The organism is Rhodopseudomonas telluris (genome assembly GCF_042432815.1).
In the GTDB taxonomy this organism is placed as follows: Bacteria; Pseudomonadota; Alphaproteobacteria; order Rhizobiales; family Xanthobacteraceae; genus Rhodopseudomonas; species Rhodopseudomonas telluris.
In genome coordinates this window covers 1,423,277-1,477,331 of sequence record NZ_JBHLWM010000001.1, presented here as the reverse complement: position 1 = coordinate 1,477,331, position 54,055 = coordinate 1,423,277, and the positions used below count along the sequence as shown (strand labels likewise).

62 protein-coding genes (2 of these 62 cut by a window edge) are annotated in these 54,055 nt (G+C 64.4%); 27 read left to right on the top strand and 35 right to left on the bottom strand.

Translation table 11 applies throughout. The features are described from left to right. The 3 genes from ACFFJ6_RS06700 to ACFFJ6_RS06690 all read left to right on the top strand — a co-directional run. Positions 1–498 carry the final stretch of a hypothetical protein gene (locus ACFFJ6_RS06700; protein ID WP_378385626.1) on the top strand. The gene continues 981 nt to the left of window position 1, outside the view, so the window shows 498 of its 1,479 coding nt (coding positions 982–1,479); its start codon lies off the left edge, out of view; it ends in the stop codon at positions 496–498. A gap of 86 nt (positions 499–584) precedes the next feature. Further along, entirely contained in the window at positions 585–896 is a 312-nt protein-coding gene (locus ACFFJ6_RS06695) for a hypothetical protein (protein WP_378385624.1), read from the top strand. 32 nt (positions 897–928) lie between these two features. Then, a complete protein-coding gene (locus ACFFJ6_RS06690; protein WP_378385622.1) occupies positions 929–1,636 on the top strand; it encodes a hypothetical protein in 708 nt (235 codons plus the stop codon). Between the two features lie 111 nt (positions 1,637–1,747). Here the strand turns inward: ACFFJ6_RS06690 and ACFFJ6_RS06685 are convergent, their stop codons facing one another. From ACFFJ6_RS06685 to ACFFJ6_RS06670, 4 genes are all read right to left on the bottom strand, one after another. Further along, positions 1,748–2,266: a hypothetical protein gene (locus tag ACFFJ6_RS06685; protein ID WP_378385620.1), complete on the bottom strand. Its 519-nt coding sequence runs from the start codon at positions 2,264–2,266 to the stop codon at positions 1,748–1,750. 214 nt (positions 2,267–2,480) lie between these two features. Further along, complete coding sequence (locus ACFFJ6_RS06680; protein WP_378385618.1) at positions 2,481–2,813, bottom strand: DUF6968 family protein; 333 nt, start codon at positions 2,811–2,813, stop codon at positions 2,481–2,483. Positions 2,814–2,825: 12 nt separating this feature from the next. Continuing rightward, positions 2,826–3,245, bottom strand: a complete 420-nt coding sequence (locus ACFFJ6_RS06675; RefSeq protein ID WP_378385616.1) for a hypothetical protein — start codon at positions 3,243–3,245, stop codon at positions 2,826–2,828. Between the two features lie 154 nt (positions 3,246–3,399). Then, positions 3,400–3,864: a hypothetical protein gene (locus tag ACFFJ6_RS06670; protein WP_378385614.1), complete on the bottom strand. Its 465-nt coding sequence runs from the start codon at positions 3,862–3,864 to the stop codon at positions 3,400–3,402. Between the two features lie 190 nt (positions 3,865–4,054). Between ACFFJ6_RS06670 and ACFFJ6_RS06665 the strand changes: the two genes are divergently transcribed. Both ACFFJ6_RS06665 and ACFFJ6_RS06660 read left to right on the top strand, forming a co-directional pair. Next, complete coding sequence (locus tag ACFFJ6_RS06665; RefSeq protein ID WP_378385612.1) at positions 4,055–4,552, top strand: YegJ family protein; 498 nt, start codon at positions 4,055–4,057, stop codon at positions 4,550–4,552. A gap of 195 nt (positions 4,553–4,747) precedes the next feature. Next, complete coding sequence (locus tag ACFFJ6_RS06660) at positions 4,748–4,915, top strand: hypothetical protein (RefSeq protein ID WP_378385610.1); 168 nt, start codon at positions 4,748–4,750, stop codon at positions 4,913–4,915. Positions 4,916–4,993: 78 nt separating this feature from the next. Here ACFFJ6_RS06660 and ACFFJ6_RS06655 read toward each other — a convergent pair whose 3' ends face one another. After that, a complete protein-coding gene (locus tag ACFFJ6_RS06655; RefSeq protein WP_378385608.1) occupies positions 4,994–6,286 on the bottom strand; it encodes a flavin-dependent oxidoreductase in 1,293 nt (430 codons plus the stop codon). A gap of 87 nt (positions 6,287–6,373) precedes the next feature. Here ACFFJ6_RS06655 and ACFFJ6_RS06650 point away from each other — a divergent pair, with 87 nt between their 5' ends. Both ACFFJ6_RS06650 and ACFFJ6_RS06645 read left to right on the top strand, forming a co-directional pair. Then, entirely contained in the window at positions 6,374–6,979 is a 606-nt protein-coding gene (locus ACFFJ6_RS06650) for a DUF2314 domain-containing protein (protein ID WP_378385606.1), read from the top strand. After that, positions 6,976–7,530 (top strand): hypothetical protein, encoded by a 555-nt coding sequence (locus ACFFJ6_RS06645; protein WP_378385604.1) that lies wholly within the window; start codon positions 6,976–6,978, stop codon positions 7,528–7,530. Before ACFFJ6_RS06650 ends, ACFFJ6_RS06645 begins: the two co-directional genes overlap by 4 nt. On the opposite strand, the gene ACFFJ6_RS06640 is transcribed toward ACFFJ6_RS06645, so the two are convergent. Continuing rightward, on the bottom strand, positions 7,502–7,930 hold the full coding sequence (locus ACFFJ6_RS06640; RefSeq protein ID WP_378385602.1) for a hypothetical protein: 429 nt from the start codon (positions 7,928–7,930) through the stop codon (positions 7,502–7,504). The genes ACFFJ6_RS06645 and ACFFJ6_RS06640 overlap by 29 nt on opposite strands. 193 nt (positions 7,931–8,123) lie before the next feature. Here ACFFJ6_RS06640 and ACFFJ6_RS06635 point away from each other — a divergent pair, with 193 nt between their 5' ends. From ACFFJ6_RS06635 to ACFFJ6_RS06605, 7 genes are all read left to right on the top strand, one after another. Further along, the gene (locus ACFFJ6_RS06635) at positions 8,124–9,074 is read left to right on the top strand and encodes a YiiG family protein (RefSeq protein WP_378385600.1); all 951 of its coding nucleotides are present in this window, start codon (positions 8,124–8,126) and stop codon (positions 9,072–9,074) included. A gap of 93 nt (positions 9,075–9,167) precedes the next feature. After that, complete coding sequence (locus tag ACFFJ6_RS06630) at positions 9,168–9,551, top strand: RidA family protein (protein WP_378385598.1); 384 nt, start codon at positions 9,168–9,170, stop codon at positions 9,549–9,551. A 229-nt stretch (positions 9,552–9,780) separates the two neighbouring features. Continuing rightward, positions 9,781–10,779, top strand: coding sequence for a hypothetical protein (locus tag ACFFJ6_RS06625; RefSeq protein ID WP_378385596.1), 999 nt, complete (start codon positions 9,781–9,783; stop codon positions 10,777–10,779). A 135-nt stretch (positions 10,780–10,914) separates the two neighbouring features. Beyond that, positions 10,915–12,096, top strand: coding sequence for a cytochrome P450 (locus ACFFJ6_RS06620; protein WP_378385594.1), 1,182 nt, complete (start codon positions 10,915–10,917; stop codon positions 12,094–12,096). A 57-nt stretch (positions 12,097–12,153) separates the two neighbouring features. After that, complete coding sequence (locus ACFFJ6_RS06615) at positions 12,154–12,798, top strand: collagen-like domain-containing protein (RefSeq protein ID WP_378385592.1); 645 nt, start codon at positions 12,154–12,156, stop codon at positions 12,796–12,798. A gap of 147 nt (positions 12,799–12,945) precedes the next feature. Further along, positions 12,946–13,560: an SOUL family heme-binding protein gene (locus tag ACFFJ6_RS06610; protein ID WP_378385590.1), complete on the top strand. Its 615-nt coding sequence runs from the start codon at positions 12,946–12,948 to the stop codon at positions 13,558–13,560. Positions 13,561–13,623: 63 nt separating this feature from the next. Beyond that, complete coding sequence (locus ACFFJ6_RS06605; protein ID WP_378385588.1) at positions 13,624–13,869, top strand: DUF2188 domain-containing protein; 246 nt, start codon at positions 13,624–13,626, stop codon at positions 13,867–13,869. Between the two features lie 166 nt (positions 13,870–14,035). On the opposite strand, the gene ACFFJ6_RS06600 is transcribed toward ACFFJ6_RS06605, so the two are convergent. Both ACFFJ6_RS06600 and ACFFJ6_RS06595 read right to left on the bottom strand, forming a co-directional pair. Continuing rightward, positions 14,036–15,229: a DUF1501 domain-containing protein gene (locus tag ACFFJ6_RS06600; protein WP_378385586.1), complete on the bottom strand. Its 1,194-nt coding sequence runs from the start codon at positions 15,227–15,229 to the stop codon at positions 14,036–14,038. Then, the gene (locus ACFFJ6_RS06595) at positions 15,216–16,790 is read right to left on the bottom strand and encodes a DUF1800 domain-containing protein (RefSeq protein ID WP_378385584.1); all 1,575 of its coding nucleotides are present in this window, start codon (positions 16,788–16,790) and stop codon (positions 15,216–15,218) included. The genes ACFFJ6_RS06600 and ACFFJ6_RS06595 overlap by 14 nt, the downstream gene beginning before the upstream one ends. Before the next feature lie 137 nt (positions 16,791–16,927). Here ACFFJ6_RS06595 and ACFFJ6_RS06590 point away from each other — a divergent pair, with 137 nt between their 5' ends. Together ACFFJ6_RS06590 and ACFFJ6_RS06585 are read left to right on the top strand one after the other, a co-directional pair. Then, positions 16,928–17,308, top strand: coding sequence for a DoxX family protein (locus ACFFJ6_RS06590; RefSeq protein WP_378385767.1), 381 nt, complete (start codon positions 16,928–16,930; stop codon positions 17,306–17,308). A gap of 124 nt (positions 17,309–17,432) precedes the next feature. Further along, positions 17,433–17,939, top strand: coding sequence for a hypothetical protein (locus ACFFJ6_RS06585; protein WP_378385582.1), 507 nt, complete (start codon positions 17,433–17,435; stop codon positions 17,937–17,939). Between the two features lie 42 nt (positions 17,940–17,981). Here the strand turns inward: ACFFJ6_RS06585 and bfr are convergent, their stop codons facing one another. Both bfr and ACFFJ6_RS06575 read right to left on the bottom strand, forming a co-directional pair. Continuing rightward, complete coding sequence (gene bfr, locus ACFFJ6_RS06580) at positions 17,982–18,464, bottom strand: bacterioferritin (RefSeq protein WP_378385580.1); 483 nt, start codon at positions 18,462–18,464, stop codon at positions 17,982–17,984. A 136-nt stretch (positions 18,465–18,600) separates the two neighbouring features. Further along, the gene (locus tag ACFFJ6_RS06575) at positions 18,601–18,804 is read right to left on the bottom strand and encodes a (2Fe-2S)-binding protein (RefSeq protein ID WP_082364056.1); all 204 of its coding nucleotides are present in this window, start codon (positions 18,802–18,804) and stop codon (positions 18,601–18,603) included. 405 nt (positions 18,805–19,209) lie between these two features. Between ACFFJ6_RS06575 and ACFFJ6_RS06570 the strand changes: the two genes are divergently transcribed. Further along, complete coding sequence (locus ACFFJ6_RS06570) at positions 19,210–19,536, top strand: hypothetical protein (protein WP_378385578.1); 327 nt, start codon at positions 19,210–19,212, stop codon at positions 19,534–19,536. Between the two features lie 221 nt (positions 19,537–19,757). Continuing rightward, positions 19,758–20,042 (top strand): hypothetical protein, encoded by a 285-nt coding sequence (locus ACFFJ6_RS06565; protein ID WP_054163613.1) that lies wholly within the window; start codon positions 19,758–19,760, stop codon positions 20,040–20,042. A 104-nt stretch (positions 20,043–20,146) separates the two neighbouring features. Here ACFFJ6_RS06565 and ACFFJ6_RS06560 read toward each other — a convergent pair whose 3' ends face one another. The 12 genes from ACFFJ6_RS06560 to ettA all read right to left on the bottom strand — a co-directional run bounded on the left by ACFFJ6_RS06560 (position 20,147) and on the right by ettA (position 34,078). Further along, the gene (locus tag ACFFJ6_RS06560) at positions 20,147–21,364 is read right to left on the bottom strand and encodes a lytic murein transglycosylase (protein WP_378385765.1); all 1,218 of its coding nucleotides are present in this window, start codon (positions 21,362–21,364) and stop codon (positions 20,147–20,149) included. A gap of 20 nt (positions 21,365–21,384) precedes the next feature. Further along, positions 21,385–21,972, bottom strand: coding sequence for a TIGR00645 family protein (locus ACFFJ6_RS06555; RefSeq protein WP_378385575.1), 588 nt, complete (start codon positions 21,970–21,972; stop codon positions 21,385–21,387). Positions 21,973–22,090: 118 nt separating this feature from the next. After that, a complete protein-coding gene (tam, locus tag ACFFJ6_RS06550; RefSeq protein ID WP_378385573.1) occupies positions 22,091–22,861 on the bottom strand; it encodes a trans-aconitate 2-methyltransferase in 771 nt (256 codons plus the stop codon). A gap of 124 nt (positions 22,862–22,985) precedes the next feature. Then, positions 22,986–23,981, bottom strand: coding sequence for a class II aldolase/adducin family protein (locus ACFFJ6_RS06545; protein ID WP_378385571.1), 996 nt, complete (start codon positions 23,979–23,981; stop codon positions 22,986–22,988). Positions 23,982–23,983: 2 nt separating this feature from the next. Continuing rightward, the gene (locus ACFFJ6_RS06540) at positions 23,984–25,765 is read right to left on the bottom strand and encodes a hypothetical protein (protein WP_378385569.1); all 1,782 of its coding nucleotides are present in this window, start codon (positions 25,763–25,765) and stop codon (positions 23,984–23,986) included. Then, positions 25,762–26,547, bottom strand: a complete 786-nt coding sequence (locus ACFFJ6_RS06535; protein ID WP_378385567.1) for an HAD family hydrolase — start codon at positions 26,545–26,547, stop codon at positions 25,762–25,764. The genes ACFFJ6_RS06540 and ACFFJ6_RS06535 overlap by 4 nt, the downstream gene beginning before the upstream one ends. Beyond that, complete coding sequence (locus ACFFJ6_RS06530) at positions 26,544–28,595, bottom strand: hypothetical protein (protein ID WP_378385565.1); 2,052 nt, start codon at positions 28,593–28,595, stop codon at positions 26,544–26,546. The genes ACFFJ6_RS06535 and ACFFJ6_RS06530 overlap by 4 nt, the downstream gene beginning before the upstream one ends. Continuing rightward, entirely contained in the window at positions 28,592–29,194 is a 603-nt protein-coding gene (locus tag ACFFJ6_RS06525; protein ID WP_378385563.1) for a phosphatidylinositol-specific phospholipase C/glycerophosphodiester phosphodiesterase family protein, read from the bottom strand. Before ACFFJ6_RS06525 ends, ACFFJ6_RS06530 begins: the two co-directional genes overlap by 4 nt. Further along, positions 29,191–29,886: a glycosyltransferase family 2 protein gene (locus ACFFJ6_RS06520; protein ID WP_378385561.1), complete on the bottom strand. Its 696-nt coding sequence runs from the start codon at positions 29,884–29,886 to the stop codon at positions 29,191–29,193. Before ACFFJ6_RS06520 ends, ACFFJ6_RS06525 begins: the two co-directional genes overlap by 4 nt. 24 nt (positions 29,887–29,910) lie before the next feature. Continuing rightward, positions 29,911–30,288 (bottom strand): GtrA family protein, encoded by a 378-nt coding sequence (locus tag ACFFJ6_RS06515; RefSeq protein WP_378385559.1) that lies wholly within the window; start codon positions 30,286–30,288, stop codon positions 29,911–29,913. Next, the gene (locus ACFFJ6_RS06510) at positions 30,285–31,946 is read right to left on the bottom strand and encodes an NTP transferase domain-containing protein (protein WP_378385557.1); all 1,662 of its coding nucleotides are present in this window, start codon (positions 31,944–31,946) and stop codon (positions 30,285–30,287) included. The genes ACFFJ6_RS06515 and ACFFJ6_RS06510 overlap by 4 nt, the downstream gene beginning before the upstream one ends. Before the next feature lie 482 nt (positions 31,947–32,428). Beyond that, positions 32,429–34,078: an energy-dependent translational throttle protein EttA gene (gene ettA / locus ACFFJ6_RS06505; protein ID WP_378385555.1), complete on the bottom strand. Its 1,650-nt coding sequence runs from the start codon at positions 34,076–34,078 to the stop codon at positions 32,429–32,431. 224 nt (positions 34,079–34,302) lie between these two features. Here ettA and ACFFJ6_RS06500 point away from each other — a divergent pair, with 224 nt between their 5' ends. Beyond that, entirely contained in the window at positions 34,303–34,518 is a 216-nt protein-coding gene (locus ACFFJ6_RS06500) for a hypothetical protein (RefSeq protein WP_378385763.1), read from the top strand. An 86-nt stretch (positions 34,519–34,604) separates the two neighbouring features. Here the strand turns inward: ACFFJ6_RS06500 and ACFFJ6_RS06495 are convergent, their stop codons facing one another. Then, positions 34,605–35,813 carry a L,D-transpeptidase gene (locus ACFFJ6_RS06495; RefSeq protein ID WP_378385553.1) on the bottom strand — a complete coding sequence of 403 codons (1,209 nt, stop codon included), beginning with the start codon at positions 35,811–35,813 and terminating at the stop codon, positions 34,605–34,607. 462 nt (positions 35,814–36,275) lie between these two features. Between ACFFJ6_RS06495 and ACFFJ6_RS06490 the strand changes: the two genes are divergently transcribed. After that, the gene (locus tag ACFFJ6_RS06490; protein ID WP_378385551.1) at positions 36,276–37,385 is read left to right on the top strand and encodes a hypothetical protein; all 1,110 of its coding nucleotides are present in this window, start codon (positions 36,276–36,278) and stop codon (positions 37,383–37,385) included. A gap of 12 nt (positions 37,386–37,397) precedes the next feature. Here ACFFJ6_RS06490 and sseA read toward each other — a convergent pair whose 3' ends face one another. The 3 genes from sseA to ACFFJ6_RS06475 form a co-directional block, all read right to left on the bottom strand. After that, the gene (gene sseA, locus ACFFJ6_RS06485; protein ID WP_378385761.1) at positions 37,398–38,255 is read right to left on the bottom strand and encodes a 3-mercaptopyruvate sulfurtransferase; all 858 of its coding nucleotides are present in this window, start codon (positions 38,253–38,255) and stop codon (positions 37,398–37,400) included. Between the two features lie 109 nt (positions 38,256–38,364). Next, complete coding sequence (locus ACFFJ6_RS06480) at positions 38,365–38,787, bottom strand: rhodanese-like domain-containing protein (protein WP_378385549.1); 423 nt, start codon at positions 38,785–38,787, stop codon at positions 38,365–38,367. Positions 38,788–38,945: 158 nt separating this feature from the next. Further along, positions 38,946–40,121, bottom strand: a complete 1,176-nt coding sequence (locus ACFFJ6_RS06475) for a vWA domain-containing protein (RefSeq protein ID WP_378385547.1) — start codon at positions 40,119–40,121, stop codon at positions 38,946–38,948. A gap of 169 nt (positions 40,122–40,290) precedes the next feature. Here ACFFJ6_RS06475 and ACFFJ6_RS06470 point away from each other — a divergent pair, with 169 nt between their 5' ends. The 3 genes from ACFFJ6_RS06470 (at position 40,291) to ACFFJ6_RS06460 (ending at position 43,548) form a co-directional block, all read left to right on the top strand. Next, complete coding sequence (locus tag ACFFJ6_RS06470) at positions 40,291–42,252, top strand: diguanylate cyclase (protein WP_378385759.1); 1,962 nt, start codon at positions 40,291–40,293, stop codon at positions 42,250–42,252. A 76-nt stretch (positions 42,253–42,328) separates the two neighbouring features. Beyond that, on the top strand, positions 42,329–42,583 hold the full coding sequence (locus tag ACFFJ6_RS06465; RefSeq protein ID WP_378385545.1) for a GlsB/YeaQ/YmgE family stress response membrane protein: 255 nt from the start codon (positions 42,329–42,331) through the stop codon (positions 42,581–42,583). Between the two features lie 122 nt (positions 42,584–42,705). Further along, complete coding sequence (locus ACFFJ6_RS06460; protein WP_378385543.1) at positions 42,706–43,548, top strand: AAA family ATPase; 843 nt, start codon at positions 42,706–42,708, stop codon at positions 43,546–43,548. A gap of 215 nt (positions 43,549–43,763) precedes the next feature. Here the strand turns inward: ACFFJ6_RS06460 and ACFFJ6_RS06455 are convergent, their stop codons facing one another. Continuing rightward, positions 43,764–44,882, bottom strand: a complete 1,119-nt coding sequence (locus ACFFJ6_RS06455) for a DUF1963 domain-containing protein (RefSeq protein WP_378385541.1) — start codon at positions 44,880–44,882, stop codon at positions 43,764–43,766. A gap of 201 nt (positions 44,883–45,083) precedes the next feature. Between ACFFJ6_RS06455 and ACFFJ6_RS06450 the strand changes: the two genes are divergently transcribed. The 3 genes from ACFFJ6_RS06450 to ACFFJ6_RS06440 are packed head-to-tail and all read left to right on the top strand — an operon-like array spanning position 45,084 to position 47,889. Further along, positions 45,084–46,127, top strand: a complete 1,044-nt coding sequence (locus tag ACFFJ6_RS06450; protein WP_378385539.1) for an aromatic ring-hydroxylating dioxygenase subunit alpha — start codon at positions 45,084–45,086, stop codon at positions 46,125–46,127. Between the two features lie 3 nt (positions 46,128–46,130). Beyond that, positions 46,131–46,886 carry a GntR family transcriptional regulator gene (locus ACFFJ6_RS06445; RefSeq protein WP_378385537.1) on the top strand — a complete coding sequence of 252 codons (756 nt, stop codon included), beginning with the start codon at positions 46,131–46,133 and terminating at the stop codon, positions 46,884–46,886. Between the two features lie 13 nt (positions 46,887–46,899). Continuing rightward, positions 46,900–47,889 (top strand): PDR/VanB family oxidoreductase, encoded by a 990-nt coding sequence (locus ACFFJ6_RS06440; protein WP_378385535.1) that lies wholly within the window; start codon positions 46,900–46,902, stop codon positions 47,887–47,889. 37 nt (positions 47,890–47,926) lie between these two features. On the opposite strand, the gene ACFFJ6_RS06435 is transcribed toward ACFFJ6_RS06440, so the two are convergent. The 4 genes from ACFFJ6_RS06435 to ACFFJ6_RS06420 form a co-directional block, all read right to left on the bottom strand. Continuing rightward, a complete protein-coding gene (locus ACFFJ6_RS06435) occupies positions 47,927–48,259 on the bottom strand; it encodes a hypothetical protein (protein ID WP_378385533.1) in 333 nt (110 codons plus the stop codon). Between the two features lie 66 nt (positions 48,260–48,325). Further along, on the bottom strand, positions 48,326–48,940 hold the full coding sequence (locus ACFFJ6_RS06430) for a GNAT family N-acetyltransferase (RefSeq protein WP_378385531.1): 615 nt from the start codon (positions 48,938–48,940) through the stop codon (positions 48,326–48,328). 160 nt (positions 48,941–49,100) lie between these two features. Then, positions 49,101–50,030: an SMP-30/gluconolactonase/LRE family protein gene (locus tag ACFFJ6_RS06425; protein WP_378385529.1), complete on the bottom strand. Its 930-nt coding sequence runs from the start codon at positions 50,028–50,030 to the stop codon at positions 49,101–49,103. A 141-nt stretch (positions 50,031–50,171) separates the two neighbouring features. Further along, positions 50,172–50,540, bottom strand: a complete 369-nt coding sequence (locus ACFFJ6_RS06420; protein ID WP_378385527.1) for a hypothetical protein — start codon at positions 50,538–50,540, stop codon at positions 50,172–50,174. 115 nt (positions 50,541–50,655) lie between these two features. Between ACFFJ6_RS06420 and ACFFJ6_RS06415 the strand changes: the two genes are divergently transcribed. Beyond that, entirely contained in the window at positions 50,656–50,940 is a 285-nt protein-coding gene (locus ACFFJ6_RS06415; protein WP_378385525.1) for a GIY-YIG nuclease family protein, read from the top strand. A gap of 638 nt (positions 50,941–51,578) precedes the next feature. Here the strand turns inward: ACFFJ6_RS06415 and ACFFJ6_RS06410 are convergent. The 4 genes from ACFFJ6_RS06410 to ACFFJ6_RS06395 form a co-directional block, all read right to left on the bottom strand. Then, on the bottom strand, positions 51,579–51,836 hold the full coding sequence (locus tag ACFFJ6_RS06410; RefSeq protein ID WP_378385523.1) for a DUF3297 family protein: 258 nt from the start codon (positions 51,834–51,836) through the stop codon (positions 51,579–51,581). Further along, positions 51,833–52,309, bottom strand: a complete 477-nt coding sequence (locus ACFFJ6_RS06405; protein WP_378385520.1) for a glutathione peroxidase — start codon at positions 52,307–52,309, stop codon at positions 51,833–51,835. Before ACFFJ6_RS06405 ends, ACFFJ6_RS06410 begins: the two co-directional genes overlap by 4 nt. 23 nt (positions 52,310–52,332) lie before the next feature. Continuing rightward, complete coding sequence (locus ACFFJ6_RS06400; protein WP_378385518.1) at positions 52,333–53,730, bottom strand: amidase family protein; 1,398 nt, start codon at positions 53,728–53,730, stop codon at positions 52,333–52,335. Between the two features lie 70 nt (positions 53,731–53,800). Next, positions 53,801–54,055 carry the 3' portion of a DUF6894 family protein gene (locus ACFFJ6_RS06395; protein WP_378385516.1) on the bottom strand. 3 nt of this gene lie beyond the right edge of the window, so only the last 255 of its 258 coding nucleotides appear in the window; the start codon falls outside the window, past its right edge — the gene reads right to left on this strand; the stop codon is at positions 53,801–53,803.

The window sequence follows — 54,055 nt, the reverse complement described above, 5'->3', positions numbered from 1 at the left end:
GTGCCGGTGTCGGTCGTGTTGGCCGTCGAGGTCATCGGCGCTGGTCCGCCGCGGCGCGAGGCGGCGCTGCTCGCGGCGGCGGCCGCGAGCGTCGGGGCCGTCTTGCTGTTGGTCGGAACGAAGCCGTCGTCTGCGCAGCGCCCGTATCGGGACGAAATCGCCTGTATCGACGCGGCCGGCCAGCCGGGCTCCACGATCGTCGCCGAATACTGGCCGGCCAAGATCATCTTCGAAAGCACCGGGCGTCGCCACAACCTCGTGCAAGTCGGCGCGACCCTGCAGGCGTGGGACTGGATCAGCAACGAACGCTGGCGGTCGCTGCACACCGGCAGCCGAACGACGTTCGTGGTGACCGACCATATCGACGCGCAGACGCTGGCGCGTCTCGCCCACGAGGCGCGAGCCGAGACGATCTGCGGCGGAAAGCTGCTGAAGCTCGATCGCCCGCCGCCGGAGCTGGACGACCTGAAATGGGCTGCGCCCAAGGCCGCGAGCTGAGGGCAACGCACAGGCAAGGTCGGAAGCACGCGGAGGGTTGGCAAAGGCGCTTCCGCCGTGCCCGCTTTCACGCGCCGTGATCCCGGTTGGCGGGCTGCGGGTGCCCGGCGCTCGCGTTCATCAGCCTGCTGTTTCATCTGCTCGAGCGCAGGCCGCTGCTGCGAGACGGCGTGGTCTCGCTCAAGTTCGAAGACGAGCGCATGCGTGGCGTCGTGCCGGACGAGCGCATCATCGCCGAACTCGGATTGAAGCTGTTCGCCAGCCCGACGAGGATCGGCGACATCTCCAGCGACGGCGCCGCCATCATCTATGACTCGCTGTACGGCTTCGCCTGTCGCAACGAGGACGCCGCCGAGCGCGTCCGCCGGCTGGTCGCGACGCGGAGCCGGGACTGGTGATAATGTGACAGACTACGCCTGCACGGTCGAGGATGACGTCGGAGATCATGGCCCGCCTAAGCGAAACCAGTCGGATCATCGCCGCGGCCGCGAAGGCGGCGCTGGCGCCGCTCGGCTGCGTGCGCAAGGGCCAATCGCGGGTGTGGCGATGCGATCGGCGGTTCTGGGCGGTGCAGATCGAATTCCAGCCGAGCGGGTGGGGTTCGGGCAGCTACCTCAATATCGGCCCGGAATGGTTCTGGCAGATCGGTCCCGGCCTGAGCTGGAGCTACCGTCCGACGGATTTCATCACGTTCGAGAATGCCGAGCAGTTCAGGCCGCTCGCCGAGGCTATGGCGACGATCGCGGCGCGCGAAGTGATCGCGCTGACCGAGCGTTTCCGGACGCTGGACGACATCTACCGGCACCTCACGCGCCGACCGCTCCAGGACGATTGGAATCTCTATGATGCCGCGGTGGTCAGTGCACTCTTGGGAGACCTCGAGACATCCCGCGCGCACTTTCTGCGGTTGGAAACTTGTGAGGTCGTCTTTAGTTGGCAGCCCCGGTTGAAAGCGAGAAGTGCGGAGCTTGCCGCACTTCTCGATCGGCCCTTGCAATTTCAGCAGGCCGTCTATCAGGGCATGTTAGCACGGCGGAAGGCTTTGCGCCTGCCGGACGACCCTGACTGCCTCAACGCCGCATTGGCTTGTAGAGAATCGCGATCACCGACCCCACGATCTGAGCAGTCCGAGCTTTGATCCGCGCCCCGCGGACGACGTTCAGCTCAATGATCGGGATATTGGACTGGACACCGGTGTGGTCCCTGATTTCACGAACGCGGGCTGGCGAGAGCCCGCTTCTTCCGGTCTTCACGTCGTAGATCGCGATGATATCGCCGATATCATTTCGCAACAGAACATCCGTCCGGATACTTCCGGCCTCCCCATAACGAGCATCGTGACCATCGATGAAGCTATGTTCGACGTCGAAGAAACCAATTCCGCGAAAACCACCCACTCGACCTCAGTCCCGAATGTAACGTGGACCGCTGTGCCGTACGCCCGTGGGGTCCACTCTGGGATAAAATCCATCGTCTCCATGGTGCGGGCTAGCGTTTTGCAAAGGGACGTCGTTGTCTCATCGATCGTCGATATACCGGTCATGGCGCCGGCGCAGTCAATGGAAACGATCTTTCGGGCGGCACTGATATCAGTGCTGACGTCCCGCCCGGCAAGGCCGACTGTCCACTTGCCGTTTTGGTCCCGAGGTTCGAGCGGGTTGTAGTTGTCTTTAGCGGCAATCCTCAACAGCCGCAGGTAGCGCAGCTGCGACCGAATAACCGATAATTCCTCCCTCAACAACATCGCGTGCTTTAGAGGCATCTCCATGGCGGTTGCGCTCCTTTGAACATCGAAGCGACCATTTGGGAATAAATTCTTAATATGTCAATCGGAAGATTGACTGCGAATGTTAAGAGTCATTCTCACTTCGTCGCCGCCAAATTCCAATTTTGTTAATTTTCCTATGTCACCCCGGAGCGCACGCAATCCAGCCCTTGCCATTCCGAGACTTGGCCTCTCTTCGGCTACGGATGCGAACGTCTCACAAATATTTCGCGTCATCCCCCACGAGCTGATCCCGCATCATCCCCGGCACCGGAAATCCATAGCCAGCCCAGGCATCGGACCACCTCAGATCTGCCGACACGTGCGCGGCGCTGCTGTAGAGCTCCGAGCCGATCGCCTGCAGCGCGAGCACCAGCGCCTGGACGGCGTCGTGGCCGATCGCCTCGCCGCTTCTGACTTGCTCCGGCCCATGGATCTCCCAGCGGCAGCCCCAGGAGTTGTCGCCTGCAATGGGCGCAAACAGGCGGATCGGGACGGCGTGCTTCATATCGCCTCGTTGCAGGTGGAGCGTCCGTTCGGCGATCAGCATCGACGTTCCCGTTCAGACCACCCTCAGCTGCGGCCGGGCCCAGCCGCGGCGTAGCTTCGCCGCCAGGGCTTCGGCGTCCGCGAGGCTATCCGCGCTGATGAAAAAGGCGCCGCGCAGGCCGATCGGTTCGCGGACGATCGGGCTGCAGACAATCTCGCCGCCGACAACGTAGTCGGCCGCTTCATCGATGATGTGCGACGTCAGTCGGTACAAACGCGCGCCGATGTGCGGAGCCACCGTCACCTCGACGTGAGGCGACGCAAACGTCATGGTTGTGCCGTCGGACACCGCGAACGTGTAGTCGGCCACAGCCTCGACCGCCAGCACCTCGTCGAACGTGACGTCGATCCGCTCGCGCGGATGAACGATCGACATCGCGATCCGGCCGGGCCCGCTGCGTCCGCCGGCAATCACTGACAAGCTGTTCGTCATGCCATCCCCCAGGGGGCATCGCCACCGGCATCAGCCGATGCGACGGCCTCAATTGTGTCTCGTGCGATGCCGTTGCGGGGCGGCGCGAATTCCCACACCGCCAGCGCCTGCCCGCACGTTCGCTTCGCTCTACGCGGGCGCTACGCCGACGCCCTCACGGCCGGCCGAAGCTTTCGACCGCCCGGCGCACCGCCTCCTCAATCATCGGCCCGATCCTCTCCAGCTCGGCGGCGATGTCGGTCGCGCGCTCCGGCGAGATCAGCGCGCCCTCCTGGCCGTCGAGGATGCAGCCGCCGGTGGCGGCGGCGTAGGCGGCGGCCGCCAGATACGCGGCCTCGCCGGCCACAAGATCGGCGCCCCAGCGGAACGCCAGCACGTAGCGCCAGCGATGATCGAACACGACGTAGTCCGTTTCGTCCATGATCTCGCCAGCGTCGAAATGATCGCATTCGAACGCCGTCGGCCGATCGCGCAAAACCGCCGGCAAGCCGCCGCTCAGCTCCGCGAAGGGCCGGTCGGCGGACAGACGGAGCGGCGCGCCGCGGCGATCGATCGCCTGCTGCCAGTCGTCGATCGTGGTGAGTTGCTGGTCCGAGAAAACGTAGATTTCAATCGACATGGTAATTGCTCCTGATCGCTCCCGCCAACGCGACGGTCCCGCGCGGTAATCCGTGTCTGCGGGCGAAGGCCACCTGGGCGATACACACGTAAAACGGTAAAATATAATACTACTCGCGCTTATTGACGTAACGAACATATCATGAACAAACTGATTGGCAAGTTCCGAGCGATTTTTTGTGGAGTCCTCAATGTTGCTGGTATTCCTGATGTCGTTAGTTGCGCTGATCGTGACGCCGAGCGGGGCGCAGTCACTGATCGACAAGGCCGCGCGGGACGAGACCGCACGCGTCAGGACCGACGATGCCGATATGACCGCGGCGATCGCCAAGGCCCGCGCCGCGCTGGACGGGTTTCTCGCGCGGGCCGATCATCCGGCCGACAATCAGCGCGACTTCTCGGTCAAGGTGAAAGTGCCGCTCGGCGCCAATAGCGAATTTCTGTGGCTGCGCCCGTTCGTTCGCGACGGCGACGGCTTCGTCGGCCGCGTCGTCAACACGCCGCGCTACATCAGCAATCTGAAATACGGCGACCGCCTCTCCTTCGAACGCAAGGACATTGCCGACTGGTCCTACAAACAGGACGGACGGATGATCGGAAACTTCACCGCCTGCGTGCTGATCGCCCGTGCACCGCCCGATCAGCGCGTCGCGTTTCGTGAAACCTATGGGATCGACTGCGATCCGTGAGCCGGTTGGGCGACAGCCAGTAACGGCGGCCAGACCTCGAGCGTGAGGCGCACCACGGGATCGAGGAGACCTTTCCGGAAGCGGTCAGTCAGGGAAATACCCGTTAACCCGCTCTTAACGCTAACGCGGCGTTGCCGCGAACCAACGATTGACAACGCAATTATCAGCGCATCTTCGGAAGAATGGAGCGAACCGATGAATGAAGCGACGCTGATACTTCCCAACATGCGCGGCGGCTGCGCCACTGTCGAAGGCAAGGTGCATACGCTGTTTCAGCTCAACGGCCGCAGCCCGCGCAAGATGGCGCGGCCAGAGTCGCCACCGGCGGCGGCCGACAAGGACCGTCCCTCCGCCGAGAGCTGAGGACCGCCCCATGACGGAGGCCGGAAGCCGCAATGCAGCCTACGCGTGAGCAACGAACCGGTCGACGCACAGTGCCAACTACGCGCCGACCCATTCCTTCACCTTCGCTCCCGCCGCGATCGTCGGCGGGGCGGCGTTGAGTTTCTCGATCGCGAAACCAGCGGCCTGTTTGTAGCCGGCCATGAAGGCGGCGCGCTCGGCGGCCGGGATCACGTCATCGATATTGTCGAAGGTGCCGCCACAGCGCTCGTCGACGAGGTTCAAGAGGCCGAACGGGCCGGCGCCGCGGTTGCGCAGGATCAGTTGCGAGATCGGGCCGCACAGCTTCGCGTCGAACGCCGCCAGCGCCGCTTCGGTGGCGCCGTGCGCGACCATCGCGGCGCCGAGCTCGCGCGCGTCGACGATCGCCTGGGTGCCGCCGTTCGAGCCGGTCGGATACATCGCATGCGCGGCGTCACCGATCAGCAGCACCGGGCCGTCGCGCCAGGTCTCGACCGGATCGCGGTCGATCATCGGGTTCTCGTAGGCGGAGTCGGCGCTACGGATGAGCGCCGGCATGTCGAGCCAGTCGTACACCCAGCCGTCGAAGTGATGCGCGAACTCGCTGGTCGGCACCTGCCTGAACCAGCCCTGCTGCTTCCAGCCCTCGGTGTTGTCGAGCGTGACTTCGGCGATCCAGTTGATCATCGACAGCCCGGTCTGCGGATCGGGATGCGAGATCGGATAGATCACCACGCGATGCTTGTGGGTGCCGAGCCCGACGAACGACGCGCCGGTCCGGGTCGGCTTGCCCCAGGTCGTGCCGCGCCACATCACCGCGCCGCCCCAATGGATCGGCGGCTGGTTCGGATGCATCTGCGCGCGGATCGCCGAGTGAATGCCGTCGGCGCCGATCAGCAGCGCGCCAGCGACGTCCGAATGGCCGCCCTCGGCGTGCTCGATCGTCGCGACCACGCCATCGGCGGTCTTGCGATAGGAGGTGACGCGGCGGCCGAGCTGCACCGCATCGGCGCCGAGCCGCTCGACCACCTTGTCGTGCAGCAGCATGTGGAATCGGCCGCGATGCACCGCGTATTGCGGCCAGTTGTAGCCGGCCAGCGTGCCGCGCGGCTCCGCATAGATGTCGTTGCCGTTGAGCCCGACCAGCGCCCATTCCTTCGCCGGCAGGCCGACGCGGTCGAGATCGGCGGCGGTGATGCCGAGGTCGTAGAGCTCGCGCACCGCATTGGGCTGCAGGTTGATGCCGACGCCGAGCGGCCGCATCTCGCGCGCGGCCTCATAGACGACGCAAGGCACGCCGATCTGATGCAGCGTCAGCGCCGTTGCCAGTCCGCCGATGCCGCCGCCGGCAATGATCACCTTGTCGCTCATGAACGCTCCGCCCTGCTTGTGATTGCGACTTGCTGTAGCCAGCCCCGGCCGGCGAGGCAACTGCGCGCTGTCCGGCGGGAACCCGACTTGACGAGAAGAACATATCGGGAACAATCGCACCGTGTTCTGTCGGTGATTTTGGATCTGCCTTATTTTCAGGAGGGCGTCATGCTGCGCCAGGCATTGCTTCTGGGACTGATCGTTTGGCCTTGTTGCTACGCCCTGCCGGCCGGGGCCGCCTCGTTCCTCGAGCGCGTGGAGCGGGACGAACTTCACTTCCACCCGGACCAAGACCCGGCGATGCAGGCGGCCATCGCCAAGGCCCGTGCCAGCCTGCCCGATTTCTTCGCCAAGGCGAGGCGCCCCGGACGCCATCAGAGCGACTTCGCGCTCAAGGTCGAAGTACGCGGGGACCGGGACAGCGAATTTCTGTGGGTCACGCGCTTTTCGAACCAGGACGACGACTTCGTCGGCATCATCGACAACGTGCCGCGGCTCATCCCGAACCTGAAGCAAGGCGGCTACCTGGTTTTCAAACGCGACGCAATCATCGACTGGCTCTATCTCGAGAACCACCGGATGGTCGGCAATGCGACCCTGTGCGTTCTGCTCGCGTCAGCGCCGGACGACCTCCGCGTCGCCCGCGAGAAGTTCGGCCTCGATTGCGATCCCGCACCCGGAGCGGCGCAATGAGCGACACCACTGAGCAACTCCACGTCGCGCCGGGCAGCGAGCGCACCACGGGTCGCTGCGCGTGTTGCGGCCGAGTCAGCCGCATCGTGATGGGCATGATCAGCACGGCCGAGGCGGACCTGGCGAGCTACCTGGTGCATTGGACGGTCGGCCACATCGACACGCTCGGCGCCGAGATCGACCTCATCATCGGCCGATGGGGCGACGGTGCCAGCGCGGCCGATCGCGTCGCCGTGCGGCTGCACCATTTCATCGGCCCGAATGGCCCGGCGGTGATGGTGCAGGATCCGCCGCCGAACAGAGCCACGTCCGAGCTGGCGGCGCAGGCCCTGCTGCGCGACGAAGTAATCGGCACGCCGCGCGCCGCCGAAGTCTTCGCGCTGTACGACGCTCTCGCCGTCCAGGACGTTCGCCTTGCGGAACTATTCCCGCCCGCGCAAACCTGCCTTTCACCTTGCGCGCACAGCCCGGCGGATCGCGCGCGCCGATTGCTCCGCCCGCGCGATCCGATATCCGGCCGAACTACTGCAGGCCGATCGCGAGGCCGCTGAGGTCGAGATCGGCGATCAGTCCGACCTGCCGTCCGGACAGTTCGAGCACCGCGCCTTTCTCGTTGCGCAGCAGAATGGCGCGGGCCCCCACGCCGATCGCGGCGCCCGCACCGGCCGCCCCATACACGCCGGCGACGTCGCGCGGCGAGCGGATGTTGCTGACCCGGCCCACCAGATCGGCCTTCGATCCGCCGAACACCAGACCGTAGGACAGCCCGCCGATCGACAGCGGATAGCGCCGGCCCTTGAACACCAGCGTTCCCGATCCGCCGGAACCGCCGATCACCCAGCCGCCTTTGAAGATGGTGAGCGCGATCCGTCCGTCGTCGGCATGCGCCGAAGCGCCCAGCCCCGCGACCCCGATCAGCACCGCCACAATCGTTCCCAGCAATTTACGCATCATGCTCCCCGTTGTCTGTCTGTCGCCCCCTTACGGGCTTCATCTTTCCGATCTAGCACTGCAGGCACGATTCGGGCGCCATCACGGTGAAGCCGGGCTGCATCACGGATGCACGCCGACGCTGAACCGAAGCACGGCTGGCGCCGACAACGAACCGCGACGATCTGCAATGCACGACCTAAAGGAGAATCGAATGACTGCCACCCGCCGATCCGCTGTCAGGCTGCTTGTCGGCAGCGTCCTCAGCCTCGTCGTCGTGGCGCCCGCTCTCGCCGCTGAGACCGCCGGATCGCCCGACACGCTGAACGACAAGCTCAACGCCTATATCGGCTGTCTCAATCGGCTGTCCGGGCGCGCATTCGACTCGCGCGAGCGCTACTTCTCATGGGCCGCCAAGACCGGTCCGACCGGCAAGGAACGGATCATCTACGGCACCTACACGATCTACGACACCAAGGACTGCCGCGCTGCCGTCGAGAAGGCCAATGCGCTCGAGCCGCACGAGGCCGACCTCGAAGCCGCCGCCGCCGCCTATGCGGATGCGGTCGGCAAACTCGAGCCGCTGCTGAAGGAGACCGACGACTACTACACGCAGGAGAACTACAAGGACGACAAGATGGCGAAGGGCAAGGCCTTGCACCCCCGCCTGGTCGCCGCCTGGGATGCGTTCGCGGATGCCGACCGCAAATTGCGCAGCGGCGTCGAAACCATCAAGGACCGCCAATCCACCGCGAAGCTGGCCGAAATCGAACGCAGCGAAGGCCGCAAGGCCCGCTATCAGGTCGAGGCGACGATGATCGACGCCAAGCGCGTGGTGCGCGCAGTCAACACCGACAAACCCGATCTTGCGGCGCTGACCGAGGCCGTCGGCGCCTACGAGAAGACCGTCGCGGCGAACGAGGCGTTCACCGAGGGCGAGCGAAATGCGAAGATCGGCTCGATGTTCATGTCCAACGCCAAATCCTTCCTCGTCACCGCCAAGCAGCTGATGCGCCGCCAGCGCGACAAGACGCCTTATTCGACCGGCGAGAAGATGATGCTGAACAACGCCGGTTCCGGATGGATGGTCGAAGGCTCGCCGCCCCGCCTGCTGCGCGACTACAATCAACTCGTCGATTCCTACAACCGCGGCCCCGCCTTCTGAGCTCGCGGCGGTTCGAATAGCGACGCTGAGGCCGGATTGGACAGGATCACTGTGCCGATCCGGCACCAGCCGGCCAACCCTCAGGAGCATCGCATGCCGATCCAGCACTTCGCCGCCCCGGCCCACATCAAGGCGCCGCCGCTGTCGTTCGCGACGCGGACCGGCGACCTGCTGTTCATCTCCGGCATTCCGGGCTTCGATACGGAGGGGCGACTGCCCGACGGTTTCGAAGCGCAGTTCGGCTGCGTCATGACCAACTTCAGCCGCGTGCTGACCGAGGCGGGCGCCAGCCTGCGCGATCTCGTCAAGGTCAACGTGCTGTTGACGCGCGCGCAGGACGTCGTGCCGATGAACAAGCTCTATGCGCAGGCCTTCGGCCCCGCCCCCTATCCGGCACGCACCACCTGCGTGGTGGTCGCGCTGCCAGACCCCGCCATGCTGATCGAGATCGAAGGCATCGCGACGCTGGCAAAGTAAGCGCGGGCCGTCTCGGCAAGTTTGCTGCGCAAGCGCGTCTGCTCGCGTGCATCCACTCAACGACGGCGCCGTCCTTGATCGGCGTCAAAGCCATTGCCCCGCTCGCGATCATTTGCTTGCGGACAAAGCCCCATGAACCGTGGGTAAAACCCGCGCCCGACGCAGGTCCAGCTTTCGGCGGCCTGCAATTAGCGGTAGGTTCGGCGGATCATTCACACGAGGATCCGCGGTGCTGCGCAAAGCTTTCATGAAAGTGTTTTCGGCCCATCCGGTCGAAACCATCGCCGCCTGCACCGGCCTGTTCATGATGCTGCTCGGCGTGGCGCTCGGCACGCAGTCGGGCTGGATCTGGTTCTGGGGTCAGGTGTCGGCGCTCTGCGGCGCCAGCCTCGCGACCCTTGCCGTGGTCTGGACCGTGCGCCAGCGGGCTGCCGAGGCGCGCACCGCCGCCCATCTCAACGTACTGGCCCGCCAGCTCGAGACCTCGATCAGCCAGATCCACAAATCGGTCAAAGGCGGCCGCGACGAGTCGCTGCCCTCGGCGGTGTATCTGGCGCAGATCGAGCAGTGCATCGACAATCTGATCGGCGTCACCCACGAGATCGGCGAGATCACCGGCCGGCAACTGCCGTTCGATGTGATCGAGATGCTGACCGCACGCGATACGCTGCAGATCGAGGCGCGGATCACCGACAGCCCCGTACAGGAACGCAAACTCGCGACCGAGACCGAGAACTGCCCGGCCTGCAAGAAGGCGGTGGAATTCCAGATCGGCACGCTCCCCGGCGACAGCGCCAAGCCGACCTGCCCGCATTGCGGCCAGCGCTTCCACGCCCATCGCTCGACCAGTGGCAACATCTTCCTGCGGATGCCCGGCGCATCGCAGTTCACCCGGGCGGTCTCGGTGAATTGCCCGGTCTGCGCCAGCAAGATCCCGGCGAATATCGACCAGGGCAAGCAGCAGTCGGAGACGCGGTTCTGCTTCTCCTGCGGTGCCAAGGTCAGTATCGATCCGCTGGCGCAGCAATGCACGCTGGTCAGCAAGCAGGAGCGCCTGCCCGGCGCCTTCAACAGCGCCGGCACGCTGGTGTGCGAGAAATGCGGCGATCCCGCCCAGGTGCTCACCTCGAACAGCGCCGGCACCTACGGCATCTGCCGCAAGGACGACGGGCTGGTGTTCCTCGCCTCGAACGCCGCCGCGCCCCCGCGCAGCGACGCCGCGGAATAACAGCCGCCGACGTCCCGGCCCTCGCCTCTCCGCGCTACGGAATAACAACTACACGTTTCGATTTGACAGCCGCGCCGCGGTTGATCACCCTTGCAGTTGCCTCGCAATTCCTCTTGCACTGCAACAGATCACCGCATGAGCAACGCTCCGCATTTCAACATCGACGTCGCCGCGTTCTGGGCCGATCCTTATCCCGCACTTGCGAAGATGCGTGCCGAAGCGCCGATCGCCTTCGTGCCGCAGCTCGGCTCGACGGTGCTGACTCGGCGCGACGATATCTTCGTCACCGAGAAGCGCATCGACGTGTTCTCGTCGCATCAGCCCGCCGGGCTGATGAACAAGCTGATGGGCCACAACATGATGCGCAAGGACGGCGATGCGCATCTGGCCGAACGCACCGCGATGTTTCCATCGGTGTCGCCGCGCACCGTCAAGGACGTCTGGCGCAAGCAGTTCCAGGCCCACGCCGATCGCATTCTGGATGAGCTGGCACCGCAAGGCAGCGCCGACCTGGTGAAGGCGTTCGCGTTGCCGCTCTCCGGCGAGTGCCTGAAGAACGTCACCGGCCTGACGAATATCACTTATCACGAGATGGATGCGTGGTCGCAGGCGATGATCGACGGCATCGCCAACTACACGGGCGACGCCGCGGTCGAAGCGCGCTGCCATGCGGCCACCGCGGGCATCGATGCGGCGATCGACGACATGATCCCGGTGCTGCGTCAGCATCCCGACACATCGATGCTGAGCGTGCTGCTCTCTGCCGGCATGGCGATGGAGAGCATCCGCGCCAACATCAAGCTCGCGATCTCCGGCGGCCAGAACGAGCCGCGCGACGCCATCAGTGGCTGCGTCTGGGCGCTGCTGACGCATCCGGCCGAATACGCCAAGGTCATCGCCGGCCAGGCGAACTGGCTCGACGTGTTCGAGGAATATGCGCGCTGGATCGCGCCGATCGGCATGTCGCCGCGGCGGGTGGCGCAGCCGTTCCACTATCGCGGCGTCGACTTCGAGCCGGAGGACCGGGTGTTCTTCATGTTCGGCTCGGCCAATCGCGACGAAGCCTGCTTTGCCGATCCCGACGTGTTCGACGTCAGCCGCGATCACGCCAAGAGCATCGCCTTCGGCGCCGGCCCGCATTATTGCGCCGGCGCCTTCGCGTCGCGCGCGATGGTTGCGGACGTCGCGCTGCCGAGCCTGTTCGCGCGGCTCGGCGGGCTGCGCCTCGATCCCCGCGAGCCGGTGCGGATTGGCGGCTGGGCGTTCCGCGGCCTGCTCAATCTGCCGGTCGCATGGGAAAACGCGCCGCCGAATTGAAGCCGTCACGTCGTCTCTGCTAAGGGAGGGACGTGTTGGAATCGTTTGGGGGTACGCGTGGCCGAAGCTGAATCCACCCGCCGCGGGCGTCCGGGACCGCAAGGGCCGCGTGGCCGTCCGGGTGAACCGGGACGTCCGGGACCGCAGGGACATCCGGGCCGTCCGGGGCCGGAAGGTCCGCGCGGCAAGCCCGGCCCGATCGGCAAACCCGGCCCGCAAGGCAAGGCAGGCCCGCAGGGCAAGCCCGGCGTCGACGGCAAGCCCGGACCACAGGGTCAGCAAGGCAAGCCCGGCCCCGACGGCAAGGCTGGCCCGATCGGTCCCGAAGGCAAGGCCGGCCCCCAGGGTCCGCGCGGCGAGCAAGGCCCGCGCGGTGAGCAGGGGCCGCGTGGCGAGGCGGGTCCGCGCGGTGAAGCCGGCCCTCCCGGCGCGCTGCCGTCGATCGAGCAGGTGATGCCCTGGCTGCACCTGATCTTCGAGGCCTACGAGGACTACAAGGCCAAGCGTGAACAGGAAGCCCGCGAACGCGCCGAGCGCGAGGCGGCGGCCGCGCGCGAAGCCGCGGAGCATGCCGCTGCCGAGCGCGACATCGCCGAAGCACTCGCGCAGGAAGATGCCGAGCACGACGAGGACGTCGACGGCGACGACAAGGATCAGGGCGGCAAGAAGCACAAGAAGAAGCGGCACAAGAACAAGGACTGAGCCTGCCGTGGACAAAGCCTGTGCGCCGACCTTGTCGGCGCCGGTCTGATCCCGACAGAGCGCTCCGATCAAACTCCGCATCGCCGCCTTGCACCGGCAGATCGCGTCATTAGCTGACTCTTCGCAGACTGCGATGCGGGGAGACTGATGTCGACGATCTGGTACTACACCGTGCTGATCTTCGAGTCGCTGCTTGGTGTGTTCGGGCTGCGGCTCTACGAGGAGCCGCCCTACAAGGTGCTGGCTCGGCCTTCCGAGGCCATCGAGATCCGCAGCTATGCGCCGAGGCTCGCCGCCGAGGTCGCGCTCGATCGCGAGAGCGGCGCTGACGGCCGCGCTTTCACGCTGCTGTTCAACTACATCGCCGGCGCCAATCGCGGCGCGCAGCGGATCGCCATGACGACGCCGGTGGACGTCACCCGGCCGGAGAAGATCGCCATGACGGCGCCGGTCGAGACCGAGCGCAAGGATGGCGCGATCCGGATGCGCTTCTTCCTGCCTGCGCAGTTCACCGCCGACACAGCCCCTGCCCCCGCCGACCCGCGCGTCAAGATCGTCACCGTTCCGGAGCAGACCATCGCGACGCTGCGCTTCACCTGGACCGGCCGCGATCTGCCAGCCCGGCAGCAGCAGCTGATCGCCGCGCTCGGCGCCACCACCTGGCAGCCGACCGGCGAACCGTTCGGCCTGTTCTACGACGCGCCTTTCACCATCCCCTTCCTTCGCCGCAACGAAGCCGCGGTGCTCGTCACGCCGCGCTGAGCCGCGGAACAGCACCGGGACGCAAACGTTGAGCGACGTGATCCGTCAACGCATGAGGCAGAGATGAGCGACGTCACCTACAAGATCGTCGAACACGACGGCGGCTGGGCCTATCAGGTCGACGGCAGCTTTTCCGAGACCTTTCCGACGCACGATGCCGCAACGGCCGCCGCCAAGCGCGCCGCAGCCGAACAGCGCGCACCGGGCTCGACGGAAGCGATCGAATACGAGGATCCATCGGGCCGGTGGCACGAAGAAACGGCGCGTGGAGATGATCGCCCGAACACGACGGTCGTCGACAAGACCTGAGGCGTGCGAACCGCACCGGCTTTCCGCATTACCCGACGCTCGACAACCGGGAATTTGAGGCGTCGGTGATGAAGCAAGCTCGCGCGACGTGAGTTGCGCTGTCACTTCGGCGGAACGCCGAGGCCCGTGGACGGGCTTACAAGCCCGCCCCCATCTGCCAAGCTGATTACACCAAGCCGAGATCCACAGGCTTCGTCCCGGCAAACACCCGGCCGAGCGCCGCAGCATCCAGCCCGTACATGCGTTGGATCAGGCCGGCGAAAAGCGCCCGATAATCGGTGAGCACCGGGTAGTCGCGGTTCTGGAACAGCTTCGGCTGCTCGACCTTGACCTGCTCGCCGACGATTCGGCCGCCGTTCAGGCCACCGCCGAGCACCCAGTACACACTGCCGTGGCCGTGATCGGTGCCGTGGTCGCCGTTCTCGCGGAAAGTGCGGCCGAATTCGGAGATCACCACCACCACCGTGTCGCGCCACGCACCCGGGCCGATCTCTTCGCAGAAGCCGCTCAACCCGCGTCCGAGTTCGCCCAGCCGATCGGCCAGATAACCGGTCGCCGCGCCCTGATTGACGTGGGTGTCCCAGCCGCCGACATCGACGAAGCCGAGATTGAACTGCTCGCGCATCAGCCGGCCGATGCGGCGCGCCGACAGTTCGAAACCACGCGGCGACACCGCGCCGCGATTGGCCGCGGTCATCTCGTCGGAGATCGACTTGACCACTTCGTCGCGCACCCGAAAACCTTCGGAGACTGCCGACGCCAGCTTGGTCTTGGCGTACATCTCCTTGATCAGCTGCGCCTGGCGATCATCGACGCCGGGCTTGCCGACATTGTTGAGCGCGATGTTGGGGATGTCGGCCTTGCCGCGGAAGATCAGCGGCAGCTGATCGGTGAAGGCGATCGGCCGTACCCGCGTCAGTTCGGCGGCGAGGCGGCTCATGAAACCGGAGCGATAATCGCGCGCGCCGCCCGTCGACTGGCCGAGCTCGATCGTGTCCTGGGTCTCGAAATGACTGCGGGTGACGTCGTCGCTGGTGCCCGCGAACGGCACGAAGGCGATCTCGCGCTTCGCCCACAGTGGCGCAAGGCTGTCACGCAGCGCCGGATGCAGCCCCCAATCGGCGTCGAGCGCCACCGCGGCGTTCGGATTGCCGACGTCGGGCCGCGCGATCGCCAGCGCCGGCCGGGATTCGTAGTAGAACGAGGACGATACCGGCACGACCACATTGGCCGCATCGTAAGCGCCACGCAGGAACACCACGAGGAGCTTCGCGTCGGTCGCCGGCGCGGCCCAGACGCGGCCGGCAACAGTCATCGGCGCGAGGGCGGCGAAAGCCTTGAGCAGATCACGACGGTTCATGGGGAGCCTCCGCATGCAGCCGGTACATGAATTCGGGTGACGACAGATACAGCGTGTTCCAGTCCTGCGGCGAAACCGCCTTGTCGAGCGCAGCGCGCGTGGTCGCGCTCAGCGTCTGACGCAGGCCGTTGAAGTACAGCGCGTTCTGCACCAGCGGGAACGCCGGGCGATCCTTCGCATCGGGGCCCTCCGGCTTGAACAGGCCGGCCGATCCCGAGCCGATCTGCCGCGCGATCTCGAAGCGCAGCATCATCTGGCCCGGGCCGCTCCAGGACTCGCTGGTCAGCGCATAGCCGTCCGGAGTCTGGCGATTGTACAGCCCCTCGCCGAGCCGATTGAGCCAGTTCTGGATCGGCGCGGTGTTGGCGATCACCTTGTCGTCGTAGGCGAGCCGGACAGCGGAATAGACGTAGTTCACCGGATCCTTGAAGCGCTCGCCGGTTTTCAGCGCGGCGTCGAATTCCGGCGACTGCACCATGGCGGTGAGCACAGCGGAGATGTCGCCGTCCGTCGCCGTGAAGGCCTTGGCCATCCTGGCGATCAGCGACGGCGGCGGGTTGTCGGATACGAAGTACACGGCGATCTTGCGGGAGATGAACTGCGCCGTGGCGGGATTGTGCACGATCAGGTCGAGCGCCTGTTCGACTTCGGCGTAGCCGCTGCCTGGAATGACGTGGCCGAGAAAGGTCTTCTCGCTCATGTCGTGGCGCGCCGGGTTGAATTCGAAGGCGCCGTCGCGCACCAGCAGCGGACGCAGCTCCGGCTTCAGCTTCGGATCTTCCGGCTTCAGGTCGATGCCGACGCCGGTGAGAATCTTGGCGAGCGCCTCGACGTCGGCCTGGGTGTAGCCGCTGCCGACACCCATGGTGTGCAGCTCCATGATCTCGCGCGCGTAGTTCTCGTTGAGATGTCCGGCGGCGTTGCCGGCATTATCGAGATAGCGCAGCATCGCCGGGTGCCGCAGTGTCGCGCGCAGCAGATCGCCGAACTTGCCTAGCGCATGCTGTCTGATCGCGCGGTCCTCGTAATCGCCGACCAACAGCCGCAGGTCGGCCTTGTATTGATGCACGTTGAAATGATTCATCCAGAACCAGCTCATCCGCTCGCGGAGCTGGTCCGGCGCATACAGCGCCCGCAGGATGGAGCGGGCCGCAGCCTGCTTGGCGCGGTCGTTCATCGCCTGCTGCTGTGCCTGCTTGGCGGCCTTGCGCTGCTCTTCGTCGGGAATCTGATTGGCTTCCTTGGCCTGCTCCTGCAAGGCCAGCAAGCCGGCCGGCGTGACGCCATGCGCATCCGGCATCGCATCGATCTGCGCATTCACCGGCGCAGGGAGCGCGGTGTCCGCGGCGGGATGCAGTTGCTGCTGAAGCCAGGCAGCGACACCGATGCGGTGGACCTGATCGGCGGTTGACGCGTTCACTCCCCAGCTCAGGCGATCGATCAGCGCGAGGTCGTGTGCTGACAGCTCGGCGGCTTTCGAAGTGACGCCACTCAACGCAGTGATCAGCACGACGGAAGCTGCGGTGACGGCGAACAGCTTGGGGATTCGCGGATTGAACATCATGGTGTCGCCGTTCATCATCGGACGAGAGACCGGGTCAAACTGACGCAGGGATGATACGGCCCGGAACACTGAACCCTTGGTGAATGGAGGATGGCGCAGTCGTGGCAGAAACAGGAGCGCTCCATCGCGCGGTGATGCGCTGGATTTTGGCGGCGTTCTTCGTCGCGGCCGGCGTTGCGCATCTCGCGGTGCCCGACAAGCTGCTGGCGATGACGCCCGGCTGGGTGCCGTTCGCGCCTCAGATCATCCTGCTGACCGGCCTGTTCGAATTCGCCGCCGCGGTGGCGCTGGTGACACGGCCGCTGCGCTGGTGGGCCGGCGTCACCCTCGCGCTGTATTCAGTGTGCGTCTGGCCGGCGAACATCCATCACGCATTGGGCGGCATCGATATCGCGGGCCTGCCGAGTAGCTGGTGGTATCACGGCCCGAGGCTCGCAGCGCAGCCGCTGATTATCTGGGCCTCCCTCTACGCCGCAGGCGTCATCGACTGGCCATTCCGCCGCCGGCAGGCCTGAGCAGATCCGCCCAAGCGTCCGCATATGATAGGGTTGCCGCACTCTCGCCATGGTTGCAGACTGCACCCCTGCGGAGGCGGACGTGGCTGGTGTGTTGCGTAGATCGGCTTGGGTTGGAGCCCTGGTGCTGACCGGATGCGTCACCCAGAGCGCCGTCCGGTCCGGAAGCTGGGTGATCGACCAGAGCCCTGATCGGATCACCGGCGCTCCAGTCGGGGGCGCCTACACGATGGCCTGGGGCGCCACCAACTCCGCCAACCCGTCGCTGTATATGGCGAGCCTGCAGCTCACCTGTTTCGAGAACCGGCCGATCGCCAAGATCGCGTTTCAGATCAAGATTGGCTCGGATCGCAACACCAGCTTCGGCTATCGCTTCGACGACAAGCCCGGACACGATGCCGTGGAGTCGCGCGTCCTGCTGGGATCGAAAGTGCTGGTGATCGAGGACACTGCGGCCCTGCGGCAGTTCGTCGACGAACTTGGCGGTTCAGCGAAGCTGTTCGTCCGGATCCGCTCGTTGAACGCGGGCACGACCGCGGTGGAGCTGCATGTGGACGGCTCGGGGCCGGCGATTGAAGCGGCCTACGCGGCCTGTCCGCTGCCTCCGGCGCCGGCGCGCCAGTCGGCGTGAGCGGCGCGGATCCCGGACGGGGACACGCGCCGCGGTGTCCGATCAATCGTGACCGAGTTCGCCGATGTGGTGCTGCTGATACAGCTCGACGCCGATGCGGTTCACGAGTTCGATCTGGGTCTCGAGGAAATCGATGTGATGCTCCTCGTCCTTCATGAGCTGCTCGAACAGGTCGCGCGACACGTAGTCCTTGACGCTGTGGCAGTAGGTCGCCGCCTCCTGATACAGCGTCCGCGCGTCGATCTCCGCCTGCAGGTCGGAGTTCAGCACTTCCTTGACGTTCTGACCGATCCGCAACGGATCGAGCACCTGCATGTTCGGGAACCCGTCGAGGAAGATGATGCGGTCCGTCAGCTTGTCGGCGTGTTCCATCTCTTCGATGGACTCCTTGCGCCACGTCTTGGCGAGGTCCTTCAGCCCCCAATTGTCCAGCAGCCGATAATGCAACCAGTACTGGCTGATGGCCGTCAGCTCGCTGCGCAAACCGCGGTTGAGATATTCGATGACCTTCGCGTCGCCCTTCATGACTTCTCCTGTCGCCGACGGCACGGCCCGGCAAATCGCCGGATCGCCCGCCCAGTTTAGAATTGGAATAGTTCTAGATCAGAAGGCGCACCAATCGCAATCCCCGCAACATCCGCGGGGGGCTGCGTGGGCGGGCTCAGGAAACGCGGGCGGGAGCGTGACCGGCGGCACAGCCGGCGTCGGTCATGATCTTCCGGATCGTATGCATGCAGCGTCCGCACTTGCGGCTGCAACCGAGACAACGATGGACCTCGCCGGCGCTGCTGGCATTCCCACCCTCGGGGTGCAGTGCGCTACGGACGTCGTGGTCGGACAGGACGTTGCAGGAACAGACAATCATGGAAGTACGAAGGTCCCGATGATGGCGGTGCGAGCTTTTGGATAGTGAACAGATAGGGCGGAAGCAAAAGGAAAACGGCTGTTTTGAAGCTATTCCAAACTCGCCGGTCGATCTTGATCTCGCGCAAGAGGCCCGCCCGGCCTTCCTGGAATCATTCCAAACGAGTTGTTAGTTCGCGCTCGGCCCAGCTACCCGCAGGGCACCGCCCTTGTGATGAACAGTGACGCTGCGCACTGGCGCCGGGCGCCGTCCCCGCCCCGGTCGTCGCGCCTTCATCCCGCGGCGCAAACATGGCATCTCGCGGGCGTCCCCATTCATAGATCGTTCAAGAGAAAAGTGGATGCTCGCTCCTGCAATAATGTCGCACCCGTGTGGAACCGGGCGGCAAGCAAGAAGGGTGAATCCATGAGGAAAGCAGTGATGGGGCTGGTGGCGGCCACCGCCCTGGGTGTCGCAGCGATCGGCGCACCGGCGCCGGCGCAAGCACATGACGGCTTCGGCGTCGGCCTCGCGGCCGGGCTCCTCGGAGGCGCGATCGTCGGCGGTGCGTTCGCCGGCCCGCATTATTATTACGGCTACGGGCCGTCATATTACTATGCGCCCGCTCCCGTATACGCGCCCGGCCCGGCCTATGTGGTGGATCCCGGCTATTACGGCAGCTGCTACTGGCAGCGTCAGCGATTCTGGGACGGCTACGGATGGCGAATCCGCCGCGTCCGAGTTTGCGGCTGAAATTGAACCTCCGGTTGCCCCGAGCGACCAAATATCCGCGCCAGAGTTTTTCGAGACTCCGGTGAATCGTCCGGGTAGCCCGAAAAAGACCGTTTTTTGGAGCGAGTCATCCGGTCCTGAATCTGCGACGATTGACGGCATTGCGCTTTTTTGATGCTGTTCAATCGAGTGGGCGACTTCTGTCAACGCGCGCCGGTCGGGGCGCCACTTCGGAGAGACAAATGAAGAAGACTGTTTCGATGCTTGTTGCGGTCGCGACCCTCGCCGGTTCGCTGGTCGCGGCCGTCCCGGCCGCTCACGCCGATGGCGGCCGGATCGCGGCCGGCGTCGCTGGCGGCCTGATCGGTGGTGCTCTGCTCGGTGGCGCGATCGCCGCGAGCCGCCCGGCCTATGCGGCCCCCGCCCCGGTCTATGTCGAAGAGCCGGCCTGCCGCATCGTCCGCCAGCGCTTCTGGGACGACTATCGCGGCATCTGGCGTTCGCGCCCGGTCGAGGTCTGCGATTGATCTGATCCGGCTATTCGCCGAATCCTGTGATTTGAAGCCCGGCCGAGCGATCGGCCGGGCTTTCGTTTTGGGTTGCGCCCGCCGCCTGTTCAACGTCAGCCGGCTCAGCGCGCGGCTTCGATCGCACGCAACACGCTGTCGCTGGGCCAGCAATCCAGCTTGAGCCGCGCCGACTTCTGATAGGCGCCGAGCGCCGCGCGTGTCAGCATGCCGGCCTTGCCGTCAACCTTGTCGTCGTAGAAGCCGAGCCGCGTCAGGCCGCGCTGCATCGCCTCGACATCCGCCGTGCGCAACTGCTTGGTCGCCGCCCAGGGCGTGGCAAACGGCTCCGGATTGGTGATTCGATCGGCCAAGTGACCGACGAACAGTACATACAGATCCGAGAAGTTGTATTCCTTGATCACGAAGTAGTTCTTCGTGGTCAGGAAGGCCGGGCCATAGATCCCCTCGGGTTGCAGCAGCGATGCCGGCTCGGCCAGCTCGGCGGCGTTGAGCCGCTCGCCCCGCGCCGGCACGAAGCCCTCGCGCAGCCATTGTCCGATCGGCTTCGTCACCTCCGGCCGGCCCTGCGTGCAATCGGCATTGGCCGGAGCTCGCACTTCATAGGCCCAGCGGACACCAGGCTTCCAGCCCTTGTTGACGAGCTGTTGCGCCGCCGAGGCGAGCGCGTCCGGCACCGAATTCCAGATGTCGATCTTGCCGTCGCCGTCGAAGTCGACGCCGTGCTTGTAGTATTCGGACGGCAGAAACTGCGTGAGACCAGTCGCGCCGGCCCAGGACGAGCGCATACCCTGGCGTGACACGGCGCCCTCGCCGATGATCTTCATCGCGAGAATGAATTCGGTCCGATACTGATCCTTGCGCCGCCCCACATAGGCCTGCGTCGCCATCACCCGAATGGCATCGTAAGGCAGCCGGTAGCGGCCGTAGTCGGTTTCGCGGCCCCAGATCGCCAGCACCACGGTCGCCGGCACGCCGAAGCGCTGCTCGATCGCCCGCAAGGTCGGTCCGTATTGCGACAGCAGCTTGCGGCCGTGACCGGCCAGCGCCTCGATCCGGGCTTCCTTCAGATAGTCCGCCGGCACCTGGACGAACTCGGCCTGCGACGGCGCGCCGGTCTTCGGCCGGCCGGGCAGCAGCAGATCGGGCAGCTTGTAGTCCGGCTCGAGGCCGGCCGTCACCGACTCGAAGGTGGCGCGGGAGACTCCGGCCTGCTGCGCCTCGGGCCACAGCGACGCGACGAAGCGGGTGAATCCCGCGTCGGCGGCCATCGCCGCATCGGGCAGCAGCGCCGCCGCCAGCACAATGCCGGCGGCGACCAGGGCTGCGCCGACGCGCGCGGTCAGTGCGCGGAGTGGGCCTTGGCTTCTTCGACCGCCTGATTCGAGATCCGGTCGACCCACGCGATGCCGATCGCCGACAGGATAAATACGGTGTGGATGATGGTCTGCCACATCACGCCGGTCTCGGTGTAACCGGCCCGGCCCGGCGCGCCGAGGCTGCCCGCCTCGATGAATGTCCGCAGCAGATGGATCGACGAGATGCCGATGATCGCCATCGCCAGCTTGATCTTCAGCACGCTCGCATTGACGTGGCTGAGCCATTCCGGCTCGTCCGGATGCCCGCGCAGGTTGAGCCGCGACACGAACGTCTCGTAGCCGCCGACGATCACCATCACCAGCAGGTTCGAGATCATCACCACGTCGATCAGACCCAGCACCGCCAGCATGATCTGCTGCTCGCTGAAATCGAACGAGTGCTGGAACAGGTGCCAGAGCTCCTTCAGGAACAGCACGACGTAGATGCCTTGGGCGACGATCAGTCCGACATACAGCGGCAGCTGCAGCCAGCGCGAACCGAAGATCAGCATGGGGATCGGGCGCAACGCCGAGCCTTTCGGCGGCAGCGGCGTTTCGGGCGTCATCGACATCGGGAGTAGCTCCAAGCGGGGGAAATTGGCGACCTCTCAAGTGGGAACTCCGTTCGATTCTGTCGAGACGACGAGCAGCGGCGATTAACCGCATCCGCCGCCGCGAATCCTGCGGAAACTACTTGATGGCGACGATGAAGATACGCGGAAACCGTAACAGCACTTTGCCGTCCGCCTGTGGCGGATAAGCGGCCGCGATACGCGCCGTATAGGCGGCCAGATAGGCCTTGCGCTCGGGCAGATCGAGCGGATCGACGAACGGGCGCAGGCCGGTGCCCTTGACCCACTCGACGACCGCGGCCGCGTCGTCGAGCACGTGGTTGTAGACCGTGTGCCAGATCTCCAGGCGGCTGCACAGCGGCCGCAGCGCATCGTAATAGACGCCCGGCTTCGGCAGCGAATCGCGCAGCTCCGCCGCCTTGGACAGCTGGTGCCGCCACGGCTCCTGGAACGCCACCTCGCGCATCATGATGTGCGACGGCTCGTCGAGGTTGTCCGGCATCTGCACGGCGAGCACGCCGCCCGCTCCGAGCCCGGACACCAACCGCTTGAGGTGCTTCAGATGATCGGGCACCCACTGAAACACCGCGTTGGCGAACAGGACCTCGGTGCCGGCCGGCGGCGCCCAATGCGCCACATTCGCTTCGATGAATTTGTGTTGCGGCAGCCGCTCGCGCGCCTGGCGCAGCATGTCGGCGGAGGTGTCGACTCCGATCACCGAAGCCTCCGGCCAGCGCTCCACCAGCAGCGCGGTGGAATTGCCGGGCCCGCAGCCGATATCGGCGACCTTGCCCGGCGCCACAGTCGGAACCTGCGCCAGAAGATCCCGCGCCGGCCGGGTGCGCTCATCCTCGAACTTCAGATACTGCTCGGCACTCCAGTCGGCCATCCAACTCCACCCTCACGCCGGATCGGCTGGAAAGCTATTGATTCTGCGCGATTTTGCAATATCCCGCGACCGTCCTGTCGCAGCTCCTGCACCTAGTGCCGACCGGAAGACCGCGAGACCGAAATCACCGAGCGATCTGGCGACGGAACGCTTCGGCGTCCCAATTGACGATCTCGCTGATCTCATCGTCGGTGAGCGAGACGATATCCTCGGCCGAGCCGCATCGCAGCAGCACCTCGGAGTAACAAACCAGCATCGCCTCGCACGCCGGATTGACGCCGTCCGCGACGACAACGCCCGCGTCCGGGACGATCACCACCGGCCCGAGCGGATGCACCTGCCGCGCATCCGGCCCCTCCCCCGGATCGAACAACCCCGCGCCGCCGAGAAACACCGCCTGGTCCGGATACAGCACCCAACGGGACTGAGCTGTTTCGGTAGCCAAAGGATCGAGCGCCAACGCATGCGCGATGGGCTCTCGCGGAAGACGATAACCGGCGTCGAGCCAAGGCCGAAGACGTTCGAGATTCGGCTGCAACGGGGCGCGCCGCGGGGCGACGGCAACGCGCGAGCCGATCTCCTCGACCACGCGCCACGCCCGCTCCGGGTCATCGGCACCAACTACGAGCCCATGGTTCGCGAGCACCCACACATCAGGCGCCCGCCCCATCGCGTCGGAGGCCCTTTGCATCGCACGGGCAAGTGGCTCTCCGGGCTTTGCGTAGTCGATCCACACCCAATCGAGCCCCTCCATCAGGGACGCAAACGCCGCCTGCGCACCCTCCCGAACGGATCGCGCGATCACATCGACAGGATGCACATGCACGACCACGCGATGCGGCAGCAACGCATGCAGCGCCGTTTCGATAGAGGCACGCAGCGACTGCCCGGGGCCGCCGTCGACGGCAAATGCGTATTCCCCGCGAGCCATCCGCGCGTGGACATCGGGAAGTGAGAGCGACACAAAGATGTCGCGGTCCAACGCATCGGCCAGCCAAGTCCCCGACGCCTTCACGTGCAGACGTGCTCCGTCCTTCCAGGACACGTTTCCGCCCGGCCCCTGCACCAGCGACGGATTCTTTCCAAGCGACGCGCTCAAGCCATTGATCGCGGTCCGCATGGTCAGCGTACCTCGACGCTCAGATCCACGGCGCTCGACGGGTCCTTTGTATGAAACCACGAACAGCTTTCCTGGACCGCCGAAATACGCAGGATGTACCGCCCCGGCTGCCTCGGATACTCCGCCACGAGCCATGCTTCCGCACTTGCCTGCGGTGCGATGCCTCCAGGTACGAACGTCCGAATGCCATCGGAGATGAGGTGTCCGGCGCTATCCAGCCACTGGTAGCTAAGATTAACCGCCCCCGGAGCACTCGTATTAGCGAACGGACGGTCCGTCAGATTGGTGGCCCTCACCCGGATCAGCTTGGTCGTCGGAGGCGGAAACAGTCTGTTGTACCGGGTATCCGGCAATGGGAAAGGACGCTCTTCGAGAACGTCAAAACGTGCCTTGTAGGCCGGGAGACACTCCGCAGCATTCGTGGAGCGGGGCTCCGTCACCCTCGTATAAGGCCAATACAGCGGGCGATTTTCCGGAAGTATCCGCTCTTCCCAAACGTGAATTCCCCCGTACAGAGCCGCAACGATCAGAAACGCATACAGAAACTTCTTGCCCGGTTCCCGAACGCACCATTGCCACGCCTGAGCAAATACACGCCCGCCGATTTGGCCTTGACCGGCAAGCTCATCCTTTCGCGCATTCATATAGGGCACCAGAAAGAGGAAGATGCTCGCGACTTTCATGTAGCCGGAGTAGTGCATCATCACTGCGTCCGCGAAGAAGAGGTACAGCACGCAGAAGACAGCAGCCGTCGCTCCCAGCGCCTGGTCCAACGGCGCGCGGCGGTGATATGCGACGACAAACAGCCGAATGGACAAAACGAACGTAATGACCAACAGGGCCAAGAAAATCGTCAGCAGCACGAACTCGCTACGAGCGTGCGCACCAGCCCCGACGAACGGATGAACACCGGAGATCCCGCTCGACCAGAACCTCCACCACGCCTTCAACGGCGGACCGAGAATCCCCTGGGCAGCCCCGGGATCAACGTTGAGTCCGAACCGGACCGCAATCTGAACTGCAGCGAAAGCCAGAACGGGAACGGCCAAGCAAATGAAGGCCGGCGACTTGATCCAAGCGGCGACAGAAGCGAGGCGGCCTTCTGTGCCGGCCGCGCGCAGCCGATCCAGCCCAAAAAACAGGAAGAGCAAGACAGGAAGGGCAACATAGGCCTCCCGCGACAACACCATAAACGACAGCGGAATGACACTAAGCCACACCCAGACACGGCGATTACTCCGCAGACAGGCCAGCCCGATCAGAAAGAACGCATCCGCGGCAGCATCAGGAAGGCCGTTCAGCAGCGTTAGTTGCGTCCCCGCCGACAACGTCCATAGCAGCGACCAGGCGGGGTGGCATCCCACCGACTGCAGGAGCAATCCGGCTGCCATGGTTCCTGCCACTAGCAGTAGCAAGTAGGTCAGGTAATAGAGCGTCGGGGAGACCCACCCCTGAAATGTCACGATGGATGCCGCCTTCGCGAGAAGAGGCAGCCCGATACGCTGATATCTGTAACCGGGCGTATCGATATGCTTCATCGTCTCTGGAGAACCCCGGAGATCATTCGCGATGTAGTAGTAAAACTGACCATCCCATCCCAGATAGACGCCGTCCTCGTAAAGAGGCCGCAACCCTCTGTCCGCCAGCGGCTTCGGAACGCCGAAATGGGACGACGACAGGATGTGGAAATCGATATTCCCTTGAAGGCCGTTGCGGAGGTAGACGCCCATCGCAACGACGTGAAAGATCAGTGCGAACAGCCCGATCAGCAACAACCGCTTCATTGACGTGCCCCGACCGCCAGTTTTTCGGGGCCGCCACCACGCTCGATACGCTCCAGCAGCCGGATGAGATCGGCAAAGTCGGCGAACGTCGCGTCCGGACGGTCCTCGCCCGCACCAACCACGACTCCTTTGTGGACTTTCTGAAGCGTCGTCGCGTTGAGGCACTTGCGGGCGCCACGCACATCGGTCTCCGGATTATCGCCGATCATCCAGAGATTGACGCCCTTCGGCTGCATCTTCTCGACGGCGATGCGGAACGGCGCCTCGTGCGGCTTGTCGTATCCGGACTCTTCGCTGGTGACGATGTAGTCGAAATAGTGATCCAGACCGAAATACACGATCTTCCGAAATTGGATCTGCGCGGTCAGATCGGTGATGACCGCCGTCGGAATGCCGCGCAGCCTGAGATCGTCCAGCAATTCCTTGACGCCGTCGAACAGGATGGCGTTGCTCAGAAAGGTTCGCCAGTAAGTCTGCTCGAGATCGAGCGCCATCAGCACCTGCGACCCCAGACCGATGATCTCCAGCATGCGCTGAAAGTAGAGCAGCCGGCTGTGCGAGGCCGCGGTGTGCTTCAGCCGCCCTTTGACCTGATGGCGCGCGCTGTCGAACGCACGATCGAAGGTCCCGACGTCGATCGCGAACGTCCGCGTGGCCTTGGCGCGCACCGCCTCCATTCCGGCCTCGTGCGCTTCCGCATAGCTGTAGAGCGTGTTGTCGGTGTCGAACAACACGGCATCGGGGAATGTGCCAAATCGCTGAGCATCGTGGATGCTGATCATATCAGGCGCCTAATCATTGATTGATTGATGTTCGCAAGAATGACGAGCTGCATGACACCGAGCATTCCCTCTCGCCATGCCGCCTTCGGATCGAGGAATTCAATGATCTTGGGAAACAGCATGGTGGCGGCGAGCCGGACATCCTCCGGACCGGTCTCACCTTCGATCGTCATCATCACCGCTTCCGCGTCGTCATCGATCTCCAGATCGACGTGAAGGCCGCAGACGCCCACGAGCACGCGGGCCAGAGACATCTCGTGCAGGCTCTTCCGGGTCAGGACCGAGAGCTTCAACCGCGGGGAGATCGATGAATCCCCCGCCAGCATCAGGGGATGGATCGGCTGCAGCGACATCACGAGATCCGCATGCCGCCCCTGCGGCCGAACGAACCGGGCAACGTCCTTGGCGCGCTTCTCGAGCGACGCGAGGACGTGTTCGACCGAGTGGCCGCGCTCGCCGGAATCGCGGCGGATCTTATAGTGACGCCGCAACTCGTCATCCATGTCGAGATAGATGCTGAGGTCGTAGCGTGCTCGGCAGATCGGCAGATACAGCGCGTGCAGACCGCTGGCGATGATGATGTCTCGCGCTGCAATCCTGGTCGGGCGCTGTCGCTTGCCGCTCGCGTGGTCGTAATGTCGGGACTGGATCGTGCGACGATCCGCCAGAGCCAGCAGATCGTGGGCGAATGCTTCCAGATCGTTCGCAGCAGGATTCAGATGCGTCATCACCTGCCAGATCGGCTTCTGCCGATCCCATCGATGATAGTCGTCTCCGGAGAGCTGCGTGACGGTCCGCCTGCCGAACAGATCACCCAGGGCAAGCGCCAGGGTGTCCTTGCCGCTCCCGGAGTCGCCCGCAATACCGATGATGAAGGGTTTGCGATTGAGCCGAAGGAAATCGTTGGCCGCCACCGACTGACGCCACACCTGCATCGCCATGATCAAGCCGAGGGCCGCCATCGCCGTGTGGAGCAATGAGACGAGATGCCGGCCGAGCTCTTCGCCGACGGCGATGCTCCATACCCCGATCTGAATGGCATCTCCGCCGCTCGCAGAAAGAAGCTGGATCAGCAAACTGCCGCAGACGAACGCCACCGAAAATATCGCCGACAAGACGATGGCCTGCACGCCGCCCCGCGCCTGATGGACGACCAGCAATGGCATGATCCAGCAGTACCAGCCGGGCGCCGCGCGGGTGAAGATCACCACCATCAAGAACGCGATGCCGAGCGTCGCGAAGAACAGGTCGAAATTGATCCGCCGGAATCGCCATTCGGCGTAAAGCACCAGCACGTAAGCGAGCGGCACCAGATAGATGCTGAACCCGGATCCGATCGGCAGAGCGGCTTCGTAGACCTTGGCGATCTCAGGGTTGTGGAACAACATTGCCATGGCGGCCGACGACGCCAGGAACGGCACGCACCAGACGGCGACGCCCAGTAGAAGCCCCTTCGCATACGTCCAGGCGTCGGCGGAAAACGCCCAGTTATTCGCGAGGTAGACGAAGACGAACGGCACGGCGATGAGCATGCTCATCTTCGCCGAGATCGCGGCCGCCATGACGAAGCCCGACAGCGCGAACTGCTGCCGGCGTATCAACAGCAGCGCGAGGGTCAGGATCGCGACCGGGATCAGATCGTTGAAGCCCTGCGCGTAGGTCGCATACAGCACCAGCGGCGAGAGCCAGTATGCGAACAGCAGCAGCCGCGACGTGCAATTGATGATACGCTGCAGCAGCAACATCACGGCGACATCTGCGCATAGCAGCGTCGCCTTGTAGCCGACGATCACCGGCAGCCCGGCCAGCTTGGCTGCCGCGCTGAGCGGTAGAAGCGCAAGCCACATGACGTAGCCGTAGGGGAACGCGGCCGCGTCCCCGCCGTTCGCGAGAAAGACCCTCCAGGGATCGAGGCTGAAGCTGGACAGCGAGCTGTCGATAAACGGGGCGTACCAGATCGTCGCGGCCGTCGGCGCAATTGCGAACAGAAGAAGGAGACGAAGCGCCAGCCCGACGGCGAAGAAGGGATCGATGAACAACTGCTTCATGATCCCGCCCCCTGCTCCCACAGATCCGGGCGCTTGGTGCAGACGGCCGCCGGCTGAATTTGCCGCTCCCGGAGCAGGCGCTGAAGTTCAGGAATTTCGCTATCCGCCGGCCGCCCCTGAAGCTCGGGCGACACCACGCAGAGCTTGAAGCCGGCCGATGTCAGCCGCCGTGCGTCGGCGGCGGAGAGCGGAAAGCGGGTGAAGCAGTCGACCCAAATCCATTGCACGAGGCCCGCGAGGCTCATTGCGGTGTCGATCGATTCGTATTCGGAGACCCGCACGGCGGCCCGCGAGACGCCAGCCTTCGCCCATTTCACCAGGAACGGAAACGACTGGTCGAGAAAGAAGTAGTCCTCGATATCGCGCGCCTTCATGGTCTCGATCAGTTTTTGCTCGAGCCCCTCCTCCTTGACGTTGAGGATCAAGGTGCGGTGCTGGAAGGCGGTCAGCCAGTCTTCGAGACGCTCTCCGGGCTGGAACGGGTCGTGCACGACGATGAGTTCGTCGCCGCTGCTACGAACGTCCATTTCGATGCCGTATGTCGCAGGCGTTGCCTGCAGCTCCGCGCGGGTATTTCGGCGGTGCGCGATCAAAATCATTGGCTCAGCCTGCCCTTCAGCTCGAAGCTGAAATCGACGGTTCGTTTGATGAATTTCCACTTGGAGCGCAGGTCGACGTTCCAGTGCGAGACGCCGTGGGCCCGCTCACCGAAGACGACCGGAAACCGCTCGACCGGAAGGCGTGATCGACGCGCCTGGTAATAGGCGTAGAGATCCAGTGAAAAATCATGGGGCGGATCCGCCCACGTCTCGAAAAACGCGCGCGAGAACATCGTCGGCTGCGCGTTGATGTCCCACAACGGCTCGCGCAGCAGGACCGTCTCGAACGCGCTCATGCCGACTGTAAACACGACGTCCTTGAAAGGACGCCCGCGGCGTCGCCCCTTCACGAATAGACCGGTCCCATGGGAGGCGAACAGATCCAATCCCGGCAACAGATCCAGCGGATCGGTCTGCAGATCGGCGTGCGTCCAAGCCAGCAGATCACCGCGCGCTGCGCGCAGGCCGGACAGGATGCCGAATCCATAACCTTGATTGACGTCGACTCGCACCGACCTGCATCCCGGATGGCGCGGAAGGGCATCCTCGAGCACACGGGCCGTCTCATCAGACGATCCGTTGTCGACAATGATCACTTCAACGTCGGCCTTCGCGACGAGCGCACTGCAGCGCTCCAGCAGCAGCGGCAGATTGCGAGCTTCGTTGAAGCAAGGGATCACCAATGAAAGCACGGAATACCCATTCGGCCGGTGAAATCAGCGATAGACGAAAAACTTCATTCCAAGAAAATTGAGGCTTGCGGAAACTCCCGTGGCGACAACGAAGCTGCAGATGACCGCGACGCTGGAGTACGCCAGCACTTTCAGAAGCCCACCGTTAACGGCAACATTCGCGACCGCTGTCCCCGCGTACAGGATCGCGAAACGTGGAACGCTGCCGGCCGCCACATCCCTGTGGCCGAATGTCCAGAAGCGGTTGGCGAAGTACGCGAAGACGGTGCCCGCGACGAACCCGAGAGCTTTCGCGATCGCGACTCCAACGCCGATCCAGACCAGGCTCACGTAACAAACGAAGTCGATCGCGACCGTCACGAGGCCGACGACGATGAAGACCGGCAGCTCGCGCTTGATCATGCGAATTGCTTCGGCCTTGCTGGAATCCTGTAGCGCGCCTCGAGGTCTGGTCGCGCAGCGGCTGGAATGCGCCCATCGCGTTCCAGACGGTACGGATGCTCGGACCATTTATGAAAACACGACTGCCAGTACTCGAAGGTGCGCAAATCATTGGGCGTGCCCCATGACAAGTAGTGATCGACTTCGAAGACGTGGCAGTTCAGCCCCAAAGCGATCGCTTCGTTGATGCAGGAATCCAGATAGAACTCGTTATTGACGCGAATTCCACGATCGATCAGGCGCGAGACCACGCGACGCAGATCTTCGGCCTTACGGAAAGTGAACGTGCCCAGCACCAACGGATCGGTCGCCGGCGATGCCAGCGGCGCTTTGACCGAGACGCGGCGAATGCGGCCGTCGACGGCATCGATCCAGCCGAACATTTCCGGGTGGCGGACAGCGTTCGCATGACCGCGCACGGCCCAGACCACAACGTCGACGGTGTCATCCTTGAGAAGACGGGGGAGAGCTTCTGCATCGTAGAGGACGCCGAAGTCGCACGACGCAATCGTTATCGGGCCAGGAATGACGCCAACCCTGCGCTCGAGCGCATCAAGCCCAACGATAGCGGTGCAGGCCTGACCTTCCGTAACGCCGGGGATGGTCTCGATCACGGCGGACGAAAATTCGCGAGCCAATTCGGCCGATATCTGCTCCTCGCCGGGCATATCCCGCCGCAGCACGAAGCATGACTCGATCGGGGGCGGCAGATCGCTGGCTGCCTGTACGACCATCGGGCGACCCGACACGGGGATCAACGGCTTCGGCAAGCCGTAGCCTTCTCGCGCGAAGCGTTGCCCGAGGCCCGCCAGCAGCACGACCTGACTGCCTATCGACGGCGTCGGGACCCGATGCTGGATCAGCTTTCGAAACGCTTGCGACCATCCGAGATATTCGGCCAGATCCTCCGGAGTGCCCCACTGCATGAAGTGCTGCAGCGGATACACCGCGACGGGCAGCTTCCTGGCGAACAACTCCTTGTAGGCCAGACTGACGTAGAACTCACCGCCGGTATTGAGGTCTCGTTCGATCGCGCCGCGGAACGCGGATTCCATCAACGCTCCGGTCTCGAAGTAATAAGTTCCACTCGACGCGTATTCCTCCATCCGGTTGTCGGTGAAGGGACGCTTTTCTTGGATGTCTTCGATCCAGCCGCCGGTTTCGCGAAGGTAGGCGTAGTTCGTGCTGCCCAGGCTATGCGGATGGAAGCCCTTGTAGCTGGGGATCGCGCCGGCGCATCTGGTCTCCGCGACAAACCGGCGAAAGTCCTGCCAATCCCAGAAGCAGGCGAAATCGCAGTAATTGACGACGACCGGACTGTCGCGGCGGATGAACTCCGATGCCTGCAGAACCGCGTGAACCGGTCCAAGCTTGTGAGGCGGAATACCAACGACCCGCCCCATTGGGCAGCATCGCTGCAAGATTTCTCGCATCCGAAAGGCCGGCTCGGCGAGATGATCTTCATTGCAGATGAAGAGGAAGTCCGTCTCCCCGGGAAATAGCCCAACCACCCACTCGATGATCGGTTTTCCATCGACCTCGATCAGGGGCTTCGGGACAGTGTAACCGGCCTTGCGAAACCTTTCGCCGAAGCCGGACATGGGGACAATAATCTGCATACTGATAACTGCATCGCAGCGCAGCTTCGGAAGCCGAGCGCGCGTATTATGATACCTAAATATATTAGTACAACCAGACGCATGTGCTTAGGTGAGATGCCTATAGACGTCAATGCAGCGGCTTATGATTTTGAACGGCCCAGGTTTCGGCCCAGGGGATGCGAGCGGTTGAACGCTTCGTTGTGAGCCTGATCAGCCGCGCTGTCTTCGCTGCGCGAGACGTCGAACTACTAATTTACCGTTGCCTGTAATGAGGCGCATCAAATGAATTGGTGATAATCGAACAGCTATCGCCTGCACCACCGGACTAAAGGTCGGATGCAGGCGGCTCTCCGCTTTGGACGAGCTTTACTGGGGTGCACGAGCAGACATCGAACATCGATGTCGAATTTTTAGAAGGAGCAGCGCGCGCGATATCAAGGCACCGAACCGCCTGCCCAGGCGATTCGGATCCGCCGTCGCCTCCGCTCCCCCTCGCGAGTTTACCGCGTCAGCTTCTTGTACTTCGCGCGATGCGGGATGATGGCGTCCTGGCCGAGACGGCGCATCTTGTCCTTCTCGTAGTCCTGGAAGTTGCCTTCGAACCACTCGACGTGACTGTCGTCTTCGAACGCCAGGATGTGGGTGGCGATACGATCGAGGAACCAGCGGTCATGGCTGATGATGACCGCACAGCCGGCGAAATCCTCCAGCGCCTCTTCGAGCGCACGCAGCGTGTCGACGTCGAGGTCGTTGGTCGGTTCGTCGAGCAGCAGCACGTTGGCGCCGGACTTCAGCATCTTGGCGAGATGGACGCGGTTGCGTTCACCGCCCGACAGCGAGCCGACCTTCTTCTGCTGATCGCCGCCCTTGAAGTTGAACGCCGAGCAATAGCCGCGCGAATTGACTTCTTTCTTGCCGAGCAGGATCAACTCGTTGCCGCCGGAGATCTCCTCCCAGACCGTCTTCTTGGCGTCGAGACTGTCGCGTGACTGGTCGACGTAACCGAGATGCACGGTCTCGCCGACCGTGATCGTACCGCCGTCCGGCTTCTCCTGCCCGGTGATCATCCGGAACAGCGTGGTCTTGCCGGCGCCGTTCGGGCCGATGACGCCGACGATGCCGCCGGGCGGCAGCTTGAAGGTCAGATCGTCGATCAGGAGCTTGTCGCCGAAGCCCTTGGTAAGGTGCTCGAAGTCGACGACGTTGTTGCCGAGCCGCTCCGCCACCGGGATGATGATCTGGGCGGTCTGGGTCTGCTTCTCCGACGCCTTGGCGAGCAGCTCCTCGTAGCGCTGGTAGCGCGCCTTTGACTTGGCCTGGCGGGCTTTCGGAGACGAGGCGATCCACTCCTGCTCGCGCTCCAGGGTCTTCTGGTGCGCCGCGTCTTCGCGGCCTTCCTGCAGCAGCCGCTTCTGCTTCTGCACCAGCCAGGACGAGTAGTTGCCCTCGTATGGAATGCCGCGGCCGCGGTCGAGCTCGAGGATCCACGACGTCACGTTGTCGAGGAAGTAGCGATCGTGGGTGACGATCAGGATCGCACCCGGATAGTTGCGCAGGTGATTTTCCAGCCACGACACCGACTCGGCGTCGAGATGGTTGGTCGGTTCGTCGAGCAGCAGCAGGTCGGGCTGGTCGAGCAGCAGCTTGCACAGCGCGACGCGGCGGCGTTCGCCGCCCGACAGCTTGGTGACGTCGGCATCGTCCGGCGGGCAGCGCAGCGCGTCCATCGCCTGATCGACCTTGCTGTCGAGATCCCACAGCCCCGCGGACTCGATCTGGTCCTGCAGCGCCGTCATCTCGTCGGCGGTCTCGTCGGAGTAGTTCATCGCCAGTTCGTTGTAGCGATCGAGGATCGCCTTCTGCTTGGCGACGCCGAGCATGACGTTCTCACGAACATTCAGCGCGGGATCGAGCTGCGGCTCCTGCTCCAGGTAGCCGACGCGGGCGCCCTCGGCGACCCAGGCTTCGCCGGTGTATTCCTTGTCGATCCCCGCCATGATCTTCAGCAAGGTCGATTTACCGGCGCCGTTGACGCCGAGCACGCCGATCTTGGCGTCGGGGTAGAACGACAGATGGACGTTATCCAGCACCTTGCGGGTCGGATAGGCCTTGGTCAGACCCTGCATGAAATAGACGAACTGGCGAGCCATGGGGGTCCTTGAAAATCACAGAGTGCGGGGGATTTGGTTGCCGCTGATGTAGCGGGGCGTCCGCCAAAGGGCAACCCGAGGGAGCGCTGTTAACCGATCCTTCAGCACAACAGGCAAGCCGGGCCGAGGCCGGACAATTCGCACAAAGTTTTAACGACCCGGGTCAACAGTCGATGCGGGCGAAGGCGCATGTCGCGCCCGCCCGCGCTGACCACGAGGCCATCATGGGACGCTTCCTATCGACGCCCGTTGAATCTGAGGCCGTCAACTCGGCCGCCGGTCGCCCTCGCCTGCTCGCCGAAATCGGCGAGTTCTGGAGCCAGTTTTTCGTCCAGGCCTTCAGTCCCTACCGTCCCGAGCTGCACTACATGCGCGGCCCCGGACCGGCGTGGCGCGCCAAGCACGGCAGGGATGCCGTAGCGCCCAACCGGGGCGCCTGACGCGTCGCGCCGCAAACGACATCTTCAAGCAAAACGCCCGCGCAGATCGCTCTGCGCGGGCGTTTTGCTGTTCGGAAGAGAACCGATCAGCGGATCGTCACGGGCGCGGGCAGCGGCGCAACGGAGGTCGGCTGGGTGCCGGGCACGGCCGACATCTGCGGCTGGGCCGACGGAGCCGCTGAAGCGACCGGCTGCGGGGCGGCGCTGGCCGTCGCCGGGGGCGGACCGCCGGGCAGCACGACCACGCGAGTGCCGACCTTCGCACGTTCGAACAGATCGCTGACGTCTTCGTTCAGCATGCCGATGCAGCCCGACGACACGAACTTGCCGATCGTCGACGGCTGGTTGGTGCCGTGGATGCGGTAGACCGTCGAGCCGAGATACATCGCGCGGGCGCCGAGCGGATTACCCGGCCCGCCGGCCATGAAGCGCGGCAGATAAGGCTGGCGCTCGATCATCTCGGTCGGCGGATGCCAATCCGGCCACTCCGCCTTGCGGGTGATCTTCTGCACGCCGGTCCAGGTGAACCCGTCGCGTCCGACGCGAACGCCATAACGCATCGCCCGGCCGTTGCCGAGCACGTAATACAGATAGGTGTGGCTGGTATCGACCACGATGGTGCCGGCCGGCTCCTTGGTCTGGAAGGCGACTTCCTGACGGCGGAGATTGGGGGGCAGCTGGAATTCCTGGTTGGCCTCGGGCTGGTCTTCCGGCGGCAGTGCGGCGACCTGCAGCGGCCGGCCATCGGCGCCGAGCGCCGGCGCGGACTGTACCGAACCGGTTGCCTGCTGCGGCACGCCGGACTGTCCAACGCCTTCCGGCGGACGCGGCGAACCATCGCCGGTGTTCGAGTAAATCACCGGCGGCGGACCGGCGGGACGGCCATAGCGCGGATCATCCGGAGACATAACCGGGCCCTGCGGCGCAGCGCCACGATCGGAATAGGTCGGCGCGGCCATCGGACGGCCGTAGCGCGGATCGTCCGGGGACATCACGGGACCCTGCGGCGCGGGCGCGCGCTCCGAATAGACCGGAGCGGCTGCCGGACGGCCATAACGGGGATCATCGGGCGACATCACCGGGCCGGGCGGCGGCAAGGCCGCAGACTGGCCTGCGGGCCCACCGTCTTCCTCGTCGACATTGTCGAAATCCGGCAACTGGCGCCGATAGTCCCCCGGCGCCGCCGTCGCGTAGGATCCGGGCGCGGCGGGATAGCTCTGCGCCTGCGCCAGGGAAGTTCCGGCCGCAATCGCCGCAGCCGTTGCCAACAACGTCAAAATTCGATTGTTCATCATCGCCCGCTTATAGACCGAAGCCGAGACCGGATCGTTAACGGGCTGATGCCGTAGGATCACGGCACATTCAAGACGAGACCGGCACAATCACGCCAAAATCGGGCTTATTTCGCCCCATGTGCCGCATTTGTCGCGTTTGCCCACCCCGCCCACCATTCCTGCAACAGCCTCGTCACAAGCAGTTCTGCAGCCTCGACGGGCGGTGGCCACGGGTCGTGTCGATCGCTGTTGTTCACGGGTGACGCCGCGATAATTCTGTCAGTGCGGCGCAATTCATCATGCGGCGAAGCGACTCGGCTGAAATTTTCGCGCGGTGCCGCGGGCCCGTTACGCTATTCTGGACGTGCTTGATTCGCGGTCGGCGTAGCGCAAAGCCGATCGATCAAGCCAGCGTCGTCGCCGCGTTTGGTTGTTGCTCAATGTGTCTTCGCGCGCTTGCGCCGAAGATGGAATGAACCCGAGATGCTTCCCGGAGTCCGGTTCCTGTTCGCGGCGGTCGCGCTAGCGGTATCGATGCTGGTGTTTGGCCTCGGCGCCGCCGCCCTCCTGCGCGCTGCGCATGAGCAATTCGCCAACGAGATGTCGGTCCGTCCCGCGCCGATTTCGGTCGCAGCCTGGCCGAGCCAGTCAGCGACGCCGACCTTGAGCATGCTCCGCGTCGAGCCGACGAGCGAACTCACCAAGCAAGACACTCCGGCCGTGGCCACGTCGGCGCCGGAACCCGAAACGCCTGGTGCTCCACTCCCGGAGCAGAACGCCACGGTCTCGCCCGGTAGCACACCGTCCGCTGAAGCTCATTCGGCCGACACCAAGCAGGACACCGTGATGAGCGATCCGAAGCCGAGCGATAAAGGGACCACCGAGGCGACGTCCCCTGCTTCCAAACCCGCCGATCCCGCATTGACGCAAGCGCCCGCGGCGCCGACTGCGCCGATGCCCACACAGCAGATCGCCCCGACGCCGCCACGTGAGGTCGCAGGCGCGCCGGGGAACGAGCCGACTCAGCCTGACGCAATCGTGCAGGACGTTCGACCTCAGAGCGCGAGCGTGACGCTGGACGCCGCTCCCCCTGCCCTCAAACCGGAGCGAAACGATGCTCCGGCCATCCAGGAGCAAGCGAAGCCCGCAACGGACGGGGCCGACGCAGGGCTGACGGCTTCGACCGAAAAGCCGGCCGCGGCGGATCCTCAACGGTCCGTGGCAACCGCCGAGCAAGCTCCCCCGGAGCCGGTCCAAACGGAGCCATTGGCGCAGGTCGCGGCGCTAACCGGGCCGATCCCGACGCCGCGGCCCGATCCGCGGCCGTCGGTCAAGTCGGCGGCCCAGACGTCCTTGCCGGATTCAGAAGCCGCTAAGCAACAATCGGCCAAGCCGAACGGCTCGGAAACGGCGGTGGCCGGAAGTCCGTCCGCGAAAACCGAACCCGTGGCCAAGACGACGCCGAGGGCCACCAGCCGTGCTCAAGTGAAGCGCAAGGTCAAGCGTCGGCGTCAAAGCGAAGCACCGAATGCGCAACCGATCGTCGCGCGCCCGGCGGCTCCTATGCCGCCTTTCGGCTTCCCGCCGAGCTGAGACGGAACGACGTCACGCCGGCCCCGTGGCGATCGGCGGGCCGTCTTGCATCCCCCACTCCGACCATGATCCGTCGTAAAGCGCGGAGCCGCGGACGCCAAGGCGGTAGAGCGCCAGCGTCAGCACGGCCGCCGAAACGCCGGAGCCGCAGCTCGTGACGATCGGGCGATTCAGATCTACGCCTGCCCGGACAAACGCCGCGCGCAGCTCCTCGCGTGATTTCATCAGCCCGGTCTTGGCGTCGAACAGCTCATTGTAGGGAAGGTTGCGGCTGCCCGGAATGTGGCCAGCGCGCAGACCGGGGCGCGGCTCCGGTACGCGGCCCTCGAACCGCTCGGCGGCGCGGGCATCGATCACCTGCTCCGCCGCACCGTCGAGATTGGCGACCATCTGCTGCTTGCTACGCAAATGTGTCGGATCGAGTTCGGCGGTGAAGCGGCCGGGATTCGGAGACGGTCTTCCGGATTCCGTCGGCCGACCTTCAGCCTGCCATTTCTTAAGGCCGCCCTCGAGAATGCGGACCTTGTCATGGCCGAAGGAGAGAAACATCCACCACGCCCGTGGCGCAGCGACCCAACCACCGGCGTCATAAATCACCACCGTATCGCCTGAGGAAACACCCAGCGCGGCGACATCGCGGGCGAACTGCGCCGCATCCGGAAACATATGCGGCAAGGGGTCGGTCCGGTCGCAGACCTCCTCGACGTCGAAATACACCGCCCCGGGAATGTGCGCCGCCAGGTAGTCCTCGGTTGGCCGGGGCATCACACCCGGCATCTTGAACGATGCATCGAGCACCTTGACCTTCGGATCGCCGAGCTTCGCGGCAAGCCATTCGGTCGACACCAATGGATCATCTGTTGCGGTCATCGGTAACCTCGGCGCGATGTTGAATGGCACCTCGCCGAGGACCGGCGAGGCGGGGCATTGAAAGCGGGCAAGCGCCGGCGGCGTCAAGCCGCGCACACGTTCCCCGGCCTCAGCCTTTCGGCGCCTTGGGCACCCACGCCTCCACCGGGCCGCCGGCGTCACGCCAGGCGCCGAACCCACCCTCGATGTGAGCGACCGGCTTCAACCCCATGTCGTGCGCTGTTTTGGCAGCCAGCGCCGAGCGCAGACCGCCGGCGCAATAGAACACGAACTTCTTGTCCTGCTGGAAAATCGGCTTGGCGTAGGGGCTCTGCGGATCGATCCAGAATTCAAGCATGCCGCGCGTGCAGGAGAAGGAGCCCGGGATCTTGCCGTCGCGTTCGATCTCACGCGGATCGCGAATGTCGACGATCACCACGTCCTCGGTACCGGACTTGTGCAGCGCAATGGCGTCGGCTGTCGTTAGCGTTTCGATCGAGGCATTGGCCTCGTCGATCATCGTTTTGATGCCGCGGGTGATGGTCTGGGGCATGGTCGTTCCTCAAGTCTTCTTGTTTGCAGGGTGGTCAGCCGATCCCAGCCCGGCGAAGCGCGCGCCTCGGCGCGGGGCTCGACCAAAAGTCAGCAAAGCAGTTCCACCGATCCCTCGCATGTCCGGACACGCAGCCTCTGCGAACGCGGAGGTGATGCTCAGCGGACCAGTTCGCGCATCGCGCCTTCGAGACCCTCGATCGTGATCGGATACATTCTTTCGGAGAACAATCGGCGGATGATCGTGGTCGACTCCGAATAGTCCCAATGCCTCTGCGCGACCGGGTTGAGCCAGACCGCGTGCGGATAGGTGCGCAACACGCGGTCGAGCCAGACCGATCCGGCCTCCTCGTTCACATGCTCGACCGAACCACCCGGCACCATGATCTCGTAGGGACTCATCGACGCGTCGCCGACGAACACGACTTTGTAGTCGTGCGGAAACTTGTGCAGCACGTCCCAGGTCGGAGTACGATCGGTGAACCGCCGCTTGTTCTGCTTCCAGACTCCCTCGTACAGGCAGTTGTGGAAGTAGAAATATTCCATGTGCTTGAATTCGCTCTTGGCAGCCGAGAACAACTCCTCGACCTGAGCGACATGGCTGTCCATCGAGCCGCCGATGTCGAAGAACACCAGCACCTTCACGGCGTTACGCCGCTCCGGACGCATATGGACATCGAGATAGCCGTGATTGGCCGTCTCCCGGATGGTGGCGTCGAGATCGAGCTCGTCGGGGGCGCCGGTGCGGGCAAACTTGCGTAAGCGGCGGAGCGCCACCTTGATATTGCGGATGCCGAGCTCGACGTTGCCGTCGAGGTCCTTGAACTCACGCTTGTCCCAGACCTTCACGGCGCGCTGGTGGCGGCTCTTCTCCTGACCGATCCGGACGCCCTCCGGATTGTAGCCCTCGGCGCCGAACGGCGAAGTCCCGGCCGTTCCGATCCACTTGTTGCCGCCCTGGTGCCGCTTCTTCTGCTCCTCCAGGCGCTTCTTCAGCGTCTCCATGAGCTTGTCCCAGCCCATGGCCTCGATCTGCTTCTTCTCTTCCTCGGTGAGATACTTCTCGGCGAGCTTCTTCAGCCACTCGGCCGGGATCTCAGCCTTCTCCATCGCATCAAGGAGGTTTTCGAGCCCCTTGAAGGTCGCGCCGAAAACTCGGTCAAACTTGTCGAGATTGCGCTCGTCCTTCACCAGCGCGGCGCGCGACAGGTAGTAAAAATTCTCCACGCTCTGATCCGCGAGGTCGGCGTCGAGCGCCTCCATCAACGTCAGATATTCGCGAAGCGTAACGGGCACCTGAGCGTCGCGGAGCGACGTGAAGAACTGAAGGAACATAAACGACAGATTGCCCGAGCAGTGGCGGGCGTCAAGGGGCGCCGCAAGTCTTCGCCCCTGTTGAAAACCGCAGATGGAACCGGGATTCCCGCCAAACGGAACGATCGGGTTATCGGTTGGGTAATTAAAGTCGGTGCAGGTGTGCGCGGGAAATAACCCGACAGTGCCGATGAACGTCCGTAAGCCCACCGCGCCCAGTTCGACCAGTCGGCTGACGACACCGGTCCTGATCGTCACGATGTTCGTCCTCGCACTGAGCGCCTGCGTTCTCGGCCTCGTGGTCTGGAAAGGCTACGAGGCGCGGCAGAACGCTCTCGCGCAAAGCGAGACCGAAATGCGGAACCTGGCGCATTCGCTGGCCGAGCACGCCTCTCACACGATCCAGACGATCGACGTGGTGATGGACGATCTCGTGGCGTTTCTGCGCCTGCCGTCGCACCCCTCCCGCCAGACGCTCGACGCGCGGCTGCGCGAAGTTGCCGACAATCTCGACCAGATCAACGAATTGGTGGTATTCGACGCCAACGGCAACATCCGATACGCCTCGCTCGCCATGCCGCCATCGATCAACAATGCGGACCGCAGCTATTTCGTCCACCACCGCGACAGCACAGACAACTCGCTGCAGATCACCGGACCTATGCTGTCGCGCCACTCGGGCCGTCCGATCATCGCATTGACGCGGCGGATCGAGAACGCCGATGGTAGCTTCGCCGGCGTCGTCATCGCCACAATCGAAAGCGACTATTTCACCGACTTCTACAAGACGCTCAACCTTGGCCCGGACGGCGCGATCACTTTGGCGGCCAGCGATGGGCGGATCATGATCCGTTGGCCGTCGGCGGCCGAAGGAAAGGATCTGTCCAACACGGTGTTGCTTCGCGAGCTGCTTCCGCGCGGTCCGCAGGGCTACAATGTGGAGACGTCGCCGTTCGACGGTTTAGTCAAGTACTACGCGTATGAACGGGTGCAGCGATATCCGCTGCTGGTTACCGTAGCCCGCACGGAAGCCTCGGTGCTGGCGCGATGGCATGAAGGGATTCGGTCGGACGCGTTGGTTGCGAGCGCAATGCTCGCCTGTGTGGTGCTGCTCGCCGCCGTGCTCGCCGGCCAACTCCGCAATCGTCAGCGATTCGAAGCGATCCTGCGCGAGCGCGATGCGCGTCACCGCCTGATCGACGCCAATATCGGCGACGTCGTGGTCCTGCTCGACGAGCACGGCGTGGTCAATTTCATGTCGGAATCGGTCGAAGCCGTACTTGGCTTCACGCCCGACGAGATGGTCGGTCGCGTATATGCCGACATGCTGCACCCGGACGATGTCGCCGGCGTGCGCGCGATGGGTAGGCGACTGGTAGATGCCAAAGACGGGCTGCGCGCCGAGTTTCGCATGGAGCGGGCCGACGCCACCATCGTCTGGCTCGAAGCCAACTTCCGCTACACGCGCCAGAACGGCAAGCCCGGCAATCACATTGTTTGCACCTTGCGGGACGTCACCCGGCGCAAGGAGATGGAGGACGAGGTCGACGCCCTAAATTCCCGCCTTGCGGAACTGGCACGCACTGATGGCCTCACCAGCCTGCCCAACCGCCGCGCGCACGAGGACTTCATTGAGGATGCGTTCGCCGCGCATGCACAACTCTCGGTGCTGATGATCGACGTCGACTACTTCAAAGGCTTCAACGACGGCCTCGGCCATCAGGCCGGCGATCAGGGCCTGAAGCTGATCGGCTCGCTGCTGGCGGGCGCCGTCGCAGCGATCGGCGGGCATGCGGCGCGCTATGGCGGCGAGGAATTCGCCATCGTTCTCCCGGGTGCCGATGCGGAGGCCGCGATGCAGCTGGCGCACCTGATCCGCCGCGAAATTCGTCAACTCGGCCTCGCCAATCCGGCCTCGCCTGCCGGCTATCTGACGGTCAGTATCGGCGTCGCCACCCGGACCGCCGAGACAAACGATCCAGCGACGCTGGTCCGCGACGCGGACACGGCGCTTTACCAAGCCAAGCGCACCGGCCGGAATCGCAGCGTCGCGGCGCTGGTCCACGTGGCCGACGCCGTCCCGCTGGCTCCACGCGCGGATGCCGAAACAGCCCCCTCCACGCCCGAGGCGACGCGGGTTCCAAACGCCTAGACCCTGCGGGCGCGTTTCCCTAAGGTTTGTCCGCTGCGGCATGGACGCCTGGGCAACATCGAGAGGGAGACCTTCCATGGGTATCGATTCCATCATCGTCTGGCTTCTGGTCGGCGCAATTGCCGGCTGGCTGGCGGGACTGTTGGTGCGCGGCGGCGGCTTCGGCCTGATCGGCAATATCGTGGTCGGCATCGTCGGCGCCGTCGTCGCCGGCTGGCTGCTGCCATTCCTCGGGGTGTCGCTCGGCGCCGGCATCTTCCGGGCTATCATCAACGCCGCGATCGGCGCTGTGATCGTGCTGGTGCTGCTGGCCATGATCCGCAGAGCCTGATACGCAGGCTCTCGGCGCTGCGATCCCGAGGTCGCAGCCGGGTGTGCCCACCACATCCAGAGACGCAACAACAAACAACAAGAATGGCGCGCGCCGCCTGATCACAGACGAGGCAGAAACGCATGAAGTTCACCGGCACCAAGGATTATGTGGCGACCGACGACCTCAAGGTCGCCGTCAATGCGGCGATCGTGCTCGAACGGCCGCTCTTGGTGAAAGGCGAGCCCGGCACCGGCAAAACCGTGCTGGCCGAGGAAATCGCGCGGGCGCTCAATGCCCCGCTGCTGACCTGGCACATCAAGTCGACCACCAAGGCGCAGCAGGGCCTGTATGAATACGACGCCGTGTCGCGGCTGCGCGACAGCCAGCTCGGCGACCCGCGCGTCTCCGACATCAAGAACTACATCAAGCGCGGCAAGCTGTGGGAAGCCTTCACCCACGGGGGGCGCCCGGTGCTGCTGATCGACGAGATCGACAAGGCCGACATCGAGTTTCCGAACGACCTCTTGCTCGAACTCGACCGCATGGAGTTCCACGTCTACGAGACCGGCGAAACCATTAAGGCCGAAAAGCGCCCGATCGTGGTGATCACCTCGAACAACGAGAAGGAATTGCCGGACGCGTTCCTGCGCCGCTGCTTCTTCCACTACATCAAGTTCCCCGATGCCGACACGATGCAGGCGATCGTCGACGTGCACTTCCCGGGCATCAAGCAGCGTCTGGTACAGGAAGCGCTCAAGATCTTCTTCGAAGTCCGCGACGTGCCCGGCCTGAAGAAGAAGCCGTCGACTTCTGAGTTGCTCGACTGGCTCAAGCTGCTGCTCAACGAAGACATGAGCCCCGAGCAGCTCAAGGAACGCGACCCGCGCAAGCTGATCCCCCCGCTGCACGGCGCGCTCTTGAAGAACGAGCAGGATGTGCATCTGTTCGAACGGCTGGCGTTCCTCAGCCGCCGCGAGGTCTAAGGGGCTGGTCAAAGGTGTGAGGGCGGACGCGTTTCGTCGCGCCCTCTCCCCGTCATTCCAGGGCGCGCGTAGCGTGAATCCGGAATCCAGAGCCCCTGCGGCCAGCGTGGTGGCACGGCGGCGCAGCACCTCAACTGAGACGCCGAGGAGTATGGATGCCGGGCCTGCGCCGCTACGCGGCGCACCCAGAATACCAACAGAGCGGCTGCATCGCGTTACGTACACTGCATCGCGAGTTCTGCGGCGTCCCACTTCTGCCCGGCGAAATCGTCGTCGGTGAGGAAGTAGTAAAGATAACCGCCCGGCCCCCAACCGGCGAAGTCCTGGCCGTTGGTATAGCCGCCGAGCTGCAGCAACAGCCGGTACACAGCGAACGATTCGTTGAGCTCCAAACAAAAGTCTTCGTCCTGCAGCAGATCCGGCCAGCCGAGCAATTTGCTGCCGCCGGTCTCCGATAGTTCTTCGGGCAAACCAAAGGCAGTCATTTCGCGACGAAAGCACTTGTAAAGGCCGAGCTGGTCCCGTTCGGGCAGGATCGCAGAGACGATGCTGCTCCGCGGATCGGGAAGATCGAACATCGGCCTGAACAGCAACTCGGCCCGCGCGAACCGCATCAGGATCTCAATCGGCGGCTCGGCCGGCACAAGATTGTCGGTGTCGGGCCAGTAATAAGCGGCGCCGCCCTGCCCGGTGAGCAAGCAGCCCATCGCCGTGTCGTGATCAGCAAAGAACGACAGCAGGCCGGTGGCCGGCAACGCCTCGGCGCCCGGCATTCCGTGCACGTCCGCGCAATTGATCTGGGCGATGAACAACATCGGCTCGCCCTCGGCGACCGGCCAGCTCCAGCCGGGCGGCGCGTATGGCATACCGCCGAGGCGCGAGCCGTCCGCCGGCGCATCCGGCCGCTCGCCTTGCGGCCACAGACCGATGGCCGGCCGTAGCCAGCGCAGCAACGCGTCCGCCTGACCCGGCAGGACCTTGCTGAGCCGATGCGCGATCTCCGCCGCCGACAAGGCCGGCGGCGGCGGATTGCGGGTCATCCAGAATACCGGGTGCTCTGGTGGAAGCTGCGGCATGCGCGCTGGCGGAGGACTGTCCGGCCACTTGAGGGCCTGCGCAGCCGCCTTTGCGACGGCCGGGTCCGAATGCTCCAGCAGACCGCTTAACGCTGCTGGCGAGCTAGCGCTTCGGCTCCGCAGCATCTGCAGGATCTGGCTCCGCTGCCGGAAGTGTCGGTTATACGCTCCGACATGCTCGATCTTCTCCTGCTGTTTCAGATTGTCGATCCACGCGGCCGCGAGAGCAGCGTCGTCCATCGTCTCGTAATCGATCATCCCAGCCTCCCGCCAAAGGAAACGAGAGCAAACGAACAAATCACGAACAGGCCAAGTCAGGATCTTCCTTTCGACCCATAGATCCTCCTCGGTATACAGAAAGTCCCGGTGGCCACTTAAAATAAGGGATTCGACTTGCTCATTACCAATTTCGGTATACAATCTGAACTCAGAATAAGAACCAATCTCAGGGAGGCCGCGATGCCCGCTTTTCCGCTCAACGCCTGGTATGCGGCGGCGTGGGACGCCGACATCAAACACGCACTGCTGCCCCGCACGATCTGCGGCAAACATGTGGTGATGTATCGGAAGGGCGATGGCAGCGTCGCGGCTCTCGAGGACGCGTGCTGGCATCGGCTGGTGCCGCTCTCCAAGGGCCGACTCGAGGGCGACACCGTGGTGTGCGGCTATCACGGCCTGAAGTTCAACGCGCAGGGCCGTTGCACCTACATGCCCTCGCAAGAGACCATCAATCCGTCGGCCTGCGTCCGGTCCTATCCGGTGGTCGAGCGACATCGCTTCATCTGGCTGTGGATGGGCGACCCGACGCTGGCCGATCCGGCGCTGGTGCCGGACATGCACTGGAACGACGATCCCGCATGGGCCGGCGACGGCAAGACCATCCACGTCAAATGCGACTGGCGGCTGGTCGTCGACAATCTGATGGACCTGACGCACGAGACCTACGTCCACGGCTCCTCGATCGGCAACGAGGCGGTGGCCGAGGCGCCGTTCGATGTGACTCACGGCGACCGCACCGTGACGGTGACGCGCTGGATGAAGGGCATCGAAGCGCCGCCGTTCTGGGCTGCGCAGCTGCGCAAGCCCGGCTTGGTCGATCGCTGGCAGATCATCCGCTTCGAGGCGCCCGGCACGGTGACGATCGACGTCGGCGTCGCGCCGGCCGGCAGCGGCGCACCGGAGGGCGATCGCTCGCAGGGCGTCAACGGCTTCGTGCTCAACACCATGACGCCGGAGACCGAGACGACCTGCCATTATTTCTGGGCGTTCGTGCGCAACTACCGACTGACCGAGCAGCGCCTCACCACCGAGATCCGCGAAGGCGTTTCCGGCATTTTCGGTGAGGACGAAATCATTCTCGAAGCGCAGCAGCGCGCGATCAGCGAGAACCCGGACCGCGTGTTCTACAATCTCAACATCGACGCCGGCGCGATGTGGTCGCGCAAGCTGATCGACCGCATGGCGGCCAAGGAAGCCGCGCCGCGGTTGCAGGCAGCGGAGTAAGCGATGAACGAGAAGGTCGCAGACCGCTCGATGTCTCAGACAGTGCGTGCGCAGCTCGCGCTACGCGACATGGTACTGTCCGGCCAGCTCCGCGCCGGCGAGCGCATTTCCGAACTGCAGGCGGTCGAGATCACCGGCGTGTCGCGCACGCCGGTGCGGATGGCGCTGGTGCGGCTCGAGGACGAAGGCCTGTTGCAGGCGATCCCGTCCGGCGGTTTCATGGTCAAGGCGTTTTCGGAACGCGACATTCTCGACTCGATCGAGCTGCGCGGCACCATGGAAGGCCTCGCCGCCCGCTTCGCCGCCGAGCGCGGCGCCAGCGCGCGGCAGCTCGAGCCGCTGAAGGAATGCCTCGCCGATATCGACCTGTTGGTGAAACAGGATCCGATCTCGGTCGAAGCGTTTTCGTCCTATGTGTCGCTGAACGCACGATTTCACGCGCTACTCAACGAGCTGTCCGGCAGCGGCCCGGTGATGCGGCAGATCGACCGCGTCGCCGCCCTGCCCTTCGCCTCGCCGAGCGCTTTCGTGATGGCGCAGTCGGCGCTGCCGGAGGCACATCAGATCCTGATGATCGCGCAGGATCACCATCGCATCGTCGTGGACGCGATCGAGAACCGCGAAGGCGGCCGCGCCGAGGCGGTAATGCGCGAGCATGCCCGGCTCGCGGTGCGCAACCTGCGCCTCGCGCTACGCAACCGCACCCATCTCGAATTACTCCCGGCGCTGGCGCTGGTGACGTCCGCCGCGGACAAATAGTACGGAGGCCGATATGCGTTTCGCCGAGCACTGGAGCCAGGCCAGCGTGATCGCGACCCGCGATCTCGCGCCGACCATCCGCGAAATCACCCTGAAGCCCGACGTGCCGGCCGGCAGCTGGGCGCCGGGCAGCCACATCAGCGTCGCAGTGCTGATCGACGGCCAACCGGAACGGCGCAGCTACTCGTTGATCCCGTGCGCCGACGGCCTGCTGCGCATCGCCGTGCGGATCGCCGACGACAGTCGCGGCGGCTCGCGGGCGATGTGGGCGCTGCAGCCCGGCAACAAGCTCGACATCTCCAATCCGACCTCGCTGTTCGAGATCGACTGGAGCCGCAAGCATTACTGCCTGATCGCCGGCGGCATCGGCGTCACGCCGATGCTCGGCATCGCCGCAGCGCTCGCGCGCAAGAATGTCGACCTGTCGATGCACTATGCCGTGAAGTCTCACGAGGACGCGGCGCTGCATGACGAGCTCGCCGCCCTTCTGGGCGAGCAGCTTCGCCTTTACCCCAGCGCAGCCGGCGGACGGCTCGACCTCTTAGCGACCTTCGCGGCCCTCCCCGAAAACGCAATCGCTGTGGTCTGTGGTCCGCTGCGCATGCTCGAAGCCGCCAAGCAGGCCTGGGCGGACGCCGGCCGCCCGGCCAGTGACCTCTGTTTCGAGACTTTCGGATCGAGCGGGCGGTTGCCGACGCGCGAGTTCCGGGTCCGGATCGGCACGACCGGACAGGAAATCCTTATTCCGCGGGACCGTTCGATGCTCGATGTGTTGAATGCCGCCGGCTTCGAGGTGATTTCCGATTGTCAGCGCGGTGAGTGCGGCGTCTGCGCCATCGACGTGGCCTGTGTCGACGGCGAGATCGATCACCGCGACGTGTTCTTCAGCACCGAACAGAAGCACCACAACGGCAAGATCTGCCCCTGCGTTTCGCGGGCAAATGGAACCGTGACCATCGACACATTGTACCGCGCGGACCAGCTGCCGAGCGCAGCCGCTTAGAGCGAGACGGTAGCGCGCCAACCAATATGGGAACTGCTCAGCGCCAGCCTTCGTGAACGTCGGTCGGCTGGTCGCAAACCCATTCGGGCCGAAGCATCACCTGGCAGCCCTTATCGAACGGAAGGGCACAAACCCGGCGCTGATCCTGCATGATTTCGATCGACCAGGTCAGCGGAACGGTCGGCTGCAGTTGGATAAGCCGCTGAATCACACCCGCCGCGAACAGCGTGGCATCGATGTCGTCGGCAAGCGCCGCCCCGTCGTGGCCCGGGCCATCGACGCGGTTGATCGGATCGCGGACATGAAAGCGATAGAACGGCATGTCGGTAGCATGGCGGCGGCGGGCCGCCTCCGGAATGATGTAAATCAAACGGGACTTATTTAACCGATCATTCTTTCGATCAGCAAGCTGTTAGCAAGCCGTGGCTGAACGGCATCACGTGGAAACCCGGGGGCCGGACGGGGGCTTATCGAACAGCTGATAGTTCAGATGGGCCTTCACGGCCGGCCATTCCGACGCGATGATCGAGTACACGACGGTGTCGCGGAGCGTCCCGTTCGGGGCGATCTGATGACTGCGCAGGATACCATCCTGTTTGGCGCCAAGCCGTTCGATGCCGCGGCGGGATTGATGGTTGAAGAAGTGGGTGCGGAATTCCACCGCGATGCAGTCGAGCGTCTCGAAGGCATGCTGCAACAGCAGCAGCTTGCATTGGGTGTTCAGCCCGGTCCGTTGCACGCGCAGCGTGTACCAGGTCGAGCCGATTTCGACCCGCCGATTGGCGGCGTCGACATTCATGTAGGTCGTCATGCCGGCGATCCGCCCATCGGCGTCCCTCACCGTCCAGGGCAACATCGCGCCCTGGGCCTGAAGCGCCAGCCGGCGGGCGATCTCGGCTTCCATCCGATGCGGCGCGGGAACGGCTGTGTACCAGAGCTTCCACAACTCGCCATCCTGCACGGCCTCGATCAGCCCATCGCGATGCGCGGGCTGAAGCGGCTCCAGCGTTGCGTGCGGGCCGCTGAGGGTGACGGGTTCGAGCCAGGGCATCTGCATCGCTTCCTTGTTGAGGTGGAACTCAACTTAGCCGCCATCGCCGAGCTTGTCCCGGCCATCCACGTCTTTTCTTAGGACCAGCGCCGAAGACGTGGATGCCCGGGACGAGCCCGGGCATGACGACAAAATGAGCTTGTGGCTTGTAGGCAGCCGCTTACTTGTTCAGGAAATTCAGCGGCAGACCGCCACGCGGCCAGTCCATGGCGATCAACTCGCCCTTGCCGGACAGCGTGATGTAAGCAGTCTTCAGCTCGGGCCCGCCGAATGCGATGTTGGTTGTGACGCGGTCACCGGTCTCGACCTGCTCGACCAGCGCGCCGTCGGGGGCGATCACCGAGATGCAGCCGGAAACCAGCGTGGCGACGCAGACATTGCCGCCAGCCTCCACGGCCAGCGAGTCGAACATCTGGTAGCCCCCAAGCCCGGCGATCGGCTTGCCCTTCTCGCCGCGGTAGATCACGTCGCGCGGCTTCACTTCGCCCGGCGCGGAGATTTCGTAGGCCCACAGCCGCGCGGTCGGGGTTTCGGCGGCGTACATCGTGGTTTCGTCCGGCGACAGGCCGATCCCGTTGAGCGGCAGCGTGCCGAAAACCTGTTCGGTGATCTCGCTCATGCCCGGCTTGATGTAGTAAGCGGCACCGACATCCATGTCGCGCGCACGGCGCTTGCCGAGGTCGGTAAACCAAAGCCCGCCATGCTTGTCGAACACCAGATCGTTCGGCCCCTTCAGCGGATGCTCGCCGCACTTGTCGAACAACGTCTCGACCACGCCGCTCTGCAGATCGACGCGCTGGATCGAGCCGCCGATATATTCGTGCGCGGCCGGCGCGCCGGGCATCATGGTGCCGCGCGACGGAAACCAGCCGAACCCGCCATTGTTGCAGATGTACATCTTGCCGTCCGGCCCCAGCGCGGCGCCGTTCGGGCCGCCCGGGACCTTGGCGACGACTTCCTTGCGACCGTCGGGCCAGACACGCGTCAGCTGTTGCGCGCGGATTTCGACCAGCACCACCGAGCCATCGGGCATCACCACCGGGCCTTCGGGGAATGCGAGATCGGTGGCGAGAACGCGGACGTTGGACATGAATCCTCCCGATGTTGTTCTTGTTGCAGGGCGGACATCAAAGCCCATGCGTGGTGACGCGCGATGTTAGGCATGTCGGTGCGCGCTGCCAAGCCGCGCACCACGTCCGAATTCCGCTCAGCGGCAGGAGCGGATCCCCTGTTACTTCGCGCCGTTTTTGGTCTCGGGTTTTGCGTCGGGCTTGGCGGGCGCCGCATCTTTCGCCGGCGCGGCGGGCTCCGACTTCTTCTGCGACGCCTGCAGTTGTTCGACGGACTTCTGCAGCGTCGCCACCGCGCTCTTCAACGCTTCGATCTGCCGGTTCGCGGTGTCGAGCTTCTGCTGCTGGTCGAGCCGCGCCTTGTCTGCGGACTTCTGCAGAAAGTCGATATTACTCTGCAGGCAGCTGGTGCGGCGCTCCATCGTCTTCTCGGCCGTGCAGATCTCGATGCCCGGCACGTCCTGCGCCAGCGCGGCTCCGCCACCAAGCAGCGTCGTCACCATCGCCCATCCCATCGTTCTGCCGATCATCGTGCGCTCCGTCTGCGGTTGCGTGAGCGTCAGCCAAGCGGCTTTGGTCCCGTGCTGTCAACGTGCACGGCCGCGGCCGATTGCCGGACTCGGTGCATCATGCGAGGCTTGGTCGATGCAAGAGGCTCCGGTCGAGGAAGAGTGTTTCGTCTACGTGCTCGGCTGCGCCAGCCCGGGCCGTTATCTCACCTATGTGGGCTGGACGCTCGATCTCGATCGGCGGCTAGCGCAGCACAATGCCGGGACCGGGGCCCGCTCGACCCGAGGCCGCAGTTGGGTTCTGATTCACAGCGAGCGTTTCACCAGCCGGCAGGACGCGATGAGCCGCGAATGGCACCTGAAGCGCGATCGCGCGTTCAGACGAAGTCTCGCTGCAAAAGCGAGAGTCCGGGGCGACTGAACCGTGCGGCTAAGTCACCGGCTGTGCCGGTTTGCAACAGAAAGGGGCTGCCGTTTTAACGTTTCGAACGCGCACGGAACAAAGCACGGCCGAATCGCTGCGAATCGGCTGGTCATGGTTGTTCACGCCCCAGATTTAGCTTTCGCGGGCGAGATGCCGCACAAGCACGGTCGCGGCCACACGCGAGATCTGGACCACAAGAGAGCAAATTCGTTAACGGCGACGATCGCAATGGATCGCGCCTGCCTTACGTGCCGTTCGAGTTGCTTTTTCTAAAAGAGGGCACCGAGCCCTGCCGCGACGTGTCCCACGCTGCGACAGCCAGCCTCAGCGATCTTAACGGATGGAACGCGATCAGAACGAAACGCCGACGAATCGGCCGAATCAGCAGAAGTTGACACCCCGACCGCAAGATATCGCCGCAGCAGGCAATGTCGGGGCTAGATGTAGGCAGGCCTCCCAACGGGCCAAACGTTGAAGGGCCGCAATTCGTTAACAGGGCGACGCACGCCGCCGCAGCGCGCAAGCAGCGTTGCGCGCTAAGGGAAGTCGCTCAGGCAAGAGTTACGGACAGCGGAGCGCTGGCAACGGAGGCCAGCCTCAGCACGCCGCCGACGAGCGGCGATGCGAGCGGACGCTCAGCTGCGCGGACGGATGTACGGCTCGACCGGACCGTGGACCTTGATGGCGAGCTGATTGCCGAAACGGTCTTTGGCGTTGCCGGCCGCGACGCGGATCCAGCCCTCGCTGACGCAGTATTCGATGACGTTGGTCTTGTCCTGGCCCTTGAACCGAATGCCGACGTCGAGCGCCAGCACCGCCTCGTTGTAGTAGGGGCTGGATTCTTCAACGGAGAGGCGATCGGGCAGTTCGATATTCTGGGTCTGATCGGTCATAGCAACGTCTCGATTTCTTTACCGAGCGATTCCGGCGTGGTCGTCGGCGCGTGACGCGATACCACACGGCCGGTTCGGTCAACCAGAAATTTGGTGAAATTCCACTTGATCCCGGAGCCGAGCAGACCGCCCTTCTCGCCTTTCAGGAATTTGTACAACGGATGCGCCTCGGCGCCATTGACGTCGATCTTGGCGAACATCGGAAAGCTGACGCCGTAGTTGCGCGAGCAGAACTGCGCGATCTGCGCCTCGTCGCCCGGTTCCTGCGCGCCGAACTGATTGCATGGGAAACCGAGCACCGAGAAGCCGCGCCCGCCGTATTGCTGCTGCAGCGCTTCAAGGCCCTTGTATTGTGGAGTGAGGCCGCAGGCGCTCGCGGTGTTGACGATCAGCAGCACCTGCCCTTCGAACTGCTTCAGCGAGATCTCCTCACCGGCCAGCGTCCTTGCCGAAAAATCATAGATCGATGTCATCAGCCCTGCCCTCTCGTGCGCGCTCACTGCACCGGATCGATCGGCGACGGCGGCGTGCCGCCCGCCTCGATCGCTTCGCCCGCGAGCAGGCATAGATCTTCGCGATAGCGGCCGGCGACGAGCTGCACGCCGACCGGGACGCGCCCAACCAGTCCGGTCGACACTGTCAGTCCGGGCAGCCCCATGAACGGAATGCCGACCTGCGGCATCTGCGCGGCCCACACGCGTTTGAACGAGGCTTCGTCCTTGAGGTCGAGGCGCTGCGGAAACGGCAGTTCGCCCGACACCGGCATCAGCAATACCGCGTAGCTCTGGAAGAACATCTCCCAGTCGCGGGTGAGAGTCGCGCGGCGGACCAGCAGGCGCGACAGCGTTGCGGCGTCGGTAATCTCTCGCGCGCGGTTACCTTTGAGGCAGGCCAGCGCGCCTTCGTCGCCCTCCCGCTCCGCGGCGTCGAGCATCGCCCGGTAGCCGTCGCCGAGCCAAAGCTGCGCCTGCAGTTCGGCCGCTTCGCGCAGCGGCGGCGTCTTGTCGATCAGTTCGACCGTCCAACCGGCGACCTCGAGCCGGCGCCCGGCGTCGAGCACCGCATCGCGGACTTCCGGCACGACGGCGAGATCATCCGGCGCGATGCACAGCGCTGCCCGTTTCTCTCGCGGCGCTCCTTGCAGCGGCGCCGGCACCCACCAGGGATCGCGCGCATCGGGCTGCGATAGCGCCGTGAGAGCAAGGCGCAGATCGGCGATGGTACGTGCCAGTGGGCCGGAGACCGCGCTGATTTGCGGACAGATCGGCCGCTCCGGCGACGACGCGTTGTAGGCGGCGATGCGGCCGAGCGTCGGCCGCAGGCCGTGTACACCGCACGCATAGGCTGGATAACGCACGGAGCCGGCGATGTCGGTGCCGTGCGCAATATGGCCGATGCCGGACGCCACCGCAGCGCCCGCCCCGCCCGACGAGCCGCCGGGCGTGATCGACGGATCGCGCGGGTTGAGGGTTTCACCGTGCAGCTTGTTGGCCGTGAACCAGCGATAGGAAAAAGCCGGCGTGTTGGTACGCCCGACAATCACCGCGCCGGATTTCAGCAGATTGTCGACCACCGGATTATTGGTCGCCGCGATCAGATCGCGCTGCAGCGTCACGCCGTTGGTGGTGGCGAAGCCCCGCTGATCGACATTGACCTTGACGGTGACCGGCACACCGGCCAGCGGACCGAGATCATCGCCGCGCTTCAGCGCCGCATCGACCGCGTCGGCCTGTGCCAGCGCAGCCCCGGGGCGATGGTCGATCACGGCATTGATCGCGGGATTGACGGCATCGAGCCGATCCAGCGCCGCCTGCGTCGCCTCGCGCGCGGACAGCTTTCGCGCTTGGACCAAGCCGGCCAGTTCGGTCGCGGACAGTCGCCAAATGTCTTGCATGTTCCCCCCGATCGACAGGAACTTGATAGCGCGCGGCCCGATGCCGCGCCACCGTCAAAATCGGGACGGCTCAGTGCCTGTTCCGCGGCAAAGCGGGCATGTCGAGCAATGCTTCGCTGAAGGGGAAATCCAGCACCACGTCGCCGGCTTCGTCAGTGACCTCGAGGCTGGCGCGGATCAGATCCACCTGCGCGGCCTCGGTCTTGACGATCTCCCTGATGGTTGCGCGGGCAACTTCCCAGGCATGATCCGCATCGCGCAGGTCTTCGCCCTGGGGATCCGGAATCAGCTCCGCACCGATCCGTGTATTGAAATAGTATCGCGG

Excerpts from the sequence above, each read along its gene's own strand:
- ACFFJ6_RS06690 (WP_378385622.1), top strand. The coding sequence starts at position 929 with ATGACGTCGGAGATCATGGCCCGCCTAAGCGAAACCAGTCGGATCATC.
- ACFFJ6_RS06685 (WP_378385620.1), bottom strand. The coding sequence starts at position 2,266 with ATGGAGATGCCTCTAAAGCACGCGATGTTGTTGAGGGAGGAATTATCG.
- ACFFJ6_RS06680 (WP_378385618.1), bottom strand. The coding sequence starts at position 2,813 with ATGCTGATCGCCGAACGGACGCTCCACCTGCAACGAGGCGATATGAAG.
- ACFFJ6_RS06675 (WP_378385616.1), bottom strand. The coding sequence starts at position 3,245 with ATGACGAACAGCTTGTCAGTGATTGCCGGCGGACGCAGCGGGCCCGGC.
- ACFFJ6_RS06670 (WP_378385614.1), bottom strand. The coding sequence starts at position 3,864 with ATGTCGATTGAAATCTACGTTTTCTCGGACCAGCAACTCACCACGATC.
- ACFFJ6_RS06665 (WP_378385612.1), top strand. The coding sequence starts at position 4,055 with ATGTTGCTGGTATTCCTGATGTCGTTAGTTGCGCTGATCGTGACGCCG.
- ACFFJ6_RS06660 (WP_378385610.1), top strand. The coding sequence starts at position 4,748 with ATGAATGAAGCGACGCTGATACTTCCCAACATGCGCGGCGGCTGCGCC.
- ACFFJ6_RS06655 (WP_378385608.1), bottom strand. The coding sequence starts at position 6,286 with ATGAGCGACAAGGTGATCATTGCCGGCGGCGGCATCGGCGGACTGGCA.
- ACFFJ6_RS06645 (WP_378385604.1), top strand. The coding sequence starts at position 6,976 with ATGAGCGACACCACTGAGCAACTCCACGTCGCGCCGGGCAGCGAGCGC.
- ACFFJ6_RS06640 (WP_378385602.1), bottom strand. The coding sequence starts at position 7,930 with ATGCGTAAATTGCTGGGAACGATTGTGGCGGTGCTGATCGGGGTCGCG.
- ACFFJ6_RS06635 (WP_378385600.1), top strand. The coding sequence starts at position 8,124 with ATGACTGCCACCCGCCGATCCGCTGTCAGGCTGCTTGTCGGCAGCGTC.
- ACFFJ6_RS06630 (WP_378385598.1), top strand. The coding sequence starts at position 9,168 with ATGCCGATCCAGCACTTCGCCGCCCCGGCCCACATCAAGGCGCCGCCG.
- ACFFJ6_RS06620 (WP_378385594.1), top strand. The coding sequence starts at position 10,915 with ATGAGCAACGCTCCGCATTTCAACATCGACGTCGCCGCGTTCTGGGCC.
- ACFFJ6_RS06610 (WP_378385590.1), top strand. The coding sequence starts at position 12,946 with ATGTCGACGATCTGGTACTACACCGTGCTGATCTTCGAGTCGCTGCTT.
- ACFFJ6_RS06605 (WP_378385588.1), top strand. The coding sequence starts at position 13,624 with ATGAGCGACGTCACCTACAAGATCGTCGAACACGACGGCGGCTGGGCC.
- ACFFJ6_RS06600 (WP_378385586.1), bottom strand. The coding sequence starts at position 15,229 with ATGAACCGTCGTGATCTGCTCAAGGCTTTCGCCGCCCTCGCGCCGATG.
- ACFFJ6_RS06595 (WP_378385584.1), bottom strand. The coding sequence starts at position 16,790 with ATGTTCAATCCGCGAATCCCCAAGCTGTTCGCCGTCACCGCAGCTTCC.
- ACFFJ6_RS06590 (WP_378385767.1), top strand. The coding sequence starts at position 16,928 with ATGCGCTGGATTTTGGCGGCGTTCTTCGTCGCGGCCGGCGTTGCGCAT.
- bfr (WP_378385580.1), bottom strand. The coding sequence starts at position 18,464 with ATGAAGGGCGACGCGAAGGTCATCGAATATCTCAACCGCGGTTTGCGC.
- ACFFJ6_RS06575 (WP_082364056.1), bottom strand. The coding sequence starts at position 18,804 with ATGATTGTCTGTTCCTGCAACGTCCTGTCCGACCACGACGTCCGTAGC.
- ACFFJ6_RS06570 (WP_378385578.1), top strand. The coding sequence starts at position 19,210 with ATGAGGAAAGCAGTGATGGGGCTGGTGGCGGCCACCGCCCTGGGTGTC.
- ACFFJ6_RS06565 (WP_054163613.1), top strand. The coding sequence starts at position 19,758 with ATGAAGAAGACTGTTTCGATGCTTGTTGCGGTCGCGACCCTCGCCGGT.
- ACFFJ6_RS06555 (WP_378385575.1), bottom strand. The coding sequence starts at position 21,972 with ATGTCGATGACGCCCGAAACGCCGCTGCCGCCGAAAGGCTCGGCGTTG.
- tam (WP_378385573.1), bottom strand. The coding sequence starts at position 22,861 with ATGGCCGACTGGAGTGCCGAGCAGTATCTGAAGTTCGAGGATGAGCGC.
- ACFFJ6_RS06545 (WP_378385571.1), bottom strand. The coding sequence starts at position 23,981 with ATGCGGACCGCGATCAATGGCTTGAGCGCGTCGCTTGGAAAGAATCCG.
- ACFFJ6_RS06540 (WP_378385569.1), bottom strand. The coding sequence starts at position 25,765 with ATGAAGCGGTTGTTGCTGATCGGGCTGTTCGCACTGATCTTTCACGTC.
- ACFFJ6_RS06535 (WP_378385567.1), bottom strand. The coding sequence starts at position 26,547 with ATGATCAGCATCCACGATGCTCAGCGATTTGGCACATTCCCCGATGCC.
- ACFFJ6_RS06530 (WP_378385565.1), bottom strand. The coding sequence starts at position 28,595 with ATGAAGCAGTTGTTCATCGATCCCTTCTTCGCCGTCGGGCTGGCGCTT.
- ACFFJ6_RS06525 (WP_378385563.1), bottom strand. The coding sequence starts at position 29,194 with ATGATTTTGATCGCGCACCGCCGAAATACCCGCGCGGAGCTGCAGGCA.
- ACFFJ6_RS06515 (WP_378385559.1), bottom strand. The coding sequence starts at position 30,288 with ATGATCAAGCGCGAGCTGCCGGTCTTCATCGTCGTCGGCCTCGTGACG.
- ACFFJ6_RS06510 (WP_378385557.1), bottom strand. The coding sequence starts at position 31,946 with ATGCAGATTATTGTCCCCATGTCCGGCTTCGGCGAAAGGTTTCGCAAG.
- ettA (WP_378385555.1), bottom strand. The coding sequence starts at position 34,078 with ATGGCTCGCCAGTTCGTCTATTTCATGCAGGGTCTGACCAAGGCCTAT.
- ACFFJ6_RS06500 (WP_378385763.1), top strand. The coding sequence starts at position 34,303 with ATGGGACGCTTCCTATCGACGCCCGTTGAATCTGAGGCCGTCAACTCG.
- ACFFJ6_RS06495 (WP_378385553.1), bottom strand. The coding sequence starts at position 35,813 with ATGATGAACAATCGAATTTTGACGTTGTTGGCAACGGCTGCGGCGATT.
- ACFFJ6_RS06490 (WP_378385551.1), top strand. The coding sequence starts at position 36,276 with ATGCTTCCCGGAGTCCGGTTCCTGTTCGCGGCGGTCGCGCTAGCGGTA.
- sseA (WP_378385761.1), bottom strand. The coding sequence starts at position 38,255 with ATGACCGCAACAGATGATCCATTGGTGTCGACCGAATGGCTTGCCGCG.
- ACFFJ6_RS06480 (WP_378385549.1), bottom strand. The coding sequence starts at position 38,787 with ATGCCCCAGACCATCACCCGCGGCATCAAAACGATGATCGACGAGGCC.
- ACFFJ6_RS06475 (WP_378385547.1), bottom strand. The coding sequence starts at position 40,121 with ATGTTCCTTCAGTTCTTCACGTCGCTCCGCGACGCTCAGGTGCCCGTT.
- ACFFJ6_RS06470 (WP_378385759.1), top strand. The coding sequence starts at position 40,291 with ATGAACGTCCGTAAGCCCACCGCGCCCAGTTCGACCAGTCGGCTGACG.
- ACFFJ6_RS06465 (WP_378385545.1), top strand. The coding sequence starts at position 42,329 with ATGGGTATCGATTCCATCATCGTCTGGCTTCTGGTCGGCGCAATTGCC.
- ACFFJ6_RS06460 (WP_378385543.1), top strand. The coding sequence starts at position 42,706 with ATGAAGTTCACCGGCACCAAGGATTATGTGGCGACCGACGACCTCAAG.
- ACFFJ6_RS06455 (WP_378385541.1), bottom strand. The coding sequence starts at position 44,882 with ATGATCGATTACGAGACGATGGACGACGCTGCTCTCGCGGCCGCGTGG.
- ACFFJ6_RS06450 (WP_378385539.1), top strand. The coding sequence starts at position 45,084 with ATGCCCGCTTTTCCGCTCAACGCCTGGTATGCGGCGGCGTGGGACGCC.
- ACFFJ6_RS06445 (WP_378385537.1), top strand. The coding sequence starts at position 46,131 with ATGAACGAGAAGGTCGCAGACCGCTCGATGTCTCAGACAGTGCGTGCG.
- ACFFJ6_RS06440 (WP_378385535.1), top strand. The coding sequence starts at position 46,900 with ATGCGTTTCGCCGAGCACTGGAGCCAGGCCAGCGTGATCGCGACCCGC.
- ACFFJ6_RS06430 (WP_378385531.1), bottom strand. The coding sequence starts at position 48,940 with ATGCCCTGGCTCGAACCCGTCACCCTCAGCGGCCCGCACGCAACGCTG.
- ACFFJ6_RS06425 (WP_378385529.1), bottom strand. The coding sequence starts at position 50,030 with ATGTCCAACGTCCGCGTTCTCGCCACCGATCTCGCATTCCCCGAAGGC.
- ACFFJ6_RS06420 (WP_378385527.1), bottom strand. The coding sequence starts at position 50,540 with ATGATCGGCAGAACGATGGGATGGGCGATGGTGACGACGCTGCTTGGT.
- ACFFJ6_RS06415 (WP_378385525.1), top strand. The coding sequence starts at position 50,656 with ATGCAAGAGGCTCCGGTCGAGGAAGAGTGTTTCGTCTACGTGCTCGGC.
- ACFFJ6_RS06410 (WP_378385523.1), bottom strand. The coding sequence starts at position 51,836 with ATGACCGATCAGACCCAGAATATCGAACTGCCCGATCGCCTCTCCGTT.
- ACFFJ6_RS06405 (WP_378385520.1), bottom strand. The coding sequence starts at position 52,309 with ATGACATCGATCTATGATTTTTCGGCAAGGACGCTGGCCGGTGAGGAG.
- ACFFJ6_RS06400 (WP_378385518.1), bottom strand. The coding sequence starts at position 53,730 with ATGCAAGACATTTGGCGACTGTCCGCGACCGAACTGGCCGGCTTGGTC.